A 52,953-nucleotide genomic window follows, 5' to 3' on the forward strand; every position below is an offset into this window, starting at 1 on the left:
GCTGGCCACCCTCGAGGAGATCCGCGAGGAGGTCTCCTCCCGCGTGCTGAAGCGCCGCTCCACCAACGAGGACCTGGGCGCCATCACGATCTCCGCGGGCCTGGCCGAACGGCGCCCCGGCGAGGCCGTGTCCGGCCTCGTGGAACGCGCCGACGCGGCCCTCTACGCCTCCAAGCGCGGCGGCCGCAACCGCACCTCCACCGCCGACCCGGTCGCCGAAGCCGCCTGAGCGGCGCGCCGGGAATTTCCGCTGGCCTGACGCCGGGGTATCCTTGTTTCCATCGGACCCAAGAGAGTTCGAGGGAGGACACCTCATGGACGGCGCCCAGACGGCAGCGAAGGTGAAGACCGCGGTCGAGGACCGCATCGGCATCATCACCCTCTCCGACCCCGGCACGCTGAACGCCGCCGGGCTCGACCTCATGGAAGAGCTGCAAAGCGCGTTTGAGGACTTCGCCTACGGCGACAAGGTCCGCGCCATCGTGATCACCGGCGAGGGCCGCGGCTTCTGCTCGGGCGCCAACCTCAGCGGCGGCCGGGCCGGCTCGCAACCCAATCCGAACGGGCCGAACGAGTCCCTCCTGCGCACCTACAACCCGTTCGTCAGCATGGTGCGCAAGTCGCCCAAGCCGCTGGTCTCGGCGGTGAACGGCGTGGCCGCCGGCGTCGGCGTCTCCCTGGCCCTGATGGGCGACCTGATCGTGGCGGCCGAGAGCGCCTATTTCCTGCTGGCCTTCCGCCGCATCGGCCTGGTGCCGGATGGCGGCGCCACCTGGATGCTGCCCCGCCACCTGGGCAAGGCGCGCGCCATGGAGCTGATGCTGCTGGGCGAGAAGCTGCCGGCCAAGACGGCGCTGGACTGGGGCATGATCAACAAGTGCGTGCCCGACGCCGAGCTGATGGACGCGGCCATGACCTACGCTCGGGCGCTGGCCGATGGCCCGGCCTCGCTGGGGCTGACCCGCAACCTGGTCTGGGAGGCGCTGGACGCGCCGTGGCACCTGCAGCTCGAGGCCGAGGCCTACGCCCAGGGCCAGGCCGGCCGCACCGACGACGCGCGCGAAGGGATCATGGCCTTCGTCCAGAAGCGTCCGGCGGAGTTCAAGGGCCGCTAGCGGCGCTCGCGCAGCTTCCGCAGCTCGGCCTCGACGAGCTTCTCACGCGTCGCCACCGGGTCGGCGAAGGTCACCACCGCGTGCGAGGCGAGGCCCAGACCCCAGCCGATCGCCGGCCAGTAGGCCCAGTCGATGCCGGGCGAGGTCACCCAGTCGATGGCGAACAGGCCCGCGTTGATGATCAGATAGGCGGTCAGGTGGCTGCGGAAGGCGAGCTTCATGTCGGCCCGGCGCTCGGCCAGCCGGCGCAGTTCGGCGTCGTCGGTCATCTGGTTCTCCCCGATCCCTGCGGCAGCATAACGCCGGTCGGCGGAGAGATCGACGTCAGACCTCGCGGTCCTCGGCGGGCTGGATGGTGACGCTCTCGCCGCAGCCGCAGGCGTCGGTCTCGTTGGGATTGTGGAAGACGAACTTGGCCGAGAGCTTGCTGACCTCGTAGTCGATCTCGGAGCCCACCAGGAACAGCACCGCCTTGGGCTCCACCAGAATGGTCACGCCCTTGTCCTCGACCACCTCGTCGAGCGGGTCGGCCGCCTCGGCGTATTCCAGGACGTATTCCTGCCCGGCGCAGCCGCCGTTCTTCACGCCGACGCGCAGGCCGGCGTAGGGCTTCTCGGCCTTGGCCATGATCTCGCGGACGCGCTCGGCGGCGCGTTCGGTCAGGGTGACCACCTTCGGGCGCGGGCGGCGCGTGCGGGGGGCGGGGGTGAATTCCAGGTTCGCCATCAGAACATGTTCAGCTGCAGCTTGGCCTCGTCGGACATCCGCGAGGGATCCCACGGCGGATCGAACACCAGCTCGACCTTGCAGGACTTGATGTCGGGGATCTCCTTGACCGCGTCCTCCACCCAGCCCGGCATCTCGCCGGCCACCGGGCAGCCCGGGGCGGTCAGGGTCATGTCGATGACCACGTCCTTGTCGTCCGAGACGTCGACCTTGTAGATCAGGCCCAGCTCGTAGATGTCGACCGGGATTTCCGGGTCGTAGACGGTCTTCAGCTTCTCGATGAGCTGATCGGTCAGCACGTCGAGCTCCGCCTGGGTCAGCGGAGTCGTGGTCTTCGTCTCGATGGAAGCGGCGTCGTCCATGGGTCCCGTCTACGCGAAGAAAGCCTGGGTCTTGGTCAGGGCGTCGACGAAGGCGTCGGCCTCCGCCTCGGTGTTATATAGGGCGAAGGAAGCCCGGGCGCTCGACGTCACCCCGAAACGGCGCATCAGCGGCTCGGCGCAGTGCGTGCCGGCGCGCACGGCGATCCCGTAGCGGTCGAGGATCTGGGCCACGTCGTGGGCGTGGGCGCCTTCCACGGTGAAGGAGAGGATGGCCCCCTTCCCCGGCGCGTCGCCGATCACCTTCAGCCAGTTTGCGCCGTTCAGCCCCTCGCGCACCCGCTCGTAGAGCCGGTGCTCGTGGGCGGAGATCGCGGTGCGGTCCAGGCCGGAGAGCCAGTCGATGGCGGCGCCCAGGCCGATCGCCTCCAGGATGGGCGGCGTGCCGGCCTCGAAGCGGTGCGGCGGGTCGGCGTAGGTGATCTCGTCCACCGTCACCGTGCCGATCATCTCGCCGCCGCCCTGGTAGGGCGGCAGCGCGGCCAGCCGCTCGGCCTTGCCGTAGAGGATGCCGATGCCGGTGGGGCCGTAGAGCTTGTGGCCGGAGAAGGCGTAGAAGTCGACGTCGAGCGCCTTCACGTCCACCGGCTTGTGGACGACCGCCTGGCAGCCGTCGAGCAGCACCACCGCGCCCGCCTCGTGGGCCATGCGGGTGAGCTCCATCGCCGGGTTGATGGTGCCCAGCACGTTGGACATGTGGCTGAGCGCCACGACCCTGGTCTTCGGCCCCAGCAGGCGCTGGAAGGCCTCCAGGTCGAGCTGGCCGTCGTCGGTGACGGGGACGAACTTCAGCACCACGCCCTTGCGCTCGCGCAGGAAGTGCCAGGGCACGATGTTGGCGTGGTGCTCCATCTCCGAGAGCACGATCTCGTCGCCCGGGTGCAGGCCGGCGCCCAGCCCCGAGGCCACGAGGTTGATCGCCTCGGTGCCGCCCTTGGTGAACACCACCTCGGTCTCGGCCGCGCCGATGAAGGCGGCGGTCTTGCGGCGCGCCGCCTCGTAGGCGTCGGTGGTCTCGTTGGCGAGCGTGTGCAGGCCGCGATGGACGTTGGCGTAGGAGTGCTCCATCGCCCGGGTCATGGCCTCGATCACCGCCCGCGGCTTCTGGGCCGAGGCGGCGCTGTCCAGGTAGACCAGCGGCTTGCCGTTGACCTCGCGCTGGAGGATCGGGAACTCGGCCCGAACGGCTTCGACGTCGAAGGCCACGCTCATCCCCGCAGCCTTTCCGCCGCCCACTCGCGCACGACCTCGCGGGCGCCCTCGTGGGCGATGCGGTCGATCACCTCGCCGATGAAGGCCTCGGTGAGCAGGGCCCGGGCGTCCGCCTCGGGCATGCCGCGCTGGCGGGCGTAGAACAGGGCGTCCTCATCCAGGGCGCCCACCGTGTTGCCGTGCGCGCAGGAGACGTCGTCGGCGTAGATCTCCAGCTCCGGCTTGGCGTCCACCTCGGCGCGGTCGGAGAGGATCAGCGCGTGGTGGCCCATGCGCGCGTCCGTGCGGTCGGCGCCCTCGGCGACGACGATCCGGCCCTGGAAGACGCCGCGCGCCTGGTCGCGCACGACGCCCTTGGTGAGCTGTTCGGTGGCGCCGTCGAGGCCCTCGTGGGTGACGACGGTGGTCAGGTCGGCGTGGCGCTTATCGGCCAGCAGGTAGACCCCGTCGAGCCGAAGCGCCGCGTGGCCGCCGGGATGGGCCACCCGCGTCTCGATACGCTGGCGTCGGGCGCCGGAGACCAGCGCCGTCTGGGCGAAGCTCGCGCCGGGCGCCAGGCGCACCTCGGCGTGGCTGACGCTGACCGCGTCGGGCCCCTCGTCCGCCAGCACGATCCGCTCGGCGCTCGCCCCGGCCGCCAGGTGGATGGCGAGCGAGGTCTGGGCGAGATAGCCGCCCTCGCCCTCGTAGGTTTCCAGCAGGGTCAGGCGGCCACCTTCGGCCACCTCGACGCGCACACCCACGGCGTGGGCCCCGTCGCCGCGGCCGACGATCCGCAGCGCCACGGCCGCGGTCTCGCCCGCGCCCACGCTGATCGTCTGCTCGTTCCGCCCGTTGGCGATCGTCAGCACCCGCTCCGCCAAGCCGTCGAATGGGCCCGCGCCGAGGTCGCCGGACACCGGGGCGGAGGGCTCCGGCAGGACACGGATCAGACCGCGCAGGTCGGTCCAGCGCCAGTCCTCGTGGCGCTTGCCGGGCAGGTCGGCGACGTCGCGCGTCTTCAGGGCGAGGGCGAGGCTCAAGCGGCCCTCGCGTACTTGTCGTAGCCCTCGCGCTCGAGCTCGAGCGCCAGCTCGGGCCCGCCGGAGGCGACGATGCGGCCGGCCGAGAGCACATGCACCCGGTCGGGTTTGATGTAGTCCAGAAGCCGCTGGTAGTGGGTGATCACCAGCATGCCGCGGTCCGGCGCGCGCAGGGCGTTGACCCCGTCGGCGACGATGCGCAGGGCGTCGATGTCCAGGCCGCTGTCGGTCTCGTCGAGGATCAGGAAGCGCGGTGAAAGCACCGCCATTTGAAGGATTTCCATCCGCTTCTTCTCACCGCCGGAGAAGCCGACGTTGAGCGCGCGCTTGAGCATGTCGAAGTCGATCTTCAGCTCCCCGGCCTTGGCGCGGATCAGCTTCAGGAACTCGGGCGCGGTGACCTCGGGCTCGCCGCGGGCCTTCTTCTGGGCGTTCAGCGCGGTGCGGATGAAGGTCAGCGCCGGCACGCCGGGGATCTCCAGCGGGTACTGGAACGACAGGAAGACGCCCTTGGCCGCCCGCTCGTTGGGCTCCAGCGCCAGCAGGTCCTCGCCGTCTAGGGTGGCGGAGCCCTGGGTGACTTCGTAGCCCTCGCGGCCGGTCAGCACATACGAGAGCGTCGACTTGCCCGCGCCGTTCGGCCCCATGATGGCGTGCACCTCGCCGGCCGGAACCTCGAGCGAGAGCCCCTTGAGGATTTCCTTGCCGTCGATGGCGGCGTGCAGGTTCTGGACGGAAAGCATCAGCGGGTCTCGTCGACTAGGAACTGGGCCATGACCCGAAGGGCGTCCTCGACGCTCTCCACGGTCTCTTGCTTGCGGGGCGCCGCCGACCCCGGATGGGTGTTGCGCTTGTCGGAGGAGGTGACGCTGCCCTTGCCGGCTTCCCAGTAGGCGGCGATCCGGAAATTCTGGTGGTCCAGCGAGACCGTGTAGCGGCGCCGGTCGACGCTCAGGTCGTGGGCGGCGAGAAACGCCGGGTCCGACGCCAGGGCCGCGTGAAGCGCCTCGGCGTTGGCGAGGTCGGCCTCCTGCTGGCGGCGCTCGGCCTCGTCCCGGGCGCGGCGCTCCATCTCGCGGCGGGCGTGCTCCACCTCGAATGCGTCCTTGAGGGTGAGAGCCTTCGCGGCGTCCTTCTTGGTCTTCGACGTCATCCGACGCTCCCCTCCAGCGAGATGGCCACCAGCTTCTGGGCCTCCACGGCGAACTCCATGGGAAGCTCCTGCAGCACGTCCTTCACGAAGCCGTTCACCAGCAGCTGCACCGCCTCCTCTTGGCTGAGGCCGCGCTGCATGGCGTAGAACAGCTGGTCTTCCGACAGGCGCGTCGTGGTCGCCTCGTGCTCGAACTTCGCCTGGCCGTTGCGGGCCTCGATGTAGGGCACGGTGTGCGCCGCGCAGTGCTTGCCGATGAGCAGGCTGTCGCACTGGGTGAAGTTCCGCGCCCCCTTGGCCTTCGGGTGCGCCGAGACCAGGCCGCGGTAGGTGTTGGTGCTCTTCCCCGCGCTGATCCCCTTGGAGATGATCCGCGAGCGGGTGTTGGCGCCCAGGTGGATCATCTTGGTGCCGGTGTCGGCCTGCTGGCGGCCGTTGGTGATGGCGATGGAGTAGAACTCGCCCGAGCTCCCCTCCCCGCGCAGCACGCACGACGGGTACTTCCAGGTGATCGCCGAGCCGGTCTCCACCTGGGTCCAGGAAACCTTCGAGCGGTCGCCCCGGCAGTCGGCGCGCTTGGTGACGAAGTTGTAGATGCCGCCCTTGCCGGTCTCCGGATCGCCCGGGTACCAGTTCTGGACGGTGGAGTACTTGATCTCCGCGTCGTCCAGGGCGACCAGCTCCACCACCGCGGCGTGCAGCTGGTTCTCGTCGCGCATGGGGGCGGTGCAGCCCTCCAGGTAGGAGACGTAGGCGCCCTTGTCGGCGATGATCAGGGTGCGCTCGAACTGGCCGGAATTCTCGGCGTTGATCCGGAAATAGGTGGAGAGCTCCATCGGGCAGCGCACACCCGGGGGCACGTAGACGAAGCTGCCGTCCGAGAAGACCGCCGAGTTCAGGCAGGCGAAGTAGTTGTCGCTCACCGGCACCACGGAGCCCAGGTACTTGCGCACCAGATCGCCGTGCTCGCGGATCGCCTCGCTCATGGAGCAGAAGATGACGCCGGCCTGGGCCAGTTCCTTCTTGAAGGTGGTGACCACGCTGACCGAGTCGAACACCGCGTCGACGGCGTATCTCGGCGCGCCCTGGACGCCCGCCAGCACCTCCTGCTCGCGCAGCGGGATGCCGAGCTTCTTGTAGGTCTCCAGGAGCTCCGGATCGACCTCGTCGAGGCTCTTGGGGCCCTCCTTCTGCTTCGGCGCGGCGTAGTAGTAGGAGTCCTGGTAGTCGATCCGCGGGAAGGAGACCTTCGCCCAGGCCGGCTCGTCCATGGCCAGCCAGCGCTCGAACGCCTCCAGCCGCCAGGCCAGCATCCACTCGGGCTCTTCCTTCTTGGCCGAGATGAAGCGGACGATGTCCTCGTTCAGCCCCTTCGGCGCGAAGTCCTGCTCGATGTCGGTGACGAAGCCGTGCTTGTACTTCTCGAGGCTCTGGACGTGCTCGACGGTCTGCTTGACGGCGGCCATTACTCAACTCCAACGGCGGCGGGCGCGCGACGCGCCACGTGCCGGGCATGGGCTTCGAACCAGGCTTCGGCGAACCTGTTCCAATCGGTCTCGGACGTGTTCCACCCGCCGCTCACCCGGAGGGCGCTGGCGGCGAGGTCTCCCTGGCCCATGGCGGTGAGCACGGGGCTGGGCTTCACCTTGCCCGAAGAGCAGGCGGAGCCGGCGCTGACCATGACGCCCATCAAGTCGAGACCCATCACCTGCAGCTCCGACGCAAAGCCCGGCGTGGCGAAGCACAGGGTGTTGGGAAGGCGCGGCGCGTGCTCGCCCATGATCGTGCAGCCGGCCGCCTTCAGCCGCGCGGCGACCGCGTCGCGCCAGCCTTCCTGGGGCGCCAGCTCCCACGGATTGGCGGCGCGTGCGGCCGCGCCGAATCCGGCGATGCCCGGGACGTTCTCGGTGCCGGCCCGGCGGCCGCGCTCCTGCCCGCCGCCGTGCAGGCGCCGCGACAGGGTGGCCCGCGGGCCGAAGGTGAGCGCGCCGACACCCTGCGGCCCGCCCAGCTTGTGGGCGGAGACGCTGAGCGTGTCCGCGCCGATCCCGCGGCTGTCGATCACGATCTTGCCGGCCGCCTGGATGGCGTCGACGTGCAGCCAGCCGTCGGCGGCGCGGACAATCTCCGAGGCCGCCTGCACCGGCTGGATCACGCCGGTCTCGTTGTTGGCCAACATGAGGGCGACGAAGGGCTTGCCGTCGGCGGCGTCCCAGCGGCCGAGCCGCTCGGCCAGCCAGCCGAGGTCGGCGACGCCGCTCTCATCCACCGGCAGGATCTCCACGGCCGCGCCCGAGGCCTTGGCGCTCTCCAGCACGCTGGCGTGCTCGATGGCCGAGACGATCAGCCGCCGCGCGCCCGCCGCCACGGCGCTCTCGATGGCCAGCGCATTGGCTTCCGTGCCGCCCGAGGTGAACACCACCGTGGAGGCCGGCGCCGCGATCAGGTCAGCGACGGCGCTGCGCGCCTGTTCGACGGTGGCCCGCGCCGCGCGGCCGGCGGCGTGCACCGAAGAGGGATTACCGCCCGCCTCGAGCGCACGCGTGACCGCGGCGACGGCCTCGGGCCGCACCAGGGCCGTGGCGTTGTAGTCGAGGTAGACGGCCTGGCTCATGCGGCGACCTGCCGGTTCGGGCCGACACGGCCCCCGACCACGTCGGCCAGGCTCACCGACGCCAGGTAGGCCTCGATCTGCTGGCCGAGGTCTTCCCACAGGTCGTGCGTCAGGCAGCGCTCGCCCTTCAGCATGCAGCCCTTGCTCTGGTTGCCCCCGCAGCGGGTGGCGCGCAGGGGCTCGTCCACGGCGTGGACGATCTCGGCGATGGAGGTCTCGTCGGCGGTCCGCGCCAGGCGGTAGCCGCCGCCGGGACCGCGGGCGCTCTTCACCAGGCCCTTGCGGCGCAGGCGCGCGAAGAGTTGTTCCAGGTAGGAGAGCGATATCTCCTGCCGCGCGGCGATGTCGGCGAGCGCCACCGCCCGCTCGGCGTCGGTCTGGCGTCTCGCGAGGTCCGCCATCGCCATGACGGCGTAGCGGCCTTTGGTGGAGAGGCGCATGGCTTTGACCCAATGCAGTTTTCGCGCGCATCCGGGCTCGCCTGTGCTACAAGCCGCCGCCTTGCGCGCGGGCTCTAGCCCGGTTCGGCCGGATGGACCGGACTTAGGAAGACCTAGCGCGGCAGTCAAGTATTTGGGCTGGGAAGAGGGATCTTATGCCAGAGGTGGTTCTGACCGGCGCGGCCGGGCGGATCGAAGGCCGCTACACGCAGGGCAAGAGCGAGACCGCGCCCGTGGCGCTGATTCTCCACCCTCACCCGAAGGCGGGCGGCCAGATGAACAATCCGGTCACCGTGCAGCTCTTCCACCTGTTCATGAAGCGCGGCTTCTCGGTCCTGCGCTTCAACTTCCGCGGCGTCGGCCGCTCGCAGGGCGAGTTCGACGCCGGGATCGGCGAGCTGGCCGACGCGGCGACCGCCCTCGACTGGCTGCAGTCCACCAACCCCGCCGCCTCCCAGTGCTGGGTGGCGGGCTACTCCTTCGGCGCCTGGATCGGCATGCAGCTGCTGATGCGCCGGCCCGAGACCGACGGCTTCATCTCGGTCTCGCCGCCGACCAACGCCTACGACTTCTCCTTCCTGGCCCCCTGCCCCGCCTCCGGCCTCATCCTGCACGGCGGCGCGGACACCGTGGTGCCCCCGGTCGAGGTGGAGCGCGTGGTCTCCAAGCTGCGCACCCAGAAGGGCATCGTCATCGACTACGAGGTGATCGAGGGCGCGTCGCACTTCTGGATGGAGAACCTGCCGGACGTGGAAGCCCGCGTGGGCGCCTATCTCGACAAGCGCCTGGCCGCCGAGCCGGCTTAAGGCCCGTGACGGCGCCGGAAGACGCCATCCGCGCGCGCCGACGGCTAACCAACAAGCTGATCGCGGCGCACGAGGCGCCGCGCCTGCGGCCGTTCTTCGCCACGGACGCCCGGCTGATCGCGGGCGACGGGGCCCTGATCCTGGGCGCGGACGCCATCGTCGAGGCCTTCGCCGCCCAGTTCCGCGACCCGGACTTCGGGACCTATGTCCGCACGCCGGAGACGGTGGAGCTCGACGCCGCCGGCGACCGGGCCGCCGAGGCCGGCCGCTGGGTCGCCCACTGGAAGTCCGGCGAGATGTCCGGCGCCTACATGGCCGCGTGGCGCAGGCAGACGGGCCAGTGGGTGATCGAGAGCGAGCTCTTCGTCACCCTGGCCGGCTAGACGCTCCGGGCCGACGACCGTTCGAACGCGCTGAGGGTGAAGGCGGCGAAGGCGGCGCAGCGCTTCGCGCTCCTCTCGTCCGGGGCGAAGCCGCCGGCGTCACGCCCACCCGGCGTGGTCAGCCGCCAGAGCCACGCCTCGCCCGCCTCCACGACCGCCACCCGATAGCCGTCCGAGATCGCATACTGCACGTCGTCCATGGCCGTCCTCCGTCTGAAGGGACAACTTCCGCCCCGCGTGCGCAGAGGGCGTGGCGACGCCCGAGGAGTTCCGGTGCAGGCCCGGCTCAGGCGAGCGGCAGGGCCGCCTCGAACCGCGCCCCGGCGCCTGAGGTGGCCAGCGTCAGCCGTCCATGGCTCGCCGCCAGCAGGGAGCGGGCGATGGAGAGGCCGAGGCCTGTGCCGCCCTCGGCTCGCCGGCTGGTGAAGAAGGGCTCGAACAGGCGCTCCCGGTCGGCCGGCGGCACGCCGGGCCCGTCGTCGGTCACCGCCAGCACCAGTTCGGTGGTTCCGGCCTCGGCGGTGACCCGGGCGACCGAGGCGCCGGCCTGCCGGGCGTTCTGAAGCAGGACCGTCAGCACCGTCTCGATGGTCGCCTCCGGCACGGCGACGGCCGGCAATCCATCGGGCAGGTCCACCTCGATCCGGAACTCCACCCCCGCCTGACCGTCGGCGGCGCGGCGCACAGCAGGGTGCACGGCGACCGCCACGCCGGCCTCCGGCGTCGCCATGTCGGCGCGCGCCAGGTCCAGCAGCCGGCCGACGAGCTGGGAGAGCCGCTCGGCGTCGGCCTCGATGTTGGAGAGGAAGCGCCGGCGCTCGTCCGGGCTCATGGTCTCCAGGTGGTCCTGCAGCAGCTCCACCGCCCCGCGGATGCCGGCCAGCGGCGTCTTGAACTCGTGGCTCACCGCGGCGGCGAAGTCGCGCAGGTAGCCGCTGCGGCGCTCGATCCGCTCCGCCATGGCCCGGAAGTCCTCGTAGAGCGCCCGGATCTCCACCGCCGCCGTGGCGGGGGTCTCCGGGATATCGCCGCCGCCGGCCGCCACCTGCCGCGAAGCCGCGCTCAGCGCCTCGATCGGGCGGGTGACGCCGCGGGAGACGAGGCCCGCCGTCAGCACCAGCAGGCCGAAGATCACGCCCACCCCGATCAGGATCTTGCCGCGGTCCTCGTAGAGGCCGCGGAACAGGGCCCGCGGCGATCGGGAGAGCAGCAGCACGCCCACCACCTCCCCGTCGGCGACGATCGGCCGGGCATGATGCAGGCGCAGCGCCGAGGCGCGGCTCAGCCACTCGAACGAATAGGTCGGCTTGTAGTCGCCGTTGCGCCGGAAGACGGTCCGCGGCTCGCCGGCCAGGGCGTCGCGCACCTCCGGCAGCATGGAGAGCTCGCGGCCGAAGCCGCGACCGCGCACGATCACCCCCTTGCGGTCGAGGAGCAGGATGGAGGCCAGCGTCGTGCGCGTGGTCCGCTCGATGACCGGGTCCATGTGCCAGGCGACCGTGAGCGCGGCCGGGTCCGCCTGGCGGCGCGTGCGGCGGGGCGGCGGCCGCTCGGGCAGCACCGGCGAGCGGGAGAGGTCGATCGTGGTCTGCTCGGGGACGTAGTAGTTCAGGGCCCGGCGGTTGAACGGCCGCCGCTCCGGCGTCGTCCCCGGCCACTGGGCCGAGGCCGCGGCGGCGAGCGCCGCGCCCTGGGCCAGGAGCTCGGCCTCGGTCTGGCGGACCAGGGTGTTCTCGTAGACCCGCAGGGAGATGGCCGCCACGCCCGGCAGCGCCGCCACCAGCAGCAGCACGCCGAACAGGATCACCCTCAGCCGCAGCGGCGGCCAGTGGCGGCGGACGAGCCCCGTCAGGCTCACGCCGCCTGGCCGAGGCAGGCTCCGAGCCGGTAGCCGACGCCGGCCCGGGTCTCGATGACGTCGTGGCCGCCGAGGCTGGCGAACTTGCCGCGCAGGTTGCGCACGTGGCTGTCGATGGTGCGGTCCGTGATGGCGAACCCGGGGCCGTGCAGCCGGTCGATGATGGCGTCGCGGGTGAAGACCCGCGAGGGCGCGCCCATCAGGGTCTTGAGGATGGTGAACTCGGTGACGGTCAGCGGCGCCTCCTGGTCGCCCCAGCGGGCGGTCCAGCTGTCCGGGTCGAGGCACAGGCGACCGTGGGTGAGCAGTCCGTTGGCCGACGCCGGCTGGGCCGCGGCCGGGGCGCGGGCGCGCCGGAGGATCGCCTGCACCCGGGCCACCACCTCGCGCGGGCTGAACGGCTTGACCACATAGTCGTCGCCGCCGAGCTCGATGCCCAGCACCCGGTCGATCTCGTCGTCGCGGGAGGACAGGAACAGGATCGGCAGCTCACCCTGGGCGCGCAGCCGGCGGCAGACGTCCAGCCCGTTCAGCTTGGGCATGTTGATGTCGAGGATCACCAGGTCCGGCGCCGACTCGCCGACCGCCGCCAGCGCCGCCTCCCCGTCGTCGGCCTCCCGCGTGGCGAGGCCGGCCTTCTCCAGGGCGAAGACGAGGAGCTGGCGGATATGCGGGTCGTCGTCGACGACGAGGACGGTCTGGGACATCGGGCTCATGTTCTCGGTTACGCCTCAGGCGTCAACGGGCGGCACGCGGACCGGCCGATTGGGTAGCCCGTCGCAGCCGAGCTGGTCGGCCGCCGGGACGGCCGGGACGCCGGCCGCCAGGCGCTCGGCGCGGTCCAGGCGGCGGGCGGCGCGGAAGGTCCAGGTGCGCCAGTCCGCCTGGCGCCCGCGCACCCGCTCCTGCACGGCCACGCGGCCGCCGTGGACCCGCCGGCGCAGTTCATAGGGGATGGGCCGCCGCTCCAGCTCGATGAGCGAGACCAGGGCCGGCTCGCCCTGCCCGAGCAGGTAGCAGACGTCCAGCGGCGCTCCGCGGCCGCCGACCTCGCGGGCGTGGCGGACGTTCCAGGCCGCGGCGACGGCGCTCAGGTCGACGATGGCGCAGGCCGCCAGCACCAGGCCCGCGGCCGCGACATTGGCGTTCACCAGCCAGGACGCGCTGCGCCCCCGCAGCAGCCGGAAGCCGACCAGCCCCAGGCCCACCGCCACCAGGGCCATCCAGGCGAGCGCCGCGAGCCGCAGGGCGGTCAGGGAATAGGCGTCCACATAGGCCAGCGTCCGCAGGATGGTGGAGGCGACGAGAAACAGGTTCTGCGCCACCCACAGCGCCACGAGCCCCCGGACCAGGGACGAGCCGGCGGTGGCCGAGCCCGGCCGCAGGAAGACCACCACGAACAGTCCCGCCAGCAGGGCGGTGACGATCAGCGGATAGGCGCCGCGATGGGCGTACTCGGCATAGGTCATGCCGTCGGGCAGGCTCGCCCCGCTCCACAGGAAGACCAGGTCGAGCCCGTTCTGCAGGGCGAACACCGCGTTGAACACGGCGAGCGAGGCGGTGATCGACGTGGGCGTGACGCCCGGCAGGTCGAGGTCGCCGCTGGCCTCGGGCAGCCGCCGCGGCCGGCGCAGGAACCTTGGCCGCAGGATGCCCCAGACCGCCAGCAGCACCACGCCCAGGAAGAAGGCCCTGCCCGCGTCGAAGCCCGGCAGCTCGAGCGCCGGCAGCGCCTGCTCGATCATCGGGTTGGCCACGGCGAACAGGGCCAGGAAGACCAGCCCGCCCGCCACCGGCAGCACGGCCGACAGGGCCGCGACGCGCAGCTGCGGCGCGCGCCTACGAAGCTTCGGGTTCTGGAGCCGGCCCAGGTCCAGCAGCGGCCCGACGACGCCCTTGAGGCCCTGCACGAGTATCCGCTGTGTCCAGCGCCAGGCGTCGTCGGCGCGGCCCGCCCGCGGGGCCATGGCCGCCACGCCCAGGGCGATCCCGAACATCAGCCAGCCGATCAGGGTCGGCCGCTCGATCTGCAGGGCGGCGAAGAAGACCGCGGCCAGCAGCGCCCAGCGCCCCACGGGGTCGCGCCGCAGGGCCGGCGTCGCCACCGCCGCGGCGGCGACCCAGGCCAGGGCGAAGAGACCGAGATTGGCCCCCGGTCCCTCGCTCTGGAACAGCAGCCCGTCGGCGAGCCCCACGAGGCCGGCGGCGAGGACGGCCTTGGTCCAGAAGGTCGGCACGCGGACGGCGGCAGGCATGGGGCGGTCTCCGATACGAGCCGCCACCCTCGTGGAGTCGCGTCCAACCGGACGGGACGCTCCATGCATCGCCCGACCCGCTGACGTGCAGGTCCGGTGCAGACGGGCTCAGCCCTGGCCGATCAGCGCCGCCCGTTCCTCCGGGGTGAGCACCCGCCACCGGCCCTCGGGCAGGTCGCCAAGGTTCAGCGGGCCGATGCGGATGCGCACCAGGTCCATGACGTGCATGCCCACCAGCTCGCACATCCGGCGGATCTGGCGGTTGCGGCCTTCCTTCAGGATGAAGCGGAGCTGCTGGCCCTCGACGACGCTGACCTTCGCCGGCTTCAGCTCGCGGCCGTCCATCCTGAGGCCGTGGCAGAGCAGCTTGATCTTCTCCGGCGTGATCTTGCCGGTGACGCGGACCAGGTATTCCTTCTCCAGGTCGCTCTCCGGCCCGATGATCGCCTTGGCGAGCACCCCGTCCTCCGAGAGGATCAGCAGGCCGCGGGAATCCATGTCGAGCCGGCCGAGCGGCGCCAGGCGGGTGTCGCGGCCGGGGATCACCGGGCTCCCGCCGACCAGCGCCTCGCGGGTCAGCAGCCGCACCGCCGGGACCTGGCCTGGCTCCGGCTGGGCCGAGACGACGCCCATGGGCTTGTGCAGCACCACGCTGAGCGGCCCTGCCCCGCCGGCGTCGGCGAGCGTCAGGGTCTGGCCCGGCTGGATCTTGCGGCCGGCGTCCTCGACCACCTCGCCGTCGATGGAGACCCGGCCCTCGGCGATCAGGGTCTCGGCCTCCCGGCGCGAGCAGACGCCGTTCTGGGCCAGCCACTTGTTGACCCGCTGCGGCTCGGCCTCGTCGTAACGCTTGGTCCAGGCCATCAGCCGGCCTTCGGCGGATAGGGGTGGCGCACGCCGCGGAAGTCCTCGACCTCGCCGTCCTTGAGGAAGCCGGGACCCACCGGCGCCTTGCCGTGGCCGCCCGGTATGTCGAGGACGTAGATCGGCTGGCAGAGGCCCGAGACGTCGCCGCGCAGGCTGCGCATCAGCGCCTGCCCGTCTTCGATGCTGGTGCGCAGATGGCCCGTGCCGGGCGCCAGGTCGGCGTGGTGCAGGTAGTAGGGCTTGATCCGGGTCTCCACGAACGCGCGCATCAGGGCCGCCAGGCTTTCGGGGTCGTCGTTGACGCCCTTCAGCAGCACCGTCTGGCCCAGCATCGGGATGCCGGCGTCCACCAGCTTCGCGCAGACTGCCCGCGCCGCCGGCGTCAGCTCGCGGGCGTGGTTGGCGTGCAGGGCGACATAGACCGCCTTGCCGGAGCTCCGCAGCGCCGCGACCAGTTCGCCGGTCACCGTCTCCGGCTCGACCGCGGGGACGCGGGTGTGGAGGCGGACCACCTTCACGTGCTCGACCGCGTCCAGCCGGGCCATAAGGCCGGCGATCCGCCGCGGCGAGAGCACGAAGGGATCGCCGCCAGTGACGATCACCTCCCAGATCTCCGGCCGCCCGGCGATGTAGGCGATCGCGGCGTCCAGCGCCTCCGGCGACAGCGGCCGCAGGCCGTCGGGGCCGACCATCTCGCGGCGGAAGCAGAAGCGGCAGTAGACCGCGCAGTTGTGGTTGACCTTCAGCAGCACCCGGTCGGGGTAGCGATGGACGATCCCCTCCACCGGGCTGTGCGTGTGGTCGCCGATCGGGTCGGCGCTCTCCTCGGGCGCCTGGACCAGCTCGGCCGCCGTCGGGACGAACTGGCGCGCGATGGGATCGTCCGGATCGGCCGCGTCGATCAGGTCGGTCATGGCCGGCGTGATGGCCACCGCGTACTGCGCCGCCACCCGCTCCAGGGCCGGCAGGCGCTCGGCCGGGACCAGCCCCGCCTCGGCGAGGTCCGGCAGGCGTCGAAGCGTGCGCGCGGCGGTCATGGCGGGGGCATATGGCCCATGCGGACCGCAGGGGCAACGCGGCAGGCCGTTCCACGCGTTAGGCCCGCATGACCACCTCCCACACGCCCGTCCTCGGCGCCCAGCGCAGCCTCCACCTCCTGGAGGCCGGCGACGGCCGTCCCATCGTCCTGATCCACGGGGCGCTCGCGACCCACGTGGACTGGCTGGAGGCGCCCCTCGCCGCCTTCGCCGCCCGCGGCCGGGCCCTCGCCGTCGACCGCCCCGGCCACGGCGGCAGCGCCCGCCCCCGCTACGACGCCGCCCCCGGCGCGCAGGCGGCGCAGATCCGCGACGGCCTTGCGGCGCTGGGGATCCAAGGGCCGGTCCGGATCGTCGCCCACTCCTTCGGCGGCATGGTGGGACTCTCCTGGGCCGCCGAGTGGCCGGAGGAGGTGGAGAGCCTGGTGCTGTTGGGCCCCATCGTCCGGCCGGAGTTCCGCGCGGTCGAGCACACCTTTCTGGGCCCCCGCGCCGCGCCGCTCATCGGACCCCTTCTGTCGGAGGCGGCCCGCTGGACGGTGGACCGGCCCTTCCTGCGGCTGGTGCAGAAGCTGATGTTCTCGCCGGGCGATCCGCCCGCGGACTGGCTCGCACGCTACCCGGAGGAGGCGGTCCTGCGCCCCTCGCAGATGGTGGAGGAAGGCGAGGACGCCGCCGCCCTCCTGCCCGGCTCGCCGGCCGGCCTCGTGGACTTCCGCGCCATCCGCTGCCCGGTGGCGGTGCTGAACGGCGCCGACGACCGGATCGTCGACCACAGGCAGCACGCCGACCTCCTGCCGGCCCTCCTGCCGCAGGCCGACGTGACGATCCTCGAGGGCGTCGGCCACATGGTCCACCACCAGGCCCTGCCGCAGGTGCTCGCCGCCTTCGACCGGCTCAGCCTTCGGGAACCGGCGTCCACAGGACCTGCTCGATCCGCTGCGCCCCCGTCGCCAGCATGACCAGCCGGTCGAACCCCAAGGCGGCGCCCGAGGCCGGCGGCATGATCGCCAGCGCGTCGAGGAAGTCCTCGTCCACCGGATAGCGCTCGCCATAGACCCGCGCCTTCTCGGCCATCTCGGCCTCGAAGCGGCGGCGCTGCTCAGCCGGGTCGGTGAGCTCGCCGAAGCAGTTGGCGAGCTCGACCCCGCAGGCATAGAGCTCGAACCGCTCCGCGACGCGAGGGTCACGGGCGGCCGGCCGGGCGAGCGCCGCCTCGGCGGTGGGGTATTCGTAGAGGATCGTCGGCCGGCCGAAGCCCAGTTCCGGCTCGACCTTCTCGACGATGATCTTGCTGAAGATGTCGGCCCAGGTGTCGTCGGCGGCCACCCGCACCGGCGCCCGCGCCGCCAGCGCCTCGCGGTCCGTCGTCCCGTCCGCGGCGATGCTGGCCAGCAGGTCGACGCCCGCATGGCGCCGGAAGGCCTCGGCCACCGTCAGCCGCTCGGGCGCAGCGAACGGATCGGCCTCGCGGCCCTTCCAGGTCAGCGCCTTGGCCCCCGCCGTCTCCGCCGCCAGCGCCAGCAGGGCGGCGCAGTCGTCCATCAGGACCTCGTACGGCTCATCGGCCCGGTACCACTCCAGCATGGCGAACTCGGGATGGTGCAGCGGCCCGCGCTCGCGGTTCCGCCAGACCTTGCCCAGGTTGAAGATCCGCGTCTCGCCCGCCGCCAGCAGCTTCTTGGCTGCGAACTCCGGCGAGGTGTGCAGGTAGAGGGTCGAGGCCTCGCCGGCGGTGGTCAGCGCCTCGGTGGCGAAGGCGTGCAGGTGGGCCTCGTTGCCGGGGGACACCGCGAGCGCTGCGGCTTCCACCTCGGTGAAGCCGCGGTCCTCGAACCACCGCCGCACCGCCCGCGTCACCGCATTTCGCGCGACCAGGAACGGCCGGCGGTCGGCGTGCTTCTCGGGCGCCCACCAGGGCGAGGACTTGGAATCCGGCAAGGGGTGCGACCCGGCGTGGGGCTGGCGATTTCAGCGAAGGTCGCTATAGGGGCGCGACAACAATTCGATCAATGGAATCGCGCAGGACCGTCCTGCCCGCTTCCCTGCATCTTCGAGGACTATACGTGAAGGTCATCGCCAGCTCGCTCCGCAAGGGCAACGTCGTCGATCTGGAAGGCAAGCTCTACGTGGTGCTGAGCGCCCAGAACATCCATCCGGGCAAGGGCACCCCCGTCACCCAGCTGGACATGCGCCGCATCTCCGACGGCGTGAAGATCTCCGAGCGCTACCGCACCACCGAAACCGTGGAGCGGGCCGTGGTCGACGACCGGCCCTACACCTTCCTCTACCAGGACGGCGAAGGCTTCCACTTCATGAACCCGGAGAACTACGACCAGCTCGTGGCCTCGCCGGACGTGATCGGCGACGCGGCGCCCTACCTGACCGACGGCTGCACGGTTTCGCTGTCCACGCACGACGGCGTGCCGATCGCCATCGACCTGCCGCGCCTGGCGACCTTCGAGGTGGTCGAGACCGAGCCGTCCGTGAAGGGCCAGACGGCGTCCTCCTCCTACAAGCCGGCGATCCTGTCGAACGGCCTGAAGACCATGGTTCCGCCCTACATCACCGTGGGCACCAAGATCGTGGTCCTGACCGAGGACGGCTCCTACCAGGAACGCGCCAAGGACTGAGGTCCCTGCCACTCCGCTCATCCCCGCGAAAGCGGGGACCCAGGGGTTTTGTGTTGCCGAGCCTCCCTCCCGCTTCCGACGCCCGTCGTCGCGCCGGAACAGGAAAAAGCCGGGGTCCCCGCCTTCGCGGGGATGAGCGGGAATGAGGGGCGAGCATTTCGACGCCGCCATCGTCGGCGCGGGCGCGGCGGGGATGTTCTGCGCCATCGAGGCGGGCAAGCGCGGACGCCGCGTGCTCGTGATCGACCATGCGAAGGCGCCCGGCGAGAAGATCCGCATCTCGGGCGGCGGGCGCTGCAACTTCACCAACATCCACGCGGGCCCCGCCAACTTCCTGTCGCGGAATCCGAAGTTCGCGGTCTCGGCGCTGCGCCGCTACCGGCCGGCCGACTTCATCGCGTGGGTGGAGCGCCACGGCGTCGCCTGGCACGAGAAGACGCTGGGCCAGCTGTTCTGCGACGGCTCGGCCAAGGAGATCATCCAGGGCCTGCTTGACGACATGGCGGCCGCCGGCGTCACGCTGCGCCTGGGCCAGACCGTGGAGCGGATCGAGAAGACCGGCGAAGGCTTCCGGCTCCTGATCGGCGGCCGGCCGATCGACTGCCAGTCCATGGTCATCGCCACCGGCGGCAAGTCGATTCCGAAAATGGGCGCCACCGGCTTCGGCTACGACGTGGCCCGGCAGTTCGGCCTGGCGGTCACGGAGACGCGGCCCGCGCTGGTTCCCCTCACCTTCGACGTCTCCCTGCTCGAGCGGCTGAAGCCGCTGGCGGGCGTGGCCGTCGACGTGCGCGTATCCTGCGGCAAGGCCCGATTCGAGGAGGCCATGCTGTTCACCCACCGGGGAATCTCCGGACCGGCGATCCTGCAGATCTCGTCCTACTGGCGCGAGGGCCAGGAGATCGAGATCGACATGGCCCCCGGCGTGGACGTCTTCGACGAGCTGCGCCGCGCCCGCACCACCCATGGGAAGCAGGCCGTGGCGACGGTGCTCGGCCGGTTCGTCCCCCAGCGCCTCGCCCAGCTCCTGGCCGGGGATGTCCCCGGCAACGTGGCCGACGCCTCCGACAAGGTGCTCCGGCGGGTGGCGGACGCCGTCAACCGCTGGCGGGTGAAGCCGGTGGGTTCCGAGGGCTACCGAACGGCCGAGGTGACGCTGGGCGGCGTCGACACCGATGGGCTCGACAGCCGGACCATGGCCGCCAAGGCGGTCCCGGGCCTCTACTTCATCGGCGAGGTGGTGGACGTCACGGGCTGGCTCGGCGGGTACAATTTCCAGTGGGCCTGGGCCAGCGGCTGGTGCGCCGGCCAGGCCTGCTGAGGCGGCGCCCCCGGAACGACAGCTTGGCCGCGGGCGTTCGCGGCGGTGATGGACAACATCGAAGACCTGGAGGGGTTCGTCCTCTTCGCCATCGGCCGCACGCCGGTGACCCTCGGTGGCGTGGTCACGGGGCTGGTGATCATCGTGGCCGGGTTCCTGGCCGCGCGCATCGCCCGGATGGCGATCGAGCGGCTGCGGGGCCGCACCCGCCACGGCCAGGCGGCGCTCTACATCGTCGAGAAGCTGATCACCTACGGCATGGTGATCGTCGCCTTCGTGATCGGCGTGACCACCATCGGCATCAACCTGTCGTCGCTGGCGGTGTTCGCCGGCGCCGTGGGCGTCGGCATCGGCCTGGGCCTGCAGGGCGTGGTCAAGGAGTTCGTCTCCGGCCTCGTGCTGATCTTCGACCGCGTGCTCAACGTCGGCGACTATGTGGAGCTGGAGGACGGCAAGCGCGGCCTGGTGCAGGAGATCGGGCCGCGGGCGGTGCGGGTCCGCACCAACGACAACATCGACCTGGTGGTGCCGAACTCGAAGTTCATCGAGGGGCCGGTGGTCAACTGGACCCTGCACAACCGCGGCCGGCGCATCCACATCCCGTTCAGCGTCGCCTACGGCTCGGACCGCGAGAAGGTGCGCGAGGTGGTCCTGGAAGCCGCCCGCTCCGTGCCCTTCACCCAGCCGGAGACGGACACCGAGCGGACGCAGGTCTGGCTCGTGGGCTTCGGGGAGTCCGGGCTGAACTTCGAGCTGCTCGTCTGGCCGACGCTCGAGGCGGTGAAGCGGCCGGCCGCCATGCACGCGGCCTACACCTGGGCGATCGCCGACGCCCTGGAGTGCGCCGGGATCGAGGTCCCCTTCCCGCAGATGGACGTGCGGCTTCGCAGCCTTTTCGGCCACGAGGGCGACGATGCGCTGACCGCGCTGCGGCTCGACCACCCGAAGGCGGCGACGCGGCGGGGGCACGCGCCCAACCCGATCACCACCAACGACGCGGCCGAGGACCTGGCCCGGCCGCTGCCGCCGCCGGACGAGCCGGTCATGGAGCGGGAGCCACACTCCGCAGGTAGTCGAGCGCCGTGAGCGCCTGGGCGCGCACGCCCACCTCCAGCGCCCGCTCGTCCACCGTGAAGAACGGCGAGTGGTTCACCCCCGGCGGATTGCCGACGCCGAGGTCGTAGAACAGGCCGGGCACCTTCAGCTGGTAGTAGGAGAAGTCCTCGGCGCCGGTGATGTAGTCGATGTCGTCCTTGATGTTCCCGCCCTCGGCCGCCCGCTGCAGGGTGGGCTTCATCTTCGCCGTGAGCTCGCGGTGGTTGTTGGTCACCGGGTTGGGCGTACCCCAGGTCAGCTTGGCGCTGGCGCCGTAGCGCTCGGCGATGGAGGTCACGGTCTTCTCGATCCGGCCCATGACGTCCTTGCGCATGTCGGGATCGAAGGTGCGCAGGGTGCCGGCCATCTCCAGGTCTTCCGGGATGATGTTGTAGCGCAGGCCGCCGTGGATGGTGCCGACGGTCAGCACCGTCGGCGACTTGGCGACGTTCACCTGGCGCGCGGCGATCTGGTTGAAGGCGGTGACGATGTCGGCGGCCACCGAGGCCATGTCGATGCCGGACCACGGCTGGGCGCCGTGGGTCTGCTTGCCCTTCAGCGCGATCTCGTAGCGGTCGGAGGCGGCCATCATCGGGCCCGGCCGCCAGAACAGCGCGCCGACCGGCCCGGGCACCACATGCAGGCCGAACACCGCGTCGACCTTGGGGTTCTGCAGCACACCCTCCTCGACCATCACCTTGGCGCCGCCCTCCTCGCCCGCGGGCGCCCCCTCCTCGGCCGGCTGGAAGATCAGCACCACCGTGCCGGGGATTTCGGCCTTCATGGACGCCAGCACCTCGGCCGCGCCCATCAGGATCGCCACGTGGGCGTCGTGGCCGCAGGCGTGCATCACGGGCACCGTCTGGCCGTTGTACTGGGCCGTGGCCTTCGACGCGAACGGCAGGCCGGTCTTCTCGGCCACCGGCAGGGCGTCCATGTCGGCGCGCAGGGCCACCACGCCGCCGGGCCTGCCGCCCTTCAGGACGGCGACGACGCCGGTCTTGGCGACGCCGGTCTTCACCTCGTAGCCGAGCTTGCGAAGGTGGTCCGCGACGAGCTTGGAGGTGCGGACCTCGCGGTTGCCCAGCTCGGGGTTCTGGTGGATGTCGCGCCGCCAGGCGACCACCTTGGGCTGCAGCGCCTTGGCCTTGGCGAACACCGCCGCGTCATAGGGCGCCGCCGCCGGCGCCTGGGCGGCAGCCGGCAAGGCGACGGACACCGCGATGGCGGCGCTCGCCGCCAGGAACATCTTACGCATCGGAAGCCCCCTCACTGTTCGGTCTGGCGATCCGGCCGCCGGTCATCGGCTGCGGGACACCCGTGGTCTTCGGGAAAGAGATCGGCAGGCCGCGCAGGGTCCGCGCCGCCAGGTAGGCGCTGGCCTCGGCCTCGATGGCGTCGCCGCGCCAACCGTGGTCCTCCGCCGCGGTCACCGGGCACGGCAGCCGGGCGGTCAGCGCCTTCATGATCTCCGGATTGTGCCGCCCGCCGCCGGTGACGATCACCTCGCGCGGCGTCTCGCCGATCAGCTCCAGCCCAAGCCGCACCGCCTCGGCGGTGAAGGCCACCAGCGTGGCCGCGGCGTCCTCCAGCTCGCACTTGGCCAGCGGCTCCAGCGAGAAGTCATAGCGATCGAGCGACTTCGGCGCCGGCGCCTCGAAATAGGGATGCGCCAGCAGCGCCCGCAGCACCGGCTCTTGGACCTTGCCGACGCTGGCGTAGCGGCCCTTGTCGTCGAACCGGCCCGCGCCACGGTCCTGCATCAGCAGGTCGACCATCCCGTTGCCGGGGCCGGTGTCGAAGGCGGAGATCGCCTCGCCGCCCGACCAGAAGGTGACGTTGGCGACGCCGCCGACGTTCAGGACCGCCAGCGGCGGCTGCAGGCCCGAGGATCGCGCCCGGGCGAGGTGGTAGATCGGCGCGAGCGGCGCCGCTTGCCCGCCGGCCGCCATGTCGGCGCTGCGGAAGTCGAACGCCACCGGCACGCCGGTGCGGTCGGCCAGCCACTGGGCGTCGCCGAGCTGGACGGTGCGGCCGACCGCGCCGTCGTCCGGCCGCTCGTGCAGCACCGTCTGGCCGTGCATGCCGATCAGGTCGAGGTCGGCCCAGGCAAGTTCGTTGGCGGCCAGGAACACCTCCGCCGCGGCCAGGTGCTCCTCGGCCACGGCCCGCGCGGCGTCCTCGAAGACGGCCGGCGGCGGCGCGCCCCGCTCCCACTTCAGCGCCTGCAGCGTGGCCTCGATCAGCAGGTCCCGAACTGGTTCGCTCAGCTTGCGCTCGCCGGCTGGCCCGAAGGCCTCGATCGCCTCGCCGTCGGTCTCCAGCACCGCCATGTCGACGGCGTCGAGGGAGGTCCCGGTCATGAATCCGAGCACGCGCATGCGGCTTGACTGCCACGGCTCCGGCTCGGTAGCTAGCCGCATGATCGGACGCGACGCCCGCTTCGGCCGCTATTACCGCCTGCCCTCCTAGCAGGCGTCCGATCCCACGCGCCTGCCCTCCCGGCCGGCGCCCTCCCAGACCAGACGACGCCGGCCTCCATCCTCAAGGAGCCCGCCATGTCCCTCGAAATACCCGATCCCGCCGTGCTAGAGCGCGCCCACCGAAGTCCCGGGAATCCCCTGATGTCCGATGCGCCGTTCAAGTCCGAGTTCCTGAAGACCCTGCAGGCGCGCGGCTACATCCACCAGATCACCCACCCTGAGGAGCTGGACGGGGCCGCGGCGGCCGGCGCCATCGCGGGCTACATCGGGTTCGACGCCACCGCCCCCAGCCTGCACGTCGGCAGCCTCATCCAGATCATGATGCTGCGCCGGCTGCAGCAGGCGGGTCACAAGCCGATCGTCCTGATGGGCGGCGGCACGACCAAGGTCGGCGACCCGACCGGCAAGGACGAGGCGCGCAAGCTGCTCAGCGAGGACGACATCAAGGCGAACATCGCCTCGATCAAGACCGTGTTCGCCAAGTTCCTGACCTTCGGCGACGGCCCCACCGACGCGGTGATGGTCGACAACGACGAGTGGCTGTCGAAGTTCGGCTACGTCCAGTTCCTGCGCGACTACGGCGTGCACTTCACGATCAACCGGATGCTGGCCTTCGACTCGGTGAAGCTGCGGCTCGAGCGCGAGCAGCCGATGACCTTCCTCGAGTTCAACTACATGCTGATGCAGTCGGTGGACTTCCTCGAGCTGCACCGCACCCGGAACTGCGTGCTGCAGATGGGCGGGTCCGACCAGTGGGGGAACATCCTCAACGGCGTGGAGCTGATCCGCCGCGTCGACCAGAAGCCCGCCTTCGGCCTGACCACGCCCCTCCTCTCGACCGCCTCGGGCCAGAAGATGGGCAAGACCATGTCCGGCGCGGTGTGGCTGAACGCCGACATGCGCAGCCCCTACGACTACTGGCAGTTCTGGCGGAACACCGAGGACGCCGACGTGGGCCGCTTCATGCGCCTGTTCACCGACCTGCCGCTGGACGAGATCGCCCGGCTGGAGGCCCTGCCCGGCGCCCAGATCAACGAGGCCAAGAAGGTGCTCGCCAACGAGGCCACGCGGATGCTGCACGGCGCGGAGGAAGCGGCCAAGGCCGCCGCGGCCGCGGAGGCCGCCTTCGAGAAGGGCCAGCTCTCCGCCGACCTGCCCACCCACGAGGTGCCGGCGGCCGAGCTGGAGGCCGGCATCGTGCTGGCGGCCCTGGCGGCGGACGCAGGGCTTGCGGCCTCGCGCGGCGAGGCGCGGCGGCTCGCCCAGGGCGGCGGCCTCAGGGTCAACGACAAGGCCGAGACCGACGCCAACCGCACGGTGACCACCGCCGACCTGGTGGACGGGGCGGTGAAGCTCTCGGCCGGCAAGAAGAAGATCGTGCTCGTGAAGCCGGTCTGACGGAGGGACGGATGGCTGACGTGACCGAGGGCGCCCAGGCGCCCGACTTCGAGCTGGAGACGGCGGAGGGGCCCGCGCGCCTCTCCGACTTCGCGGGCAGGACGCTGGTGCTCTACTTCTATCCGAAGGACGACACCCCGGGCTGCACCCGAGAGGCGCAGGACTTCTCGGCGCTCGCGCCGGAGTTCGCCAAGGCCGGGGCGACGGTGATCGGCGTCTCCAAGGACAGCGTGAAGAAGCACCAGAACTTCGCGAAGAAGTACGACCTCGCCGTGCGCCTCGGCGCCGACCCCGAGGGCGCCGTCATCGAGCGCTACGGCAGCTGGGTGGAGAAGAGCCTCTACCGCCGCCAGTACATGGGCATCGACCGCTCCACCTTCCTGATCCAGGACGGGGTGACCCGCAAAATCTGGCGCAAGGTGAAGGTGCCGGGTCACGCCCAGCAGGTGCTGGACGCCGTGAAGGCCCTCTGAGACGACGGACGCCCCCTGTTGCAGCTTTGCCGCGCCGCCCGCCTTTGTGCGCGGCGGGCGCGGTCGGCGATGGACGACAGACTTAACGCCGTTCAGGCTGCGTTAACCGGAGCCGCAAACACTTGCAGTGTGCGGAGGTGCGTCCATTTGGGACGCCAACGCGTCTTGCGCGTCCGAAAATTCTCGTTGCATATCTCCAGCGTCCATGGGGCTGGGGACTTAGCGAAAAGCATGCAACGCCTAGCGCGCCTTCGCCGCTCGCTCGAAGACCTGTTTCCGGAACGCCACCTCTATGTCCGCTCGGGCGGCGAGATGAAGGCGTTCGTTCTCACCGCCAAGAAGCAGATGGCCGCCGCCGGCGTCGTCGCCGGGGCCGCGCTGTGGATGGGCGTGGCCACCGCCGCCATGCTGGTGAACGTGTTCTCGGCCTCGGCCGCGGACCGCGAGATCGCCCGCACCCAGGCCAAGTACGAGCGCTGGATCGCCGACCGGCAGGCCCGCCTGAACTCCGCCGTGGCGCAGCTGAACGCCGCCTCGGGCTCCAACGAGGACCTCGCCACCACCATCGAGAAGCGCCACGCCGCGCTCGCCCTGCTGCTCACCGACATGAAGGGCTCGCCCGGCGCCGCCGAGGCCCTGACGCCGGCCATCACCCGCGCGCTGGCCGCCCAGGACACCAACCCGGTGCGCCGGGTCGAAATGGTGCGGATCAGCCAGGAGCAGCTCCTCGACGCCGCCGACACCTTCGCCAAGAGCCGCGCCGACCGGCTGCGCCTGGCCTTCCGCCTCGCCGGCCTGACGCCCAACGCCTATGTGCCGAAGGGCGGCTCGCTCGGCGGGCCGCTGATCGAGTCCAAGGACCCCCGCGCGCTGGCGGCGGTGCTGGACGTGGACGAGGACTTCGCCGAGCGCATCCAGCACGCCGCCACCGACCTGGGCGAGGCCCGGGCCCTGGCCGTAGCGGTCGAGAAGCTGCCTTTGGCGCGGCCCACCGCGGGCACGCCCCAGACCAGCCGCTTCGGCGTCCGCTTCGACCCCTTCACCCGTCGGCCGGCGTTCCATTCGGGGCTGGACTTCGGCGGCGGCCACATGACCCCGATCTATGCGACCGGGCCGGGCGTGGTGTCCTTCACCGGCGTGCGCTCCGGCTACGGCAATGTGGTGGAGATCGACCACGGCCGGGGCCTGAAGACCCGCTACGCCCACCTGCACGCCATCGGCGTGCGCGTCGGCCAGCCGGTGGCCGTGGGGACCCGCGTGGGCGGCATGGGCTCCACCGGACGCTCCACCGGCACCCACCTGCACTACGAGGTGTGGGTGAACGGCCGCGCCCAGAACCCCGACCGCTTCCTCAAGGCAGGCGCCTATGTTCTCCAAGCCGGCTAAGCCGACCAAGTCCAGTTCCACGCGCGCCGAGACGCCCGAGGCCCAGCCGGTCCGCAGGCCCATCGCCGCCTCGCTGATCGCCGAGAACGTGACGGTGAACGGCGACCTCGCCAGCGACGGCGACGTGCAGCTCGACGGCACGGTGCGCGGCGACCTGCGGGTCGGCCGCCTGACCATCGGCGAGAGCGGCCAGGTGGAAGGCGCCATCGAGGCCGAGGCGGTCGACATCCGCGGCCGGGTCACCGGCTCGATCACCGCCCAGCAGGTGCGCCTGCACGCCTCCGCCCAGGTGATCGGCGACGTCACCCACACCCAGCTCGCCGTGGACGCCGGCGCCCGCTTCGAAGGCCGCAGCCTGCGCTTCGAGGCTCCGGCCGCCGTGGCCGAGGCCGCGCCGGTCGCCGAGGCGGCGGAGTAGGCCCTAGGCCCCTTCCTTCGCGTCGCGGGTGGCGCCCACGCGCTGGGCGAGCGCCGCGCCCATGAACTCGTCGAGGTCGCCGTCCAGCACCCCCTGGGTGTCGGAGGTCTCCACCTCGGTGCGCAGGTCCTTCACCATCTGGTATGGCTGCAGGACGTAGCTGCGGATCTGGTGGCCCCAGCCGATGTCGGTCTTCTGGTCCTCGATCGCCGCCTGGGCCGCTTCGCGCTTCTCCAGTTCCAGCTCGTAGAGCCGGGCGCGCAGCATCTTCCACGCCTGCTCGCGGTTCTGGTGCTGCGACCGTTGCGTCTGACAGGCGACCGCGATGCCGGTGGGGATGTGCGTCAGGCGCACGGCGGAGTCGGTCTTGTTGACGTGCTGCCCGCCGGCCCCGGAGGCCCGGTAGGTGTCGGTGCGCACGTCCGACGGATTGATCTCGATCTCGATGTTGTCGTCGATCACCGGATAGACCCACACCGAGGCGAAGCTGGTGTGGCGCCGGGCGCTCGAGTCGTAGGGGCTGATCCGCACCAGCCGGTGGACGCCGGCCTCGGTCTTCAGCCAGCCGTAGGCGTTGGTCCCCTTCACCTGCAGGGTGACGGACTTGATGCCGGCCTGCTCGCCCGGCGTCTCCTCGATCACGTCCACGGTCATGCCGTGGGCGCCGGCCCAGCGGGTGTACATCCGCAGCAGCATGCCGGCCCAGTCGTTGGACTCAGTGCCGCCGGCGCCGGAGTTGATCTCCACATAGGCGTCGTTTCCGTCCGCCTCGCCGGACAGCAGCGCCTCGAGTTCGGCGCGGGCGGCCCGCTCCTTGATCGCCTTGAGCTGGGCGCGCGCCTCCTCCAAGGAGTCCTCGTCGCCCTCCTCGTCGGCCAGCTCGGCGTAGCCGAGGGCGTCGGCGAGGCCGGTCTCGAGCGCCTTCACGGCGTCGACCTGGGCGGCCAGCCGCGAGCGCTCCCGGCTCACAGCCTGGGCCTCGTCCGGATTGTTCCACAGGCTCGGGTCCTCGACCCGGGCGTTCAGCTCATCGAGCTTTCGGAGCGCTGGCTCCCAGTCAAAGACGCCTCCTGAGCAGTTCGATCGACTGCTCGATGTCGGCCTTGGCGGCCTCGACATCCGCTCTCATGTGAGAAGCTCCAACGGTAAGGGCGCGGCAGATAGCCCGCGCCGGCGCTCAGTACAAGCCGGCGGTGTCGTCCGGCGGTCGCTTGGGCGGCGGCGGCGGGGCCACGGCGGCGCCTGCGCTGGGCGCGCCCGTCACGCCGTTCTTCCAGACCTGGTTGTAGGGCTGCGGGCCGCTGCGCGACAGGCCCCCTGCCCCGCCGATCGGCGCGGTGGCGACCCGGGGCTCGGTGCCCGGCCGGAACGCCTCCCGGATGCCGCGGATCGTGGCGAACTTGGCGTTCTTGGGCGCCTTGAATTCCTTCTTCTCCACGCCCTCCAGCGCCACCTTCATGAAGTCGATGAAGATCGGCACGGCCGACTGGCTGCCGGTCTCGCCCTCGCCCAGGCTGCGGTTGTCGTCGAAGCCGACGTAGATGCCGACCACGAGGTCGGGCGAGAAGCCCATGAACCAGGCCGAACGGTAGTCGTTGGTGGTCCCCGTCTTGCCGCCCAGCGGATAGCCGAGCGACGAGGCCGAGGCGGCCGTGCCGCGCTGGACGACGCCCTGCAGCATCGAGGTGATCTGGTAGGCGGTGATCGGGTCCATCACCTGGCCCCCGGCCGGAGCGATGCGCGGGCTCTCGTCGCCGTTGAAGCCCACGCCGCAGCGGACGCAGTCGCGGCGGTCGTGCCGGTAGATCGTCTTGCCCTCGCGGTCCTGGACCAGTTCGATCAGGTGCGGCTCCACCTTGCGGCCGCCGTTGACGAAGGCCGAATAGGCGCCGGCCATGCGGAAGACGGTGCTTTCGCCGGAGCCCAGGGCCATGGCCAGCACCCGGTCCATCTTCTTGGTGACGCCCATGCGCTCGGCGAGCCCGGAGATCTTGGTCATCCCCACGCCCTGGGCCAGCCGCACGGTCATGGCATTGCGCGACAGCTCCAGGCCTTTCCGCAGCTGCAGCGGACCGTAGTACTTCTTCTCGTAGTTCTCGGGGCTCCAGGCCTGGCCGCCGGCGCCCGCGAGCGTGATCGGGGCGTCCATGACGACGCTGGCCGGCGTGTAGCCGTTCTCCAGGGCCGCGGCGTAGACGATCGGCTTGATCGCCGAGCCCGGCTGCCGCTCGGCCTGGGTCGCCCGGTTGAAGCTGGACAGCGAGAACGAATAGCCGCCGACCATGGCCAGGACGCGGCCGGAGTGCGGCTCCATGGCCACCAGGGCGCCGTTCACCGCCGGCACCTGCTTCAGGCGGAAGCCCGGCGCGCCGTCCTCGTTGGGCGCCACGAAGACCAGGTCGCCGGTGCCGATGCCCTTGCCCCGGCGGGCCCAGGCCACGTCCTCGGACGCCAGGGCGCCGGTCTGGCCGTCGATGGTGCGGATCTGGACGTTGCCGCCGCCGACGTCGGTGACCACGGCCTGGCGCCAGCTGCGGCGCTCGGCCGGTCGGGATTCCTTGCGGGCGACGTCTTCCCAGCCGGTCAGGGTGGTGACGCGGCCCCAGGCGCCGCGCCAGCCATGGCGGCGGTCGTAGGCCTCGAGACCGTTCATCAGGGCCAGCCGCGCAGCGCTCTGCAGACGCGGGTCGAGGGTGGTGCGCATGTAGTAGCCGCCCTCGGTCAGCTTGGTCCCGAGGGTGGAGAGGCCTCGGCGGCGCACCTCCTCCACGAAATAGTCGGCGTCCCGGTACTTGGCGCGGGTAGGCTCGCCCTGGACCTTCAGGTCCTCGGCCTTCGCCGCGTCGGCCTCGGCGCGGGTGATCCAGCCGTGGCCGGCCATCTGGTCGATCACCCAGTTGCGGCGCTGCATGGCCTGACGCTTGCGCCGGATGGGGTGGTAGTTGTCCGGCCCCTTGGGCACGGCGGCCAGGTAGGCCGCCTCGGCGATGCTGAGCTCGGAAATCGACTTGCCGAAGTAGTTGTAGGCCGCCGCGCCCACGCCGTAGGAGCGGTAGCCCAGCCAGATTTCGTTCAGATAGAGCTCGAGGATCCGCTCCTTCGACAGCGTCTGCTCCAGCCGCCCGGCGAGGATCGCCTCCTTCAGCTTGCGGCCGATGGTCTGGTCGTTCGTGAGCAGGATGTTCTTGGCCACCTGCTGGGTGATGGTCGAGCCGCCCTCCAGCCGCCGACCCTGGGCGACGTTGATGACGTTCTTGGCCATCGCCCGGCCGAAGCCGCCGACATCGACGCCGCCGTGCTTGAAGAAGTTGTGGTCCTCGGCCGCCAGGAAGGCCTGGGCCAGGCGCGGCGGGATCGCGTCGTAGGGCACGTAGATCCGGCGCTCGCGGGAGAACTCGCCGATCAGGGTGCCGTCCCAGGCGTAGGCGCGGGTGGCGGTGGGCGGATGGTAGTCGGCCAGGTCCGCGGCGTCGGGCATGCTCTTGAACAGCCAGGCGGCCCAGATGGCCGCGGCGAATCCCGCCACCGCGATGGCGCTCAGCACCACCACGCCGGCCATCGCGACCCAACGCTCGGGTCTGCTCTCCTGGGGATTCAACTTAGGACCATGCCTCCAGGGCGATGTAGCCCCTTCAGACCTCGTCTAGCCTGCGTCGGCGCGGGCGCCAACGGCCCGCCGCCCCAACCGCGTCAGCGCGCCGCAAGCCGGGTGGTTTCGGCGAAGTAGTCGTCGATGGCGTCGCCGACGGCGTTCATCAGGGCGCCCCGGCGCTGGACGTCGCGCAGCAGCACCTCGTCCTCCGGGTTGGAGATGAAGCCCATCTCCAGGAGCACGGCCGGCACGTCGGGGGCCAGCAGCACCATGAAGCCGGCGTCCCGATGGCTGCGGCGCAGCAGGGGCGCCTCGCCCTCGATGTTGGAGACCAGGGTCTGGGCGAAGGCCGCCGAGCGGTTGCGTGTGGCCCGCTGGGTCAGGTCGAGCAGGATGTCGCTGACGCCGCGGTCGCCGGACAGGCTGGCCTTCATGAACCAGTCGTCCTTGCTGACGAACTGGGCGGCCCGCGCGCTCGCCTTGTCGGACAGGGTGTAGACGCTGGCGCCGCGCAGGCCCGGCTCCGGACCGGAATCGGCGTGCAGGGAGATGAACAGGTCGGCGTCGGCGCGCTGGGCGATCCGCACGCGGCTGGCGAGGCCGACATAGGCGTCGGTCTCGCGGGTCATGATCACCTTGTAGCGCCCGCTGCGCTCCAGGCGCGCCTTCAGCTGCCGGGCCGCGGCGAGGTTCAGGTCCTTCTCGAAGCCCTCGGCCCCGCGCGCGCCGGGGTCGTTCCCACCGTGGCCGGCGTCGATGACGACCACCTTCTTGAGCGACAGCTCGCCGCGCACCGGCAGCAGGCGGGGCCTGAGCTTCGGCGCGGTGGCCTTGGCGAGCTTCACCTCGGCGGGGGGCAGCGGCGCGAGGTCCACCACATAGCGGTAGTGGTCCACGCCGTCGGCCGGCGGCAGCAGGAAGCGCCGCTTCACCTTGGCGTCGGCGGAAAGGTCCATCTGCAGGCGGGCCCCGGCGGCGGTCTGGTCGACCATCCACGCCCGGACGAGGCCGTGGCCTCCGCCCTGCAGCCCCCCGGCGGCGGTGACGCCCGGCAGCACGACGGTGACGCGACGATCGGCGGCGCCGTCGGAGACCAGCTTGGCGCTGGCCGAGCGGTCGAGGTCGATGACGATGCGGGTCTGTGCGGCGTCCCCGCCCAGGCGGACCTTCAGCAGGTCGGCGGAGGCGGCGGCGGCGTGGCCCACGGCGACGCCGGCCAGGCACAGCACCGCGGCGGCCGAACCGATCGCGGCCCAGCCCTTATGCCTCCACAGACCCTGCCCCATACGCGCCAGCATTTGTTTGCGGGCTCCAGCCTACGGACTTCGAAAAGAGGATTGAAGGGCCATATAGACGCGGGGTCGGTGGACGAACGGTTAACGAGACCTTTCATCCCGCGCAGACGGGTTCGGCTTTCCTTTTGCGGCCCGGTGTTGCAAAGTCCGCCCGCGCGCCGAAACGGCATCGCCTGGTGCGCGCGACATCAAGCCCGCGTCGGCTTCGACCGAACCCTCGGTGACGACGCATCATCCGATCCGCGCCCAATCAAGGACGCGCCTGGGAACACACCTGATGGGCTGCGCAGCTCACGCCGATACTGGCCCCATGGCCTCCCGAGACGCCGATTCCGGCGTCTTCCCGGGCGGCGCGCGCGCCCATCCCATGCACCGGCAGCGCACCGCGCGCCGTGGAGATTCACTTAATGCCCAAGAACATGCTGATCGACGCAGCGCACGCGGAAGAAACGCGTGTGGTGGTCGTCGACGGGACCCGCGTTGAAGAGTTCGATTTCGAGAGCCAGAACCGCAAGCAACTCAGAGGGAACATCTATCTCGCCAAGGTGACGCGCGTTGAGCCGTCCCTGCAGGCGGCCTTCATCGAGTACGGCGGCAACCGCCACGGCTTCCTGGCCTTCAACGAAATCCACCCCGACTACTACCAGATCCCGGTCGCCGACCGCGAAGCCCTGCTGCGCGAGGAGGCCGAGGAAGACGAGGAGGACGAACGTCCCGCCCGCGGACGCCGCGCGGCCGCTTCGGAGGAGCCCTCCGAGGACGGCGACGACGAGGAAGCCGCCACCGCCTCCGAGGACGACGACGACGTCATGGAGGAGGAGCTTGCGCGCCGCCGTCGCCGGCTGATGCGCAAGTACAAGATCCAGGAAGTGATCCGCCGCCGGCAGATCATGCTGGTGCAGGTCGTCAAGGAAGAGCGCGGCAACAAGGGCGCGGCGCTCACCACCTACCTGTCGCTGGCCGGCCGCTACGGCGTCCTGATGCCGAACACCGCCCGCGGCGGCGGCATCAGCCGCAAGATCACGACGGCCACCGACCGCAAGCGCCTGAAGACCATCGTCCAGAGCCTGGACGTGCCCCAGGGCATGGGCCTGATCGTGCGCACGGCCGGCGCCAAGCGCACGAAGGCCGAGCTGAAGCGCGACTACGACTACCTGCTGCGTCTCTGGGAGAACATCCGCGAGACGACGCTGCACTCGATCGCGCCGGCCCTGATCTACGAGGAAGAGGACCTCGTGAAGCGGGCGATCCGCGACCTCTACGACAAGGACATCGACGGGGTGTTCGTCGAGGGCGAGAGCGCCTTCAAGGAAGCGCGCGACTTCATGCGCATGCTGATGCCCAGCCAGGCGAAGAAGGTGCAGCTCTACCGCGAGCCGACGCCGCTCTTCGTGAAGCACCGGGTGGAAGACCACCTCAGCCAGATCTACTCGCCCGTGGTGCCGCTGCGCAGCGGCGGCTACCTGGTGATCAACCAGACCGAGGCGCTGGTCGCCGTCGACGTGAACTCCGGCCGCTCCACCCGCGAGCGGAACATCGAAGCCACGGCGATGAAGACCAACATGGAGGCGGCCGAGGAAGCCGCCCGCCAGCTGCGGCTGCGCGACCTGGCCGGCCTGATCGTCATCGACTTCATCGACATGGACGAGGCGAAGAACAACCGGGCCGTCGAGAAGAAGCTGAAGGATTGCCTGAAGGACGACCGCGCCCGCGTGCAGATGGGCAAGATCAGTCCGTTCGGCCTGATGGAGATCAGCCGCCAGCGCCGCCGCACCGGCGTGCTGGAAGGCACCACCCATGTCTGCGAGCACTGCGCGGGCACCGGGCGGGTGCGCTCGGTGGAATCGAGCGCGCTGGCGTCCCTGCGGGCGCTGGAGATCGAGGCGCTGAAGGGCGGCGGCGAAGCGACGCTGACCGTGCCGCGCGCCGTGGGTCTCTACATCCTCAACGAGAAGCGCGCGCACCTGGCCCGCCTGCACCAGGCGTTCGGCCTGTTCGTGACCGTCGTCATCGACGACGACATGGCGCACGCCGACCACCAGATCGAGCGGACCGCCAGCGAGACCCGCGCCGAGCACGCCGCCATCGTCCACGTCCCGGTCCAGGCCTATGAGCCGGTGGCCGAGGACGACTACGACGACGAGGCCTACGAGGACGAGGAAGAGGAAGACGAGGACGACGAGGAGGCGGAAGAGGACGGTGAGCCCAGCTCCGCCGAGCCGCGCCGCCCGCGCGAGGAGGACCGCTCCGAGGACGCCGAGGGCCGTCGCGGCGGACGCCGCCGTCGCCGTCGCGGCCGTCGCGGCGACGAGCCGAGGGAAGCCCGCGAGCCGCGCGAAGGCGGCGAGGCCCCGCCCCGCCCGGTCGAGGCGCAGGACGACGAGGAAGGCGGGCACGGCGGACGCCGCCGCCGTCGCGGCCGTCGCGGCGGTCGCCGGATGCGCGACGACGCCCGGCCGCAGGACGCCTTCGCCTGGACCCGTCCGTGGGTGCCCTACGGCGACGACCCGTTCGTCTGGTACGACCCGGCCGAGGACCTGAGGCGCGCCCAGGCGCCGACGTCGCCGCCGACGCCCGCCAACGACGAGCGCGCGGCTCCGGCCCAGGCCCCGATCGCGGTCGCGGCGGAAGCCGTCGCCGCCACGCCGACCGTCTCGGCCGCCCCGGCGTCCACGTCGGGCGACGAGGAGATCTGGGTCGAGCTGCCGGCCGTCGAAGAGAAGCCGAAGCGCGCCCGCCGCAGCCGCAGCCGCAAGGCCGACGCGGCTTCGGAGGCCCCGGCCGCGGACGCCGCGGTCATGGAAGCCCCGCCGGCGGAGCCCGTGGTCGAGGCCGCGCCGGAACCGGTGGCTGCGCCGGAGCCGGTGCGCGAGCCCGAGCCGGTGGCCGCCGAGGCGCAAGCCCGTCCGGCGCGCCCCAGCCGTCGGAAGGCGGCGGCCCCCGCCGCGGTCGCCGTCGTCGGGCCCGCTCCGGCTCCGCCCGCCGCCCCGGCCCCGGCCCCGGCGCCTGTCGAGCCGGATCCGGCGGAGATCTCCGCCCCGCCCGCCGCGCCGCGCCGAGGCTGGTGGCGACGAGGCTGACGGGTTAGGGTTCCGACGGGGACGAGGGGGCGTAACAGGACGTTGAGCATGGTGTCCCTTTCCCGGTCGGTTCTCCGTTTCGCCCTGGCCCTCACGGCCGCGGCGAGCCTGGTGATCCACCCGGCTCCCGCGGTCGCCCAGGACGAGGGGATCTCCCTCATCCGCGACACCGAGATCGAGGAGATCCTGCGCAAGGACTCCGCCCCGATCTTCGACGCGGCCGGCATCGATTCGAAGACGATCGACATCCTGCTGATCGGGGGCAAGGACCTGCAGGCGTTCGCCGCGCCGCGGACGATGGGCGTCTACACCGGTCTGATCCTGGAATCGAAGACGCCCAACGAGCTGCAGGGCGTCATCGGGCACGAGGTGGCCCACTTGGCGGCCGGCCACAGCGCCCGCTCCGGCGAGATGAGCCGGGCCGGCATGCGGCCGTTCCTGCTGACCATGGGCCTGGGCGTGCTCGCCGCGCTGGCCGGCTCTCCGGAGGCCGCGGCGGGCCTCGCCGGCTCGGCCAGCTACTTCGGGACCCTGGGCGCGCTCGGCTACAGCCGCGAGCAGGAAAGCCGCGCCGACCAGGCGGGCGCCACCCTGCTGGAGAAGGCCGGCATCTCGGGCAAGGGCCTGGCCGACTTCTTCGACAACTTCCGCTACCAGGAGGTCTTCAGCGAGGGCCGCCGGTACGCCTACTTCCGCAGCCACCCGCTCTCTTCCGACCGCATCGAGGCCCTGCGGCGGCGCGTGGAGGCCCTGCCCAGCTACGACAAGGTCGACACGCCCGAGGCCATGGCCGAGCACGCCGTCATGAAAGCCAAGCTGGAAGGGTTCCTGAACCCGCAGGTGGCGATCGTGAAGTACGCCGAGGCCGACAAGTCCTATCCCGCCCGCTACGCCCGCGCGATCGCCTACTATCAGCTCAAGGAGCCCGACCGGGCGCTGAAGCTGATCGACGCGCTCCTGCAGGAGCAGCCTGACAACCCCTACCTTTGGGAGCTGAAGGGCCAGGTGCTCTTCGAGTTCGGCCGCGCCGCCGAGGCCGAGCAGCCGCAGCGCCGGTCGGTGGAGCTCAAGCCCGACGCGCCGCTCCTGCGGGTGAACCTCGGCCAGACCCTGATCGCCCTGGACGACAAGGCCAAGGTCGAGGAAGGCATCGCCGAGCTCAAGAAGGCGCTGACCCAGGAGGACGACAACGCCGTCGCCTGGCGCCTCCTGGCGGCGGCCTACGACCGGCAGGGGCAGGACGGCCTCGCCCGGCTCGCCACGGCCGAATACAACTTCAACGTCGGCGACAAGCGGCAGGCCCGGGTGTTCGCCATGCGCGCCCGCGAGATGCTGGACCGGAGCACGCCGCAGTGGCGGCGCGCCACCGACATCGTGCTGGCGTCGAGCCCCGACCGCGAGGACCTGAAGGACCTGGCGCGGGAAGGCTCCATCTCCGCCCGCCAGACGCGCTAGGCGCCGGAGCCTCCAGGCCCTATCTGAGCCCCATGCTGTCCCCTGTCCCCGCCGTCCTGGCGCTCTCCGCCGTGCTCGCCCTCTCCGCCTGCGACAAGCCGCAGGACGCCGCCTTCGGCGAGCGCGTGCGCGCCTACCTCCTGACGCACCCCGAGGTGCTGGAGGAAATGGCCATGAAGCTGAACGAGAAGAAGCAGGCGGAGGCGATCAAGGCCTCCACCGCGGCCATCGACAAGCACCGGGCGGCGCTGGAGCGCGACCCGCGCGATTTCGTGGCCAATCGGAACGGCAAGTACACGGTCGTGGAGTTCTACGACTACCGCTGCGGCTACTGTAAGGTGGTGGCGCCCGAGGTCGCGAAGCTGATCCGGGAGAACCCGGACGTCCGCTTCGTCTTCAAGGAGCTGCCGATCTTCGGCGAGGTGTCGGACACCGCCGCCCGCCTCGCCCTCACCCAGCCCGTGAAGGCCAGGGGGCTCGACGTCTACAACCGCTGGATGGCCGACAAGGCGCTCACCGAGGCCGCGTTGGACCGTCACCTGCGCGAGGCGGGGATCGACCCCGCCCAGGCGCGCCAGGCGGCCCAGGCGCCGGCCATCGCCCGCCACATCGCCGACACCCGGGCGCTCGCCCAGGCGCTGAACATCGAGGGCACGCCGGCCTTCGTGGTCGGAAACACCCTGATCCCCGGGGCCGACGTCAACGCCCTGCGCGCCGCGATCCTGCAGGTGAAGGGCAAGGACCTGAAGCGGATCAGCTAGGGATCGGCTTGACCGCCGTTGCGGCAAGCACCGACCCTTCCGCCTTCGGGACGCCGAGGCGGAGCGCGATCATGACCGAGAAGGTGCTGGTGGTCGGCGCCGGCATGGCCGGTCTCTGGACGGCCCTGGCCCTGGCGCCCACGGGCCGCGAGGTGATCCTGCTGGAGCGCGATCCGGGGCCGCCGCCCGGCGGCCCCGACGCCGCCTTCGCCGACTGGAGCCGACGCGGCGTCGGCCAATTGCGCCACAGCCACGCCTTCCTGGCCCGCCTGCGCAACCTGATCCGCGACGAGCATCCCGCCCTGCTGGCCGAGCTTCTGGCCGCCGGCTGCCGTGAGCTCACCTTCGAGGAGGGCCTGACCTCCGTCCACCGCCGCACCTACGCGCCGAAGCCGGTGGACGTCGACCTCTCGATCCTCACCAGCCGCCGCACCACCCTGGAGCTGGTCATCCGCGCCTATGTGGAGCGGCTGCCGGGCGTGACCCTGCGCGCGGAGACCTTCGTCCGGGAGCTGGTGATCGCGCCGGGCGGCCCGCCCCGCGTCACGGGCGTGCGGCTCGAGGACGGGACGGAGCTTTCCGGCGATCTCGTCGTCGACGCGGGCGGCCGCACCTCGGACGCGGTGGAGACCCTGGTCGCGGCCGGCGCGCAGGTGGCGACCGACACCGAGCCCACCGGCGTCCTCTACTTCACCCGCCACTACCGCCTGCCGCCCGGCGCCGCCGAGCCGCCGCGCGGCGGGCCGCCGTCCACCGGCGACCTCGACTACCTGAAGTTCGGCGTCTTCCCGGGCGACAACGGCTGCTTCTCGATCACCCTCTGCCTGCCCGAGGTCGAGGAGGAGCTGCGCCGGGCGATCATGGCCCCGGAGACCTTCGACGCCATCTGCAAGGCGCTGCCGGGCGTCGCGCCCTGGGTCGCGCCGGAGCGGGCCCACGGCGTCGGCCGCGTCCATGGCATGGGCGACCTCCAGAACCGCTGGCACGACCTGGCGCCCGGCGGCCGCGCGGCCGTTCTCGGCTTCTTCCCGGTGGGCGACAGCCATGTGCGGACCAATCCGCTCTACGGCCGCGGCTGCTCGGTGGCGGCGGTCGGCGCCACCCTGCTGCGTCAGGCGCTCCAGGAGACCACCGATCCGGCCGAGCGCCTCGTCCGCTACCAGGCCAAGGTGACCGCCGAGATCCGGCCCTACTACGACGTGATGCGCGACTCCGACCGGCGCGGCATGGCCCGCGCCCGGCAGGCGATGACCCCCGGCTACCGGCCGGGCCTTCGCCAGCGGCTGGGCAAGGCCTTCCTGGAGGACGGGGTCACCATCGCCATCCGCTCCGACCCGGACCTGCTGCGCGCCTTCCTGCGCGGCTTCCACATGCTGGAGCATCCGCAGGCCTGGCTGAAGCGGCCGGCGAACCTCGCCAAGGTGCTGGGCTACTGGGCGCGCGGCCGCAAAGCCAACGCCGCGGCCTACCGGCCCAAGGCCGGGCCGGGCCGGGCCGAGATGCTGACGATGCTGGGCCTGCCGCCCGACGCCGACCTGCGGCGGCTGGAAGCGGCCTAGTCGCGCTTCCCGAACAGGGACTGCTGGGCCATCTGGTCGCGGGTCGCCTCCGGGGCCAGCGTCGCCATCTTGTCCAGCTCGGCGATCTCCTGGGGCACGTACCAGTGCAGCTTCTCGGAGTGGTAGGCCTCCCAGACCACCTCGGCCACGGCGCTGGCCGGCATGGCCCTGAACATCCCCTCCTTCGGCGCGTTCTCCAGCGCCTCGCGCGGGAGGATCGGCGTGTCGATCAGGCCCGGCAGCACGTCGGCGACGCGCACGCCATAGGCCTTGAACTCCACCGACAGCGCCTCGGTCAGCCCCTTCACCGCGTGCTTGGTGGCCGAATAGACCGCGATGCCGGGCATGCCGAAGGTCGCCGAGGAAGACGAGGTCGTGAAGCACAGCGAGCCGGGCGTCGCCTTGAGCAGCGGGATCGCCTCATAGATGCCGATCAGCACGCCCACCAGGTTCACCTGCACGACGGCCAGGATGTCCTCGAACGGCTGCTGGTCGAACGGGCCGCCCTTGCCGATGCCGGCGTTGTTGAACAGCAGGTCCAGCCGCCCGCCCGCCGCGGGGCCGAAGGCGTCGAGCGCGGCGCGGTAGTCCGCGCGGTTCGTCACGTCCAGGCGGCGGATCAGGCAGTTCTCGGCGCCGAGCTCGGCCTGCAGGTCCTTCAGCCCGCCCTCGTTGACGTCATAGGCGCCGACGAACCAGCCCTTGCCCGCGAACAGCCGGGCGGTCTCGCGGCCCATGCCGGAGGCGGCGCCGGTGATGAAGATCGACTTCCTGGCCCCCGCCATGGCTCAGATCAGCCCCGAGAGCGGCGAGGACGGCTCGGCGTACATGCGCTTGGGCATCCGGCCGGCCAGATAGGCCTCCCGCCCGGCGATGACCGCGTGCTTCATCGCCCGCGCCATGCGGATCGGGTCCTTGGCCCCGGCGATGGCGGTGTTCATCAGGACGGCGTCGCAGCCGATCTCCATCGCCAGCACCGCATCGGACGCCGTGCCGACGCCCGCATCGACGAGCACCGGCACCTTCGCCTGCTCGATGATCAGGCCGAGGTTCAGGAAGTTCTGGATGCCCCGCCCCGAGCCGATCGGGGCGGCCGCCGGCATGATGGCCGAGGCGCCGGCGTCCTCCAGCTTCTGCGCATAGACCGGGTCGTCCGAGCAGTAGACCATCACCTGGAAGCCCTCCGCCACGAGCATCTTCAGCGCCCGCAGCGTTTCCTCCATGTCGGGCAGCAGGTGCTTGGTGTCGGACAGCACCTCCAGCTTCACCAGGTCCCAGCCGCCGGCCTCGCGGGCCAGGCGTAGGGTCCGCACGGCGTCCTCGCCGGTGAAACAGCCGGCGGTGTTGGGCAGGAAGGTGAAGCGGTCGGGCTTCACATGGTCCACCAGCATCGGTTGGCTGGGGTCGGAGAGGTTCACCCGGCGCAGGGCCACGGTGACGATCTCCGCGCCGGCTGCCTCGGCCGCGGCGGCGTTCTGGGCGTAGTCCTTGTACTTGCCGGTGCCGACGATGAGGCGGGAGCGGAAGGTCCGGCCCGCCACCGACCAGGTGTCCTCGACCTGCGCGTTGCCGTCCATCTCAGCCGCCTCCGATAAAGTGCACGATCTCGATCCGGTCGCCGTCCGAAAGCGCGGTCTGCGCATAGGCCGAGCGGGGGACGATTTCGAGGTTCCGTTCCACGGCCACCTTGCGCGCGTCCAGGCCCAGCTGCGCCACCAGACCCGCGACGTCGGCCACGCCCTGGAAGGCGCGCGCTTCGCCGTTGAGGATCAGGTTCATGCAGGCCTCCGGTTGGGATGCTTGTGACCCGCCGCCCTGCCCGTTACAAGACGCCGGAATCGACGGCGGAGCCGAATGTCGAAACCGATCTATGTGTTGAGCGGCCCCATTTCCAACCTCCGCGCGGATCGCGCGCCGGAGACCTGCGGGGCCGAGCCCCTTCGACCGCGCCACCGTCGCCACACCGAAACCGAACACTGAGGCTGCGCCGGGCGTTACCGGCGCATCCCCTTTGCTGAACAAGGGCTAATCCATGGCTAGCAGTCCCAAGGCTCCCGCCGATCCGTTCGACGCGCGCCTGGTGCGCAAACTGGCCGACATCCTCACCGACACCGGCCTGTCCGAGATCGAAGTGGAGCACGGGGAACTGAAGATCCGCGTGGCCAAGACCCTGACCGCGGCGCCCGTGCACTACGCCGCCGCGCCGGCTCCGGTCGCCCACGCGCCGGCCCATGCGCCCACGGCCGCCGGTCCCGCCGAGGCCGCGCCGGCCGAGCGCATCCGCGGCGACGCGGTGAACTCGCCCATGGTCGGCACGGTCTACCTGCAGCCGCAGCCGGGCGCCGACCCGTTCGTGAAGATCGGCGACACGGTCAGCGCCGGCCAGACGCTGATGATCGTCGAGGCCATGAAGACCATGAACCCGATCCCGGCGCCCAAGGCCGGCAAGATCGTGGAGATCCTCGTGGCCGACGGCCAGCCGGTGGAGTTCGGCGAACCGCTCGCGGTCATCGAGTAGATCGATGTTCGAGAAAATCCTGATCGCCAACCGAGGCGAGATCGCGCTCCGCGTCCACCGGGCGTGCAAGGAGATGGGCATCTCCACCGTCGCCGTGCACTCGGAGGCCGATTCCGGCGCCATGTGGGTGCGGCTGGCCGACGAGAGCGTCTGCATCGGCCCCGCGCCGGCGGCGAAGAGCTACCTGAACATCCCCTCGATCATCGCCGCGGCGGAGATTACCGGCGCCCAGGCGATCCACCCCGGCTACGGCTTCCTGTCCGAGAACGCCCGCTTCGCCGAGATCGTGAACGCCCACGGCTTCACCTTCATCGGGCCGAAGCCGGAGCACATCCGGATCATGGGCGACAAGATCACCGCCAAGCAGACGGTGAAGGAAGCGGGCATTCCCGTGGTGCCCGGCTCCGACGGCGGGATCACCACTGAGGAGGAGGCCTTTGCCGCGGCCAAGGAAATCGGCTTCCCGGTGCTCATCAAGGCGGCCGCCGGCGGCGGCGGCCGCGGCATGAAGGTGGCCAAGACCGAGGCCGACCTCGCCGAGGCGGTCGGCACCGCCCGCTCCGAGGCCAAGGCCGCCTTCGGCGACGACGCGGTCTACATGGAGCGCTACCTCCAGCGGCCGCGGCACATCGAGCTGCAGGTCGTGGCCGACAGTCACGGCAACGTCGTCCACCTGGGCGAGCGCGACTGCTCGCTGCAGCGCCGCCACCAGAAGGTGCTGGAGGAGGCCCCCTCCCCGGTCATCGACGCCGCCGCCCGCGCCCGGATCGGCAAGGTGGTCGTCGATGCGGTCCGCGCCATCGGCTACCTCGGCGTCGGCACCATCGAGTTCCTGTACGAGGACGGCGAGTTCTTCTTCATCGAGATGAACACCCGCCTGCAAGTGGAGCATCCGGTCACCGAGGCGATCACCGGCATCGACCTGGTGCGCGAGCAGATCCGCATCGCCGCGGGCGAGCCGCTGTCGTTCCGGCAGGAGGAGGTGGTCTTCGAGGGCCACGCCATCGAGTGCCGGATCAACGCCGAGAACCCGAAGACCTTCACCCCGTCGCCGGGCCTGGTGACCGACTTCCACGCCCCGGGCGGCCTGGGCGTGCGCATGGATAGCGCGCTCTACGCCGGCTATTCGATCCCGCCCTACTACGACAGCCTGATCGGCAAGCTGATCGTCCACGGCCGCGACCGCGAGGAATGCATCGCCAGGCTCTGCCGCTGCCTCAACGAGGTCGTGGTCGCGGGGATCGACACCAACATTCCGCTCTTCCAGGAGCTGATGACCAATCCGGACATCATCAAGGGCGATTACAACATCCACTGGCTGGAAAACTGGATGAAGGCCCAGACGGCGGCCTGACGGGGAGCTCTTGCGCGGCGTCCTGATCCTCCTCTTCGTCGCGCTGCTCGGCGGGGCGGCCCACGCCCAGGCGCCGGCGTCGAGGTTCGTCACCGTCTCCGACGGGACGCGTATCCACTACCTCGAGGCGGGCGCCGGCACGCCGGTCATCCTGCTCCACGGCAGCACCGGGACGGCACAGTCCAACTACGTCACGACCGGGATCCTTCAGGCGCTGGCGGCCAATCACCGCGTCCTGGCCCTGGACTTCCGCGGCCAGGGGCGAAGCGACCGCCCGGCGACGCCGAAGCGATACGCGTCGGACCGCTTCCCGCAAGACGTGCTCGAGATCATGGACCAGTTGGGGATCGGGAAGGCCCATCTCGCCGGCTACTCCATGGGCGGGGAGATGATCGCCCCCCTGCTGGCCCTGGCGCCTGAGCGGATCATCACCGCCACCTTCGGCGGCTCCGGCCTGCTGGAGCCCGACCGGCGGGCCGACGCCGCCGCCCTGGCGCAGGACCCGAAGGGCCGGGATGGAGACCCGCCGCCGCTGGCGCGCAGGCTCTGGGTCGAGCGCGACCTCGCGGCGCTGCGGGCCATGGAGCAGGGTCGGCGCGCGCAGCCGCCCACGACCCCGCCCATCGATCCGCGCAAGGTCACCTTCCCGGTGCTGGCGATCATCGGCGAATACGACACGCCGACCCGCTTCACCGCGCTCATGAGGCGCAGCCTGCCCGACTTCCGGCTGGTGGTCCTGAAGGGGCGCGACCACGCGACGGCGCTGGCCGACCCCGGCTACAGGCAGGCTCTGGTCGCCTTCATCAACGCCCACGACCCCCCAGCCCCCCAAGATCCATGAGCACCGGCTTCGGACCGCGCGATCTCCTGGCCTGCTACGCCCGCGGGGTCTTCCCCATGGCCGACGCGCGCGAGGACATGCGGGTCTTCCTGATCGATCCGGAGCGCCGCGGCGTGATCCCGCTGGACGGCTTCCACGTCTCCAAACGGCTGGCGAGGACCGTGCGCTCGGACGTCTTCGAGGTGCGCGTGGACACCGCCTTCCGCGAGGTGGTGCAGGCCTGCGCGGAATCGAAGCCCGGCCGGACGGAGACCTGGATCAACCATCCGATCGAGCGCCTCTACGTGGGCCTGCACGACCAGGGCTTCGCCCACAGCGTCGAGTGCTGGCAGGGCGGCGAGCTGGTGGGCGGCCTCTATGGCGTGGCGCTCAAGGGGGCCTTCTTCGGCGAGAGCATGTTCAGCCGCGCGCGCGACGCCTCGAAGGTGGCCTTGGTCCACCTGGTGGCGCGGCTGATCGCCGGCGGCTACCGGCTGCTCGACGCCCAGTTCATGACCGAGCACCTCGCCCAGTTCGGGGCCGAGGAGATTCCCCGCCGCGAGTACCTGAAGCGGCTGGACCGGGCCCTCGCCGTGGACGGCGACTTCTACGTGATCGGCTCTTCCACCGGCGCCGCGGCGGGCGGCGGCGGCTCGGCCTTGGGCGGCGGCGCGACCGGAGCGGCCGCCTTGGGCGCGGGCGTCGACGCCGCCTTGGGCGCCGGGGCCGGCGTGGCCGGCGACCTGGCCGGGGGCGCGGCGACCGCAGCCTTGGCCGGTGGGGCCGCGGGTCTCACCGCCGGCGCGGCGGCGGCCATCGGGCGGGTGGGCGCGGCCGCCGGGGCCGACGTCAGCGGCCGGGCGGCCCTGCAGGTGATCAGCCAGGCGTCGTAGCTCGGGTGCTGCAGCGGGTTCAGCCCCGGCGAGGAGGCGTACATCCAGCCGCGGAACGCCTGGCGGGCCGGCGGCGCAGGCTTGCCGGGCGCGGGCCTCGGCTGTGAATCGACGGTCAGGTAGGCGATCGAATCATCGATCGGCTCGTCCGGCGCCGAGCGCTCGCAGGCGCGCACTGTGAACACCAGGTTCTTGTAGCGGACGGGCCGGCCGACGGCCGCCTCGAAACGGAGGGTCTCGGCGGTGACCTTGTCGAGGGCCTGCAGGATGGCGATGTCGTAGCGGGCGCGGCGGACCGGCGTCTCGGCCGGCGTCTCCACCACCTGCGCCTTGGGCGGGGGCGCGGGGGCGACCTCCTTCTCCGAGATCGGCGGCACGACCATGGGCGCCGGCGGCGCCACGTCGATCGGGGGCGCCTCCTCGGCCACCGGCGCGGCGGGGCCAGGGGTCGGCAGCGGCGCGGGCGTCTGACCCTGCTGCGGCGCGGGCTGCGCCGACACCAGGCCTGCGGCCGCCATGCCGGTCAGCGCCAGGATCCAGGCGGCGCGCTTCAGCAGACGGGGCGGGACGAGTCGGGGCACGGCCGCGATTATTCCGGCGTCCAGGCCTCGTAGTCGCCTGTGGCCCTTTGGCGCTCCCCACCCCGGGCCAGAGAGCCCTTGGGACGATAGGCGTAGATGGTGCCCGACAGGTTCGGCCGGTGCTCCTTCTCCCACGCCTTGCGCGCCAGCGGCGCTTCGGTGGGCGGCTCGTCGAAGGTATAGTGCAGCCAGCCGTGCCAGTCCGGCGGCACCTTCGAAGCCTCGGCGTAGCCGTCGAAGATCACCCAGCGCCGCCGACGGTTCTTGTCGTAGCTGTCGCGGTCGTCCTTCGCCTCGTAGTAGCGGTTGCCGTACTCGTCCTTGCCCACCAGCCGTGCGCGGCGGGCGATGGTGAAGTGGATGCCGGGCGTGGCGCCGTTCCACCAGGTGAAGAGGGTCTTGAGAAGGTTCGACAAAGGACGGCTCGACTGCTCTGGGGAGGCTTGAACGCGCGCGGACTATAGGCGGCGCCCCTTGGGGCGTCCAGCGGCGCAAGAATGCCCGCGGAACGCCAAGATGTTGGGGATGAACCGGCTTGCGACCGCAACATCTATTGCTCGCACCTGAAACACCCGCCTACCCTTCCGCGATGGGAGTCGGATGATGGGCGATGGTGCGTGGCGGGCGGGAATCGAAGGCCGGGTGCTGGAGCTCTCCAGCGGCCTGGTCGAGCTGCAGGCGCCCGCCGCCTGGACCGACGCGCGCGCCGAAGCCTGGCTGGACTGGGCGGACGGAGAGGCGAACGTGACGGAAGCCATCACCCACTATGTTGAGGCGCTGGCGTTGCAGGCGCAGGCCCGCGGGATCGTGAAGGACGCGCGCGGCCGGGGCCGCTTCCGCGATGAGCTGGCCGAGGCGCTGGCGCGCGGCGTTCTGGCCATCGGCGCGCCGCCGCAGGGACCACGGCCGCTGGTTCTGGGCGCCACGGCGCCGCACCTGAGCTCCGCCCTGGCCGCCCTGACCGCCCAGCACCGCGGCCAGGCCGCCGCCCGGGCCGCGACGCAGACGCTCACCGGCAAGCTGCAGGCGGTGATGGACGCCATCCTGCGCTGCGAGGGCGACCCGGAGGCGTGCGCCGACCCGCAGAAGAACGCCAGCCTGGCCCGCGCCGCCGAGGCCGCCCGCGCCGCTGGGGCCGACGACGCCATGATCCTCGAGGCCATGGCGCTCGCCCGCGCCGGCGAGAGCGCCTGGACCGCCGAGCCGCTGGCGGAGGACGCTCACCGCCTGCGCCTCGCGGTGGCCGCCTCCAAGCGCGACCTGAAGGGCGACCTGGGCCGCGAGATCGCGCTCGCCGCCTGGACGACCGGCGCCGTGGCCGTGGCGCCCGGGCCGGACGCCGCCGAGCAGGTGGCCGCCCAGGAGGCGGGCCTCCGCGGCGGCGTGAACCTGATGGCCCTGTGGTCCGACGACGCCTTCGACATCGAGGCGTTCGAGGCCGCCGTCCGGCTGCTGGGCCAGGCGCTCGCCGCCACGGCCGACGGGCCGGCGCTCCTGGGCTTGGCCGGCCTGCACGAATGGCTGGTCGCCCACGGCCTCGACTATGACAGCCCCGAGGGCCGCGAGACGGCGCGGGAGCTCTATCTGGCGGCCGCCAAGGCGCTCGAAGGCGTGCCGCTGGAGGGCGGCCTCGCGGTCTTCTCCGATCCCGAGCTGTCGCTGCGCCTGGGCGGCGGCGGCCTGGCCGGCGCCCCGTGGACGGGCCCGGTGACCTGCGCCGAGACCGCCGATGGCGAGACCATGCGCGTCGTCTCCGACGCCGCCCTGCGCGGGCTGTCCGCCATGGGCGCGGACCTCGGGGAGGCGCGCGCCGTGCTGCTCGGCGCCGGCGACCTCGCCGCCGCCCCGGCCATCGACCACCGCGCGCTCGCCGCCCGCGGTTTCACCGACCACGAGATCGCCGCGGCCGAGGCCGCCCTGCCCTTCGTCGGGCGGCTGGAGGACGCCTTCGTCCCGGCCGTGGTCGGCGAGGGCTTCGTGCGCGACGTGCTGGGCGCCACGGCCGAGCAGCTCGCCAATCCCCGGCTCGACGTCCTGGCGCTGGCCGGCTTCAGCAAGGGCGAGGTGGCCCAGGCCCAGGCCTACGCCCTGGGCGCCGAGACGCTCTCCGAGGCCGCGTTCCTCGCCCCCGCCCAGCGGCGGGCGTTCCGCACCGCCGAGGAACTCGGCGAGGCTCCGGCACGGGCCATGCTGACCGTCCTGCAGCCGGTGCTCGCCTTCGCGCCGGTGCTGGAGATCACCCTGCCCTGGGCCGCCACCGTGGACGACGTGCTGGCCGCCTTCGCCGCGCCGCTGCCGGTCCGGGTGCGCCGCGCCGCGCCGCCGGCCGACCTCGCGCTCGACATCCCGGTGGTGGCCGAGGCCCGTACCGCCCGCGAGGCGCCGCCCGCGCCCGAGGAACGCATCGTCGAGCGTGTGGTCGAGCGCGAGCGCGTCCGCCGCAAGCTGCCCGACCGCCGCAAGGGCTACATCCAGAAGGCGGCCGTGGGCGGCCACAAGGTCTACATCCATACCGGCGAGTACGACGACGGCGAGCTCGGCGAGATCTTCATCGACATGCACAAGGAAGGCGCCGCCTTCCGCTCGCTGATGAACAACTTCGCCATCGCGATCTCCATCGGCCTGCAGTACGGCGTGCCGCTCGACGAGTTCGTCGACGCCTTCGTCTTCACCCGCTTCGAGCCGGCCGGGCCGGTCACGGGCAACGACACGGTGAAGTCGGCGACCTCGATCCTCGACTACATCTTCCGGGAGCTCGGGGTCTCCTACCTGGGCCGCCACGACCTCGCGAGCGACGACCCGGGCGCGCTGAACGCCGACGGCCTGGGTCACGGGAAGGCCGACGCCGTGCCCACCGACGAGCCGCAGCCGGCCTCGCGCTTCATCTCCCGCGGCTTCTCGCGGGGCGCGGCGCCGGACAACCTCGTGTTCCTGCCGACCCGCTCCGGCGGCGCGGCGCGGGACGCGGCCGAAGTCTGCGCGGCCTGCGGCGACATCGCCGTCGTGCGCAAGGGCTCGGCCCTGATCTGCGAGACCTGCGGGGCCCGCGCGGCCCGGACCGGCGAGGACCAGGCGACCTAATCCTTCAAGAATTACCGCGAATTAAGTGGCGCCCGCGGGTCGAACCGCTCACATGGCGAGGTAGTCGCAAGGATTTTGCCGCGTAATGAGCCGACTGAGCCCCCTGCTGACCGCCGCCGCCGTCCTCTGGCTGGCCGCGCCGTCCGTGGCGTCGGCCATGACCTTCGGTGAGAAGGAAGTGGCGCGGGTGAACTCCTTCGGCGGCTCCTGCGTGAAGTGCGAGCTCTCCGGGCGCAACATGGAAGGCGCGCGGATCGTCGGCGCCGACTTCTCGGGCGCGGCGCTGGTCGGCGCGAACCTGCGCAGCGCGCGCTTCCATGCCTCCAACTTCGCGGGCGCCGACCTGTCGCGGGCGGACCTGTCCGACGCCTCCATGGCCGGGGCCGACTTCTCGCGGGCCAACCTGTCCAGCGCCAAGCTGCGCGCCACGGAGGCCGACGGCGTGAGCTTCGGCTCCGCCAACCTGACCCGGGCTGACCTCTCGGACACCCAGGCCACCGGTGCGAACTTCCGCAAGGCGGTCCTGACCCACGCCACGCTGCGCGCCGTCGAGATGCGGGGCGGCATGTTCAGCGAGGCCGAGCTGACCCGGGTGAACCTCTCCGACGCCGGGCTGCAGGGCGCCAACTTCAGCCGCGCGGTGATGCAGAGCGCGGTGCTGCGGGCCGCCGAGATGCATGGCGCGAACCTCAGCCGGGTGGACGCCCAGGGCGCCGACTTCCGCGATGCGGAGCTGAACGGCGCGGTGCTCTCGTCCGGCCGCTTCACCCGGGCCTCGTTCCGCGCGGCCGACCTGACCGGCGCGGTGCTGTCGGGCGGCAGCTTCGACGGGGCGGACTTCCGTGACGCCGACCTCACCAAGACCCTGATCGCCGGCGTGGACCTGTCGAAGGCCCGCGGCCTCGACCAGGACCAGATCGACGAGGCCTGCGCCGACAGCCGCACCAAGCTGCCGGCGGGCCTGACGGGCCGCAGTTGCAGCAGCGTGCGCTTCGTCGTGCACCGCAAGCCGGCGAAGCCCGCGCGGCCGCCGGCCCCGCCCGCGCCGCCGGCTCCCCCGGCGCCGCGCTACATCGTCTCGATCCCCTAGGCCTTGATCGGCGGGGCCAGGCGGATGTGCAGCTCCTTGAGCTGCCTGTCGGCCACCTCGGACGGGGCGTTCATCAGCAGGTCCTGACCCTGCTGGTTCAGCGGGAAGGCAATGACCTCGCGGATCGCCGTCTCGCCGGCCAGCAGCATGACGATGCGGTCAATGCCGGGCGCCAGGCCGCCGTGCGGCGGCGCGCCGTGGCGGAAGGCGTTCAGCATGCCGCCGAACTGCTCCTCGACCACGTTCGGCCCATAGCCGGCGATCTCGAAGGCGCGGATCATGATCTCCGGCAGGTGGTTCCGGATCGCGCCCGAGCACAGCTCGTAGCCGTTGCAGACGATGTCGTACTGGTAGGCCAGGATTTCCAGCGGATCCTTGGTGTTCAGCGCTTCCAGCTCGCCCTGCGGCATGGAGAACGGGTTGTGCGAGAAGTCGACGCGCTTCTCGTCCTCGTTCCACTCGAACATCGGGAAGTCGACGATCCAGACGAACTCGAAGCGGTTCTCGTCGATCAGGTTGAGGTCCGTGCCGACCTTGGTCCGGGCGGAGCCCGCGAACTTGTAGAAGACCTTCGGGTCGCCGGCGACGAAGAAGGCGGCGTCGCCCTGGCCGAGGCCGAGCTGGCCCATGACCGCGGCGGTCTTCTCCGGGCCGAGGTTCTTGGCGATCGGGCCGCCCCAGCCGCCCTGGTCCTCGGACCAGAAGATGTAGCCCAGGCCGGGCTGGCCCTCGCCCTGGGCCCAGCTGTTCATCCGGTCGCAGAAAGCGCGGCTGCCGCCCTTGGGCGCAGGGATCGCCCAGACGGCGTTCTTGGCGTCCTCCAGGATGCGGGCGAAGAGGCCGAAGCCGCCGCCGCGGAAGTGGTCGGAGACGTCCTGCATGACCAGCGGGTTGCGCAGGTCCGGCTTGTCCGAGCCGTACTTCGCGATCGCCTCGCGGTAGGGGATGCGCGGGAACGGGTACGGCGTCACCGACTTGCCGTTGGCGAACTCCTCGAAGACGCCGTGCATCACGGGCTCGATGGCCGCGAAGACGTCCTCCTGGGTGACGAAGCTCATCTCCACGTCGAGCTGGTAGAACTCCAGGGAGCGGTCGGCGCGGAGGTCCTCGTCGCGGAAGCAGGGCGCGATCTGGAAGTAGCGGTCGAAGCCGGCGACCATCAGCAGCTGCTTGAACTGCTGGGGCGCCTGCGGGAGCGCGTAGAACTTCGACGGGTGCAGGCGCGAAGGCACCAGGAAGTCGCGGGCGCCCTCGGGGCTGGAGGCCGTCAGGATCGGCGTCTGGTACTCCAGGAAGCCCTGGCCGATCATGCGGTTGCGGATCGACTGGATGACCTTCGAGCGCAGCACGATGTTGCGGTGCAGGGTCTCGCGGCGCAGGTCCAGGAAGCGGTTCTTGAGCCGGATCTCCTCCGGGTAGTCGGGCTCGCCGAACACCGGCAGCGGCAGCTCGGCGGCTTCCGACAGCACGCTCACCGCCGACACCTGCACCTCGACCTCGCCGGTCGGCAGGTTCGCGTTCACGGTCTCGGCCGAGCGCGCCACCACCTTGCCGTCCACCCGGATCACGCTCTCGGCGCGCAGGTGATCGACGAGGTCGAAGCCCGGCGTCGACGGCGCCAGCACGAGCTGGGTCAGGCCGTAGTGGTCGCGCAGGTCGATGAAGATCAGCCCGCCATGGTCGCGCTTGCGGTGGATCCAGCCGGACAGCCGGACGGTCTGGCCTTCATCGGCGGCGCGAAGCGCGCCGCAGGTGTGAGTGCGGTAGGCGTGCATTGCTCAGGAAAATCGAGTGATTTGAGAGGCGCGGAAGGGCGCACGCACACCCCCGATTGTCAAGCAATGCCGACCATCCGGCGCCCTATCGCTCCGGGTGCGTGAGCGCCTGGTAGGTGAGCGTGCGGGCCGCCGCGCCGAGGTTGTCGCCGCCGGTGCCGCCGAGCCGCTGGATCATGCCCACGAAGACGATGTCGTTGGTGGGGTCGACCCAGAACCAGGTGCCGGCCGCGCCGCCCCAGCTCATCGAGCCCTTGCCCTCCAGGGAGCCGGCGACGCGGGGCTCGTTGACCACCATGAAGTCGAGGCCGAACCCGACCGCCTCGTTGAAGCGGGCCGCCGTCGTGCCGTTGGAGTTCACCAGCACGTCCTTGGGGATCATGTTGGCGCCCATCATCTCCACCGACGCCGGCGAGAGGATGCGCACGCCATCGAGCTCGCCCTTGTTGGCGATCATCTGGGCGAAGCGGGCGTAGTCCATGGTCGTGCCGACGAGGCCGCCGCCGCCGGACTCCATGCGCGGCGGCTCCAGGTAGGTCGGCAGGTCGGAGCCGAACAGGCGCTTCGCCTCCTCGATCTTCCCGGTGTCCTTGTTGCCGACGTAGACGGGGGCGAGCCGCGAGGCCTTGGCGGGGGGCACGTAGAAGGCGGTGTCGACCATCTTCAGCGGCCTGAACAGGCGCTGCTCGAGGAACTGGCCGAGGCTCTGGCCCGACAGCTTCTCGATGATGTAGCCCTGGATGTCGACGGCCGAGGAATAGTACCAGCTGGTCCCCGGCTGATACATCAGCGGGATCTCGGCGGTGCGCTGGATCATCTCCTGCATGGTCCCGCCCAGCACGCCCTTCTCGCGATAGAGCTTGTCCACCGGATGCTCGTCGCCCAGGCCGTAGCCGAAGCCGGCGGTGTGGCTCATCACCTCGCGCATGGTCGGCGGACGCTTCATGTCCTCCAGCGTCATGACGCCGTTGGCGTCGATGCTCTTGACCACCTTCAGGTTTTTGAACTCCGGCACGTACTTGGTCACCGGATCGTCCAGCCGCCACTTCCCCTCCTCGAAGAGGATCATCATGCCCACGCCGGTGATCGGCTTGGTCATCGAGTAGATGCGGAAGATGGTGTCGCGGCTCATCGGCTCGCCGGTGGCGAGGCTCTTCTTGCCGTGGGTGCGGAAGCTGACGACCTTGCCGTGGCGGGCGAGCAGCGTGGTCATGCCGGCCACCCGGCCGTCGGCGACGACCTTGGCCATGTAGGCGTCGAGCTTGGCCAGGCGCTGGGAATCGAAGCCGAGCGCCTCGGGGCTGGCGGCGGGGGCGAGCGCGGCGGCCGGCGCCTTGCGGGCCTGGGCGAGCGTGGCGGTGGCCGGCGCGAAGGCGAGCGCGAACGCGGCCGTGGCCGCCGCGAGGCGGTGACAGGAAAGCATGCCGATAGTCCCCCCGAACAGTTGTTGGGAGGAGCTTACGGGGCGGCGCCCGGGGCGCAAGCGCGAGTGCGTTTCAGCGGCGAAACGAGGAAGGAACCACGAAAGGCACGAAAGACACGAAAGGGGGCCGCGCCGAGAGTTCGGGGCTGGCGGGCGTGGGCGGACATGTACCGCGCGCCGGCGGCGCGCAGGGTGAGACAGGCGAGGCCCCGCATGAGGCCCGCCTTTCGTGGATTTCGTGGCTTTCGTGGTTCGTCGCGCGTCAGCGCGCCTGCGGACGCCCCTTGGATCCGTCATCCCCGGGCTTGTCCCGGGGATCCATGATCGCCGGGCGGGGAGTCATGCGGCGGCGCGCGGTGTTCATGGATGGCCGGGACAAGCCCGGCCATGACGATCGTTCTGGGATCGGGCGAGGGTCAGGAGGAGTCGGCGGGCGCCGGCCGGGCTTCGGCGGCCGGGTCGCGGATGTCGTAGAGGAGGCCGGCGTCGAGGCCGATGGCGTCGCAGGCCTCGATGACCAGGATGTCGAAGTCGGCCTCGAGGAGGTCGGGACGCTCCCCGGCGTCGGCCAGGAAGGCGTCGAGCCTGCCCCAGAGCGGGT

Annotated in this window: 51 protein-coding genes and 1 pseudogene (1 of these 52 running past the window's edge); 22 read left to right on the forward strand and 30 right to left on the reverse strand. The window is 71.4% G+C overall.

Annotated features, from left to right (window positions below; translation table 11 throughout):
- Both VM685_RS02555 and VM685_RS02560 read left to right on the forward strand, forming a co-directional pair.
- Positions 1 to 229 carry the 3' portion of a diguanylate cyclase gene (locus VM685_RS02555; protein WP_325458539.1) on the forward strand. The gene continues 824 nt to the left of window position 1, outside the view, so the window shows 229 of its 1,053 coding nt (coding positions 825-1,053); the start codon falls outside the window, past its left edge; it ends in the stop codon at positions 227 to 229.
- A gap of 85 nt (positions 230 to 314) precedes the next feature.
- A complete protein-coding gene (locus tag VM685_RS02560; RefSeq protein WP_325458540.1) occupies positions 315 to 1,115 on the forward strand; it encodes an enoyl-CoA hydratase/isomerase in 801 nt (266 codons plus the stop codon).
- Here the strand turns inward: VM685_RS02560 and VM685_RS02565 are convergent.
- The 10 genes from VM685_RS02565 to VM685_RS02610 are packed head-to-tail and all read right to left on the reverse strand — an operon-like array spanning position 1,112 to position 8,662.
- A complete protein-coding gene (locus VM685_RS02565; protein ID WP_325458541.1) occupies positions 1,112 to 1,384 on the reverse strand; it encodes a 2TM domain-containing protein in 273 nt (90 codons plus the stop codon). The two genes, VM685_RS02560 and VM685_RS02565, sit on opposite strands and share 4 nt — an antisense overlap.
- A 55-nt stretch (positions 1,385 to 1,439) precedes the next feature.
- Positions 1,440 to 1,841 carry an iron-sulfur cluster assembly accessory protein gene (locus VM685_RS02570; protein ID WP_325458542.1) on the reverse strand — a complete coding sequence of 134 codons (402 nt, stop codon included), beginning with the start codon at positions 1,839 to 1,841 and terminating at the stop codon, positions 1,440 to 1,442.
- Complete coding sequence (locus VM685_RS02575; protein WP_325458543.1) at positions 1,841 to 2,203, reverse strand: SUF system Fe-S cluster assembly protein; 363 nt, start codon at positions 2,201 to 2,203, stop codon at positions 1,841 to 1,843. Before VM685_RS02575 ends, VM685_RS02570 begins: the two co-directional genes overlap by 1 nt.
- A gap of 9 nt (positions 2,204 to 2,212) precedes the next feature.
- Positions 2,213 to 3,433: a cysteine desulfurase gene (locus tag VM685_RS02580; protein ID WP_325458544.1), complete on the reverse strand. Its 1,221-nt coding sequence runs from the start codon at positions 3,431 to 3,433 to the stop codon at positions 2,213 to 2,215.
- Positions 3,430 to 4,455, reverse strand: a complete 1,026-nt coding sequence (gene sufD / locus VM685_RS02585; protein ID WP_325458545.1) for a Fe-S cluster assembly protein SufD — start codon at positions 4,453 to 4,455, stop codon at positions 3,430 to 3,432. The genes VM685_RS02580 and sufD overlap by 4 nt, the downstream gene beginning before the upstream one ends.
- Positions 4,452 to 5,198 (reverse strand): Fe-S cluster assembly ATPase SufC, encoded by a 747-nt coding sequence (gene sufC, locus VM685_RS02590; RefSeq protein WP_325458546.1) that lies wholly within the window; start codon positions 5,196 to 5,198, stop codon positions 4,452 to 4,454. Before sufC ends, sufD begins: the two co-directional genes overlap by 4 nt.
- A complete protein-coding gene (locus VM685_RS02595; protein WP_325458547.1) occupies positions 5,198 to 5,608 on the reverse strand; it encodes a hypothetical protein in 411 nt (136 codons plus the stop codon). Before VM685_RS02595 ends, sufC begins: the two co-directional genes overlap by 1 nt.
- Positions 5,605 to 7,074 carry a Fe-S cluster assembly protein SufB gene (gene sufB / locus VM685_RS02600; RefSeq protein ID WP_325458548.1) on the reverse strand — a complete coding sequence of 490 codons (1,470 nt, stop codon included), beginning with the start codon at positions 7,072 to 7,074 and terminating at the stop codon, positions 5,605 to 5,607. The genes VM685_RS02595 and sufB overlap by 4 nt, the downstream gene beginning before the upstream one ends.
- Positions 7,074 to 8,222, reverse strand: a complete 1,149-nt coding sequence (locus VM685_RS02605) for a cysteine desulfurase family protein (protein WP_325458549.1) — start codon at positions 8,220 to 8,222, stop codon at positions 7,074 to 7,076. Before VM685_RS02605 ends, sufB begins: the two co-directional genes overlap by 1 nt.
- Positions 8,219 to 8,662 carry an Rrf2 family transcriptional regulator gene (locus VM685_RS02610; protein ID WP_325458550.1) on the reverse strand — a complete coding sequence of 148 codons (444 nt, stop codon included), beginning with the start codon at positions 8,660 to 8,662 and terminating at the stop codon, positions 8,219 to 8,221. Before VM685_RS02610 ends, VM685_RS02605 begins: the two co-directional genes overlap by 4 nt.
- Before the next feature lie 155 nt (positions 8,663 to 8,817).
- On the opposite strand from VM685_RS02610, the gene VM685_RS02615 reads away from it, so the two are divergent.
- Complete coding sequence (locus tag VM685_RS02615; RefSeq protein ID WP_325458551.1) at positions 8,818 to 9,468, forward strand: alpha/beta hydrolase; 651 nt, start codon at positions 8,818 to 8,820, stop codon at positions 9,466 to 9,468.
- Positions 9,469 to 9,473: 5 nt separating this feature from the next.
- Positions 9,474 to 9,851, forward strand: a complete 378-nt coding sequence (locus VM685_RS02620; protein ID WP_325458552.1) for a nuclear transport factor 2 family protein — start codon at positions 9,474 to 9,476, stop codon at positions 9,849 to 9,851.
- Here the strand turns inward: VM685_RS02620 and VM685_RS02625 are convergent.
- The 6 genes from VM685_RS02625 to VM685_RS02650 form a co-directional block, all read right to left on the reverse strand.
- Positions 9,848 to 10,051: a hypothetical protein gene (locus VM685_RS02625; protein ID WP_325458553.1), complete on the reverse strand. Its 204-nt coding sequence runs from the start codon at positions 10,049 to 10,051 to the stop codon at positions 9,848 to 9,850. The genes VM685_RS02620 and VM685_RS02625 overlap by 4 nt on opposite strands.
- A gap of 86 nt (positions 10,052 to 10,137) precedes the next feature.
- A complete protein-coding gene (locus VM685_RS02630; RefSeq protein WP_325458554.1) occupies positions 10,138 to 11,709 on the reverse strand; it encodes a HAMP domain-containing sensor histidine kinase in 1,572 nt (523 codons plus the stop codon).
- Positions 11,706 to 12,425 (reverse strand): response regulator transcription factor, encoded by a 720-nt coding sequence (locus VM685_RS02635; RefSeq protein ID WP_325458555.1) that lies wholly within the window; start codon positions 12,423 to 12,425, stop codon positions 11,706 to 11,708. The genes VM685_RS02630 and VM685_RS02635 overlap by 4 nt, the downstream gene beginning before the upstream one ends.
- A gap of 15 nt (positions 12,426 to 12,440) precedes the next feature.
- Positions 12,441 to 13,964, reverse strand: coding sequence for a DUF4173 domain-containing protein (locus VM685_RS02640; RefSeq protein WP_325458556.1), 1,524 nt, complete (start codon positions 13,962 to 13,964; stop codon positions 12,441 to 12,443).
- 108 nt (positions 13,965 to 14,072) lie between these two features.
- Positions 14,073 to 14,828: a pseudouridine synthase gene (locus VM685_RS02645; RefSeq protein WP_325458557.1), complete on the reverse strand. Its 756-nt coding sequence runs from the start codon at positions 14,826 to 14,828 to the stop codon at positions 14,073 to 14,075.
- Positions 14,828 to 15,868, reverse strand: coding sequence for a lysine-2,3-aminomutase-like protein (locus VM685_RS02650; protein WP_325458558.1), 1,041 nt, complete (start codon positions 15,866 to 15,868; stop codon positions 14,828 to 14,830). The genes VM685_RS02645 and VM685_RS02650 overlap by 1 nt, the downstream gene beginning before the upstream one ends.
- A gap of 68 nt (positions 15,869 to 15,936) precedes the next feature.
- On the opposite strand from VM685_RS02650, the gene VM685_RS02655 reads away from it, so the two are divergent.
- Entirely contained in the window at positions 15,937 to 16,830 is an 894-nt protein-coding gene (locus VM685_RS02655; RefSeq protein ID WP_325458559.1) for an alpha/beta hydrolase, read from the forward strand.
- On the opposite strand, the gene epmA is transcribed toward VM685_RS02655, so the two are convergent.
- Positions 16,766 to 17,809: an EF-P lysine aminoacylase EpmA gene (gene epmA / locus VM685_RS02660; protein ID WP_325458560.1), complete on the reverse strand. Its 1,044-nt coding sequence runs from the start codon at positions 17,807 to 17,809 to the stop codon at positions 16,766 to 16,768. The two genes, VM685_RS02655 and epmA, sit on opposite strands and share 65 nt — an antisense overlap.
- A 125-nt stretch (positions 17,810 to 17,934) precedes the next feature.
- On the opposite strand from epmA, the gene efp reads away from it, so the two are divergent.
- The 3 genes from efp to VM685_RS02675 all read left to right on the forward strand — a co-directional run bounded on the left by efp (position 17,935) and on the right by VM685_RS02675 (position 20,908).
- Complete coding sequence (gene efp / locus VM685_RS02665; RefSeq protein WP_325458593.1) at positions 17,935 to 18,501, forward strand: elongation factor P; 567 nt, start codon at positions 17,935 to 17,937, stop codon at positions 18,499 to 18,501.
- Between the two features lie 142 nt (positions 18,502 to 18,643).
- Entirely contained in the window at positions 18,644 to 19,822 is a 1,179-nt protein-coding gene (locus VM685_RS02670) for an NAD(P)/FAD-dependent oxidoreductase (protein ID WP_325458561.1), read from the forward strand.
- A 48-nt stretch (positions 19,823 to 19,870) separates the two neighbouring features.
- A complete protein-coding gene (locus VM685_RS02675) occupies positions 19,871 to 20,908 on the forward strand; it encodes a mechanosensitive ion channel family protein (protein ID WP_325458562.1) in 1,038 nt (345 codons plus the stop codon).
- Here the strand turns inward: VM685_RS02675 and VM685_RS02680 are convergent.
- Together VM685_RS02680 and VM685_RS02685 are read right to left on the reverse strand one after the other, a co-directional pair.
- The gene (locus tag VM685_RS02680) at positions 20,865 to 22,175 is read right to left on the reverse strand and encodes an amidohydrolase (RefSeq protein ID WP_325458563.1); all 1,311 of its coding nucleotides are present in this window, start codon (positions 22,173 to 22,175) and stop codon (positions 20,865 to 20,867) included. The genes VM685_RS02675 and VM685_RS02680 overlap by 44 nt on opposite strands.
- Positions 22,168 to 23,298 (reverse strand): anhydro-N-acetylmuramic acid kinase, encoded by a 1,131-nt coding sequence (locus VM685_RS02685; RefSeq protein ID WP_325458564.1) that lies wholly within the window; start codon positions 23,296 to 23,298, stop codon positions 22,168 to 22,170. Before VM685_RS02685 ends, VM685_RS02680 begins: the two co-directional genes overlap by 8 nt.
- Positions 23,299 to 23,475: 177 nt before the next feature.
- On the opposite strand from VM685_RS02685, the gene tyrS reads away from it, so the two are divergent.
- From tyrS to VM685_RS02705, 4 genes are all read left to right on the forward strand, one after another.
- Complete coding sequence (gene tyrS, locus VM685_RS02690) at positions 23,476 to 24,798, forward strand: tyrosine--tRNA ligase (protein WP_325458565.1); 1,323 nt, start codon at positions 23,476 to 23,478, stop codon at positions 24,796 to 24,798.
- A gap of 11 nt (positions 24,799 to 24,809) precedes the next feature.
- Complete coding sequence (locus VM685_RS02695) at positions 24,810 to 25,271, forward strand: peroxiredoxin (protein ID WP_325458566.1); 462 nt, start codon at positions 24,810 to 24,812, stop codon at positions 25,269 to 25,271.
- Positions 25,272 to 25,502: 231 nt separating this feature from the next.
- The gene (locus VM685_RS02700; protein ID WP_325458567.1) at positions 25,503 to 26,657 is read left to right on the forward strand and encodes a M23 family metallopeptidase; all 1,155 of its coding nucleotides are present in this window, start codon (positions 25,503 to 25,505) and stop codon (positions 26,655 to 26,657) included.
- A complete protein-coding gene (locus VM685_RS02705; protein WP_325458568.1) occupies positions 26,638 to 27,075 on the forward strand; it encodes a polymer-forming cytoskeletal protein in 438 nt (145 codons plus the stop codon). The genes VM685_RS02700 and VM685_RS02705 overlap by 20 nt, the downstream gene beginning before the upstream one ends.
- Before the next feature lie 3 nt (positions 27,076 to 27,078).
- On the opposite strand, the gene prfB is transcribed toward VM685_RS02705, so the two are convergent.
- The 3 genes from prfB to VM685_RS02720 all read right to left on the reverse strand — a co-directional run bounded on the left by prfB (position 27,079) and on the right by VM685_RS02720 (position 31,965).
- Positions 27,079 to 28,204, reverse strand: a protein-coding gene (prfB, locus tag VM685_RS02710; RefSeq protein WP_325458569.1) for a peptide chain release factor 2 whose coding sequence is annotated in 2 segments (ribosomal slippage) — positions 27,079 to 28,134 and positions 28,136 to 28,204 — 1,125 coding nt in all. Because the reading frame shifts where the segments join, the coding sequence is not laid out codon by codon here.
- A gap of 48 nt (positions 28,205 to 28,252) precedes the next feature.
- Positions 28,253 to 30,634: a penicillin-binding protein 1A gene (locus VM685_RS02715; protein ID WP_325458570.1), complete on the reverse strand. Its 2,382-nt coding sequence runs from the start codon at positions 30,632 to 30,634 to the stop codon at positions 28,253 to 28,255.
- A gap of 131 nt (positions 30,635 to 30,765) precedes the next feature.
- Positions 30,766 to 31,965 (reverse strand): N-acetylmuramoyl-L-alanine amidase, encoded by a 1,200-nt coding sequence (locus VM685_RS02720; RefSeq protein ID WP_325458571.1) that lies wholly within the window; start codon positions 31,963 to 31,965, stop codon positions 30,766 to 30,768.
- Positions 31,966 to 32,369: 404 nt separating this feature from the next.
- Between VM685_RS02720 and VM685_RS02725 the strand changes: the two genes are divergently transcribed.
- The 4 genes from VM685_RS02725 (at position 32,370) to VM685_RS02740 (ending at position 38,817) form a co-directional block, all read left to right on the forward strand.
- Complete coding sequence (locus VM685_RS02725; RefSeq protein ID WP_325458572.1) at positions 32,370 to 35,042, forward strand: Rne/Rng family ribonuclease; 2,673 nt, start codon at positions 32,370 to 32,372, stop codon at positions 35,040 to 35,042.
- A gap of 48 nt (positions 35,043 to 35,090) precedes the next feature.
- Positions 35,091 to 36,497, forward strand: coding sequence for a M48 family metalloprotease (locus tag VM685_RS02730; protein ID WP_325458573.1), 1,407 nt, complete (start codon positions 35,091 to 35,093; stop codon positions 36,495 to 36,497).
- 32 nt (positions 36,498 to 36,529) lie between these two features.
- Positions 36,530 to 37,258 carry a DsbA family protein gene (locus VM685_RS02735; protein WP_325458574.1) on the forward strand — a complete coding sequence of 243 codons (729 nt, stop codon included), beginning with the start codon at positions 36,530 to 36,532 and terminating at the stop codon, positions 37,256 to 37,258.
- A 71-nt stretch (positions 37,259 to 37,329) separates the two neighbouring features.
- Positions 37,330 to 38,817: an FAD-dependent oxidoreductase gene (locus tag VM685_RS02740; protein WP_325458575.1), complete on the forward strand. Its 1,488-nt coding sequence runs from the start codon at positions 37,330 to 37,332 to the stop codon at positions 38,815 to 38,817.
- Here the strand turns inward: VM685_RS02740 and VM685_RS02745 are convergent.
- The 3 genes from VM685_RS02745 to thiS are packed head-to-tail and all read right to left on the reverse strand — an operon-like array spanning position 38,814 to position 40,596.
- Positions 38,814 to 39,602 carry an SDR family oxidoreductase gene (locus VM685_RS02745; protein WP_325458576.1) on the reverse strand — a complete coding sequence of 263 codons (789 nt, stop codon included), beginning with the start codon at positions 39,600 to 39,602 and terminating at the stop codon, positions 38,814 to 38,816. The genes VM685_RS02740 and VM685_RS02745 overlap by 4 nt on opposite strands.
- 3 nt (positions 39,603 to 39,605) lie before the next feature.
- Positions 39,606 to 40,394 carry a thiazole synthase gene (locus VM685_RS02750; protein ID WP_325458577.1) on the reverse strand — a complete coding sequence of 263 codons (789 nt, stop codon included), beginning with the start codon at positions 40,392 to 40,394 and terminating at the stop codon, positions 39,606 to 39,608.
- Between the two features lies 1 nt (position 40,395).
- Entirely contained in the window at positions 40,396 to 40,596 is a 201-nt protein-coding gene (gene thiS, locus VM685_RS02755; protein WP_325458578.1) for a sulfur carrier protein ThiS, read from the reverse strand.
- Between the two features lie 253 nt (positions 40,597 to 40,849).
- Between thiS and accB the strand changes: the two genes are divergently transcribed.
- The 4 genes and pseudogenes from accB to aat form a co-directional block, all read left to right on the forward strand.
- A complete protein-coding gene (gene accB / locus VM685_RS02760; protein WP_325458579.1) occupies positions 40,850 to 41,335 on the forward strand; it encodes an acetyl-CoA carboxylase biotin carboxyl carrier protein in 486 nt (161 codons plus the stop codon).
- A gap of 4 nt (positions 41,336 to 41,339) precedes the next feature.
- Positions 41,340 to 42,689 carry an acetyl-CoA carboxylase biotin carboxylase subunit gene (gene accC, locus VM685_RS02765; protein WP_325458580.1) on the forward strand — a complete coding sequence of 450 codons (1,350 nt, stop codon included), beginning with the start codon at positions 41,340 to 41,342 and terminating at the stop codon, positions 42,687 to 42,689.
- 10 nt (positions 42,690 to 42,699) lie between these two features.
- Positions 42,700 to 43,530 carry an alpha/beta hydrolase gene (locus VM685_RS02770; protein ID WP_325458581.1) on the forward strand — a complete coding sequence of 277 codons (831 nt, stop codon included), beginning with the start codon at positions 42,700 to 42,702 and terminating at the stop codon, positions 43,528 to 43,530.
- Positions 43,527 to 44,162: pseudogene (gene aat / locus VM685_RS02775) on the forward strand (leucyl/phenylalanyl-tRNA--protein transferase); the annotation flags it as partial. The gene VM685_RS02770 and the pseudogene aat, both read left to right, overlap by 4 nt.
- Here the strand turns inward: aat and VM685_RS02780 are convergent.
- Together VM685_RS02780 and VM685_RS02785 are read right to left on the reverse strand one after the other, a co-directional pair.
- On the reverse strand, positions 44,117 to 44,920 hold the full coding sequence (locus tag VM685_RS02780; RefSeq protein ID WP_325458594.1) for a DUF2155 domain-containing protein: 804 nt from the start codon (positions 44,918 to 44,920) through the stop codon (positions 44,117 to 44,119). The pseudogene aat and the gene VM685_RS02780 overlap by 46 nt on opposite strands.
- A 71-nt stretch (positions 44,921 to 44,991) precedes the next feature.
- The gene (locus tag VM685_RS02785) at positions 44,992 to 45,399 is read right to left on the reverse strand and encodes an NADH:ubiquinone oxidoreductase subunit NDUFA12 (protein WP_325458582.1); all 408 of its coding nucleotides are present in this window, start codon (positions 45,397 to 45,399) and stop codon (positions 44,992 to 44,994) included.
- A gap of 187 nt (positions 45,400 to 45,586) precedes the next feature.
- Between VM685_RS02785 and VM685_RS02790 the strand changes: the two genes are divergently transcribed.
- Positions 45,587 to 48,064, forward strand: a complete 2,478-nt coding sequence (locus VM685_RS02790; RefSeq protein ID WP_325458583.1) for a ribonucleotide reductase — start codon at positions 45,587 to 45,589, stop codon at positions 48,062 to 48,064.
- A gap of 85 nt (positions 48,065 to 48,149) precedes the next feature.
- Positions 48,150 to 49,154 carry a pentapeptide repeat-containing protein gene (locus VM685_RS02795; protein WP_325458584.1) on the forward strand — a complete coding sequence of 335 codons (1,005 nt, stop codon included), beginning with the start codon at positions 48,150 to 48,152 and terminating at the stop codon, positions 49,152 to 49,154.
- Here VM685_RS02795 and aspS read toward each other — a convergent pair.
- The 3 genes from aspS to VM685_RS02810 form a co-directional block, all read right to left on the reverse strand.
- Entirely contained in the window at positions 49,151 to 50,929 is a 1,779-nt protein-coding gene (gene aspS, locus VM685_RS02800) for an aspartate--tRNA ligase (RefSeq protein ID WP_325458585.1), read from the reverse strand. The genes VM685_RS02795 and aspS overlap by 4 nt on opposite strands.
- Positions 50,930 to 51,014: 85 nt before the next feature.
- On the reverse strand, positions 51,015 to 52,352 hold the full coding sequence (locus VM685_RS02805) for a serine hydrolase domain-containing protein (RefSeq protein WP_325458586.1): 1,338 nt from the start codon (positions 52,350 to 52,352) through the stop codon (positions 51,015 to 51,017).
- A gap of 416 nt (positions 52,353 to 52,768) precedes the next feature.
- A partial coding sequence (locus VM685_RS02810; protein ID WP_325458587.1) for a hypothetical protein occupies positions 52,769 to 52,953 on the reverse strand: 185 nt, incomplete at its 5' end.

It is taken from the genome of Phenylobacterium sp. (genome assembly GCF_035539035.1).
Taxonomy (GTDB): Bacteria; Pseudomonadota; Alphaproteobacteria; order Caulobacterales; family Caulobacteraceae; genus Phenylobacterium.

What these genes read in the sequence shown, in the direction of transcription:
- thiS (WP_325458578.1), bottom strand. Translation starts at nt 40,596, where the DNA reads ATGAACCTGATCCTCAACGGCGAAGCGCGCGCCTTCCAGGGCGTGGCC.
- VM685_RS02670 (WP_325458561.1), top strand. Translation starts at nt 18,644, where the DNA reads ATGAGGGGCGAGCATTTCGACGCCGCCATCGTCGGCGCGGGCGCGGCG.
- VM685_RS02615 (WP_325458551.1), top strand. Translation starts at nt 8,818, where the DNA reads ATGCCAGAGGTGGTTCTGACCGGCGCGGCCGGGCGGATCGAAGGCCGC.
- VM685_RS02640 (WP_325458556.1), bottom strand. Translation starts at nt 13,964, where the DNA reads ATGCCTGCCGCCGTCCGCGTGCCGACCTTCTGGACCAAGGCCGTCCTC.
- VM685_RS02805 (WP_325458586.1), bottom strand. Translation starts at nt 52,352, where the DNA reads ATGCTTTCCTGTCACCGCCTCGCGGCGGCCACGGCCGCGTTCGCGCTC.
- VM685_RS02675 (WP_325458562.1), top strand. Translation starts at nt 19,871, where the DNA reads ATGGACAACATCGAAGACCTGGAGGGGTTCGTCCTCTTCGCCATCGGC.
- sufB (WP_325458548.1), bottom strand. Translation starts at nt 7,074, where the DNA reads ATGGCCGCCGTCAAGCAGACCGTCGAGCACGTCCAGAGCCTCGAGAAG.
- VM685_RS02750 (WP_325458577.1), bottom strand. Translation starts at nt 40,394, where the DNA reads ATGGACGGCAACGCGCAGGTCGAGGACACCTGGTCGGTGGCGGGCCGG.
- VM685_RS02735 (WP_325458574.1), top strand. Translation starts at nt 36,530, where the DNA reads ATGCTGTCCCCTGTCCCCGCCGTCCTGGCGCTCTCCGCCGTGCTCGCC.
- VM685_RS02645 (WP_325458557.1), bottom strand. Translation starts at nt 14,828, where the DNA reads ATGGCCTGGACCAAGCGTTACGACGAGGCCGAGCCGCAGCGGGTCAAC.
- VM685_RS02715 (WP_325458570.1), bottom strand. Translation starts at nt 30,634, where the DNA reads ATGGCCGGCGTGGTGGTGCTGAGCGCCATCGCGGTGGCGGGATTCGCC.
- VM685_RS02725 (WP_325458572.1), top strand. Translation starts at nt 32,370, where the DNA reads ATGCCCAAGAACATGCTGATCGACGCAGCGCACGCGGAAGAAACGCGT.
- accC (WP_325458580.1), top strand. Translation starts at nt 41,340, where the DNA reads ATGTTCGAGAAAATCCTGATCGCCAACCGAGGCGAGATCGCGCTCCGC.
- aspS (WP_325458585.1), bottom strand. Translation starts at nt 50,929, where the DNA reads ATGCACGCCTACCGCACTCACACCTGCGGCGCGCTTCGCGCCGCCGAT.
- VM685_RS02745 (WP_325458576.1), bottom strand. Translation starts at nt 39,602, where the DNA reads ATGGCGGGGGCCAGGAAGTCGATCTTCATCACCGGCGCCGCCTCCGGC.
- VM685_RS02635 (WP_325458555.1), bottom strand. Translation starts at nt 12,425, where the DNA reads ATGAGCCCGATGTCCCAGACCGTCCTCGTCGTCGACGACGACCCGCAT.
- VM685_RS02780 (WP_325458594.1), bottom strand. Translation starts at nt 44,920, where the DNA reads ATGGCGGCCGCAGGCCTGGTGTCGGCGCAGCCCGCGCCGCAGCAGGGT.
- VM685_RS02605 (WP_325458549.1), bottom strand. Translation starts at nt 8,222, where the DNA reads ATGAGCCAGGCCGTCTACCTCGACTACAACGCCACGGCCCTGGTGCGG.
- VM685_RS02570 (WP_325458542.1), bottom strand. Translation starts at nt 1,841, where the DNA reads ATGGCGAACCTGGAATTCACCCCCGCCCCCCGCACGCGCCGCCCGCGC.
- VM685_RS02730 (WP_325458573.1), top strand. Translation starts at nt 35,091, where the DNA reads ATGGTGTCCCTTTCCCGGTCGGTTCTCCGTTTCGCCCTGGCCCTCACG.
- VM685_RS02560 (WP_325458540.1), top strand. Translation starts at nt 315, where the DNA reads ATGGACGGCGCCCAGACGGCAGCGAAGGTGAAGACCGCGGTCGAGGAC.
- VM685_RS02705 (WP_325458568.1), top strand. Translation starts at nt 26,638, where the DNA reads ATGTTCTCCAAGCCGGCTAAGCCGACCAAGTCCAGTTCCACGCGCGCC.
- sufC (WP_325458546.1), bottom strand. Translation starts at nt 5,198, where the DNA reads ATGCTTTCCGTCCAGAACCTGCACGCCGCCATCGACGGCAAGGAAATC.
- VM685_RS02650 (WP_325458558.1), bottom strand. Translation starts at nt 15,868, where the DNA reads ATGACCGCCGCGCGCACGCTTCGACGCCTGCCGGACCTCGCCGAGGCG.
- VM685_RS02625 (WP_325458553.1), bottom strand. Translation starts at nt 10,051, where the DNA reads ATGGACGACGTGCAGTATGCGATCTCGGACGGCTATCGGGTGGCGGTC.
- VM685_RS02685 (WP_325458564.1), bottom strand. Translation starts at nt 23,298, where the DNA reads ATGCGCGTGCTCGGATTCATGACCGGGACCTCCCTCGACGCCGTCGAC.
- VM685_RS02680 (WP_325458563.1), bottom strand. Translation starts at nt 22,175, where the DNA reads ATGCGTAAGATGTTCCTGGCGGCGAGCGCCGCCATCGCGGTGTCCGTC.
- VM685_RS02580 (WP_325458544.1), bottom strand. Translation starts at nt 3,433, where the DNA reads ATGAGCGTGGCCTTCGACGTCGAAGCCGTTCGGGCCGAGTTCCCGATC.
- VM685_RS02795 (WP_325458584.1), top strand. Translation starts at nt 48,150, where the DNA reads ATGAGCCGACTGAGCCCCCTGCTGACCGCCGCCGCCGTCCTCTGGCTG.
- accB (WP_325458579.1), top strand. Translation starts at nt 40,850, where the DNA reads ATGGCTAGCAGTCCCAAGGCTCCCGCCGATCCGTTCGACGCGCGCCTG.
- VM685_RS02720 (WP_325458571.1), bottom strand. Translation starts at nt 31,965, where the DNA reads ATGCTGGCGCGTATGGGGCAGGGTCTGTGGAGGCATAAGGGCTGGGCC.
- VM685_RS02655 (WP_325458559.1), top strand. Translation starts at nt 15,937, where the DNA reads ATGACCACCTCCCACACGCCCGTCCTCGGCGCCCAGCGCAGCCTCCAC.
- tyrS (WP_325458565.1), top strand. Translation starts at nt 23,476, where the DNA reads ATGTCCCTCGAAATACCCGATCCCGCCGTGCTAGAGCGCGCCCACCGA.
- VM685_RS02740 (WP_325458575.1), top strand. Translation starts at nt 37,330, where the DNA reads ATGACCGAGAAGGTGCTGGTGGTCGGCGCCGGCATGGCCGGTCTCTGG.
- VM685_RS02610 (WP_325458550.1), bottom strand. Translation starts at nt 8,662, where the DNA reads ATGCGCCTCTCCACCAAAGGCCGCTACGCCGTCATGGCGATGGCGGAC.
- VM685_RS02695 (WP_325458566.1), top strand. Translation starts at nt 24,810, where the DNA reads ATGGCTGACGTGACCGAGGGCGCCCAGGCGCCCGACTTCGAGCTGGAG.
- VM685_RS02575 (WP_325458543.1), bottom strand. Translation starts at nt 2,203, where the DNA reads ATGGACGACGCCGCTTCCATCGAGACGAAGACCACGACTCCGCTGACC.
- VM685_RS02790 (WP_325458583.1), top strand. Translation starts at nt 45,587, where the DNA reads ATGGGCGATGGTGCGTGGCGGGCGGGAATCGAAGGCCGGGTGCTGGAG.
- VM685_RS02700 (WP_325458567.1), top strand. Translation starts at nt 25,503, where the DNA reads ATGCAACGCCTAGCGCGCCTTCGCCGCTCGCTCGAAGACCTGTTTCCG.
- VM685_RS02595 (WP_325458547.1), bottom strand. Translation starts at nt 5,608, where the DNA reads ATGACGTCGAAGACCAAGAAGGACGCCGCGAAGGCTCTCACCCTCAAG.
- VM685_RS02565 (WP_325458541.1), bottom strand. Translation starts at nt 1,384, where the DNA reads ATGACCGACGACGCCGAACTGCGCCGGCTGGCCGAGCGCCGGGCCGAC.